We start from the raw sequence: 57,671 nt of genomic DNA on the forward strand, positions 1-57,671 counted from the left end.
CAGATAAGCCAGCGTATCAAATACCACCATAAACCAGAGATCGGCGATGATGCATAAATACACACTAGTGATATATACAGGCACGCAGAGAATCGCTAGAAAGCCAAATAAACGTTCAAAGATCAAACGTCGCCAATGTGGCAGTGCCGCCGCTGTTCCCAAGGACGCTGTGGCTAATTTAGTTACACCACGCCTAAGTGATATCGCCATGGGAAGTTCCTCTTATGTAGCATTCCCGCTGTGAGCTAATGAAGTAGAAGAGCAAAATCAAGATACACCGCTGAAGCAAGGAGAAATAAGCCATCTTTTGTTGCCCATTAAAGAATAGACTAAGGCCAATAAAGCGCTCCATGAATACTGCGATATCAAGCCGAATCAACGACATTAGTCCAATATCATCGAACATAATTTATATTTAAGATGAATGACAAATACCCACTCAAGACATAAAAGAATAACCCTATACAAAATACTAGAATTAACGATTTAACAGGATAAACGCTCGTTTAACATCATATTCTCACTACTTAAAAACTTTATATATTGCAATAGCTTATAAATACGACGAACGATTGATTTTCACCTGTCAGCCATGAGAAACCGCTCTCCTATACCCACACAAAAATGATACTCTTATCACATAACAAGCTTACTCCGATGAGAGTCAGCACAAGAAAATTCGCGCCTAACACCGCGCCCTGAACCCTAATGAACCATATCGGCCCTGAATGGACACACTAAATGAGCCAGAGTAACGCCTCAGCGAATAAAATAGTTAATACGCAGAGATCAGATCAAGAAATCCGCTTAACACCACAAGATGAACTCATTTCCACCACTGATACTCGCGGTATCATCACTTACGTTAATGCCCGTTTTGCCGAAGTCTCAGGCTATAGCGCCCAAGAGTTAGTCGGCAGTGCACACAATATGGTGCGTCATCCCGATATGCCGAGCGCCGCCTTTAAAGAAATGTGGGAAAAGCTTAAGTCGGGCCAATCTTGGCGCGGCATAGTCAAGAACCGCTGTAAGAATGGTGGCTTCTATTGGGTTGATGCCTTTGTTTCGCCCTTGTTTGAAAACGGCACTATTATCGGTTACCAATCGGTGCGCATTCAGCCTCAAGCCGCCTACGTCACGAAAGCTAATGAGATTTACCAAAGACTCAAATTAGACAAATCCATTCCTAAACCCTTAAGTTTAATGCAAAAACGTATCGTATCTGCGGTTGTAGCCTCCACAGGTTTACTGATTGCTGGCTACTTTTGGGGCTGGGGCGTGATTATCGCAGGGGCGATTCTGATGAGTTTAAACCTCGCCATTTTCTACGATGAGGCTTTTCGTATTCCCGCTAAACTGATTGAAATGCAAACCAAATATGACTCTATCAGTCGTTACATTTACTCGGGTGCAGATACTTCTTCTATCCTCGATTTCCAGCTCATCATGCTGCAGGCTAAAATGAATGGCGTACTGGGGCGCACCCAAGATCAAGCCAATCAATTACATGCAATTGCCGATCAATTAGTGGTCGCGACCGAGCAAACCTATGTCAGCCTAGATCAAGAGAAAAGTCAGCTAGAACAACTCTCTGGCGCGATGGAAGAAATGAGTTCAACCATCACAGAAGTCGCGCAGAATACCCATCTCACCTCGACCAGCATCAATACCGCCTATGATCTCTGCCTTAAAAGCAGTGCCAACATGAAGGCCAACACTCAAAAAATGGAGCAACTGGCAAAGTCTGTTGCCGATGCAACCAACAATGCCCATCAATTAAATAAAGAAGCCGAGCAAGTCGCTAATGCGATGGGCGAAATTGACTCTATTGCCGAGCAAACTAATCTCCTCGCCCTCAATGCCGCGATTGAAGCTGCCCGTGCGGGTGAACAAGGCCGTGGGTTTGCCGTGGTCGCCGATGAAGTACGCGCGCTATCGAGCAGAACCCAGCTATCAACCAACAGTATTTCTAAGAGTGTCGATAAGATGTTTACTATGCTCAACGCATGGGCCAAAGAAATGGAACAAAGCCGTCAACATGCGGAGCGTTGTGCCAGCGATATTCAACTGTCCGCCGACAATGTAAACACCATTTACCAAGAAGTGAGTGATATCCACACCTTTGCCCAACAAAATGCAGTGGCAGCCGATCAACAGCGTCAAGTGGTCAATGAGATCGCCAGTAATATTCACTCCATCACCCATGCCAGCACCGAGAACTTAGCCGCAACCCATCTGATTGGTGATGCAGCCCATCTTCTTAAACACAATGCCGAAAAAGCCCTTGGCCTGAGGCGCACCTTCGGTTAAACATAAGTACAAGATCCAAAATACCGCAGCCTAGGTTGCGGTATTCTCTAATATAGCGAGCTTTAATCCGTATTGTTGAGTCCATATTTTACTCAACCCTTGTATAGATCAATAAGACCTTGCCCACCTGAACCAGTACTAAGCCTTTTATCCCCTCCTGATGAAATGATGCAGATAAAATGCCAAAACACTAAAAAGTACAGGTTTTAACCGAAATTTTTGCTATACTCCGCGCCCGCCATTTTTCTTATAAAATCTGTGTGGAAGAATGAGCCAGCCGATACACCTCTCTCCTTTAGACAAGTGATAAAGAGGCTAGCGGCGCTTGAATGTTTGAATAAGTGAACGATAGGAATCCAAAATGAGATTTGAATCTTTTAGTTTTTCCCCCGAGATTTTGCGCGCTATCTCAGATTGCGGTTATCAACAAATGACGCCTATTCAGCAGCAAGCGATACCTGCTATCCGCCGCGGCCAAGATGTCTTAGCCAGTGCCCAAACCGGTACGGGTAAAACCGCCGCTTTCGCGCTGCCGATCCTGCAAAAGATGGTTGAAAAGCCAAGCGAAACGCTAAAGTCAAATGCCCGCGTATTGATCCTTACGCCGACCCGTGAGCTTGCAGCTCAAGTGGCAGACAACGTTACGGCTTACTGCAAGTACTTAAACTTCAGTGTCTTAACCATTTACGGCGGCGTAAAGATTGAGACTCAAGCGCAAAAGCTGAAACGCGGCGCCGATGTGATTGTTGCCACCCCTGGTCGTTTACTTGAGCACCTTACCGCCTGTAACTTAAGCCTGTCGAACGTCGACTTTTTAGTGCTAGACGAAGCCGATCGAATGCTCGACATGGGCTTTAGCGCCGATATCCAAAAAATTCTTCAAGCGGTAAATAAGAAACGTCAAAACTTGTTATTCTCGGCCACTTTCTCAAGTGCAGTGAAAAAACTCGCCAACGACATGATGGTTAAACCGCAAGTGATCAGCGTTGATAAACAAAACACTACCGCCGACACCGTTAGCCAAGTAGTTTATCCGGTTGAACAACGCCGTAAACGCGAACTGCTTTCTGAGCTTATCGGCAAGAAAAACTGGCAACAGGTATTGGTATTTACTGCGACCCGTGAAGCCGCCGATACGCTAGTCAAAGAATTAAACTTAGATGGAATCCCATCTGAAGTGGTCCACGGTGAAAAAGGCCAAGGCAGTCGTCGCCGCGCCCTGCGTGAGTTTGTGGCGGGTGATGTACGAGTGCTGGTTGCCACCGAAGTTGCCGCCCGTGGTCTGGATATTCCAAGCCTTGAATACGTAGTCAACTATGACTTACCTTTCCTCGCCGAAGATTATGTACACCGTATCGGTCGTACAGGCCGTGCGGGTAAAACTGGCGTAGCCATTTCATTTGTGAGCCGCGAAGAAGAGCGCACCTTAGCCGATATCGAAAAATTGATTGGCCAACAGATTCGCCGCGTCACTGTGCCAGGTTATGAAGTTGGCAGCCGCGAATTGCTATTAAAGCAATTGCAAACCCGCCGCAGTTTTGCCAAAAAGCAACAAAGAACCGACAACGTCGGCGCTCAAGTTGCTGCTGAGAAAAACATGCAGGGCCGCCGCGTAAAAATGAAAGTGGGTCAAGCACCGAGCAAGGCCAAAAAACTTAAGTAATTATCCGTTGATTGATATTATCAGTGTTTTTCAATATTGATAAAACAGCGATTTTAAAGCGTCCATAACCGGACGCTTTTTTATACTCACTCAATAATAACCTTGGTAACCTTTATCTCACCGTATTATGTTACCCAATAACGCTTGAAGCCTTGTTTCATTTATACTATTTTCGCCTCGCCACCCCGCGAGAGGAAGCATAATATCCGATCGAGTACTTCCAGGGTATTTCACACTACAGATATCGTTAAAATGGGTGAATCCATCATATAAAGGTTTTACATAAGAATTTGGCATAATCCCCAACTCAGCCAATACCATTAATTGTCCGCGAAAACTATATTTTTCATAGTTAGGAATAATTTTAGCTTTCTTGATGCGCTGTTCTAATTTTCCAGGTGTTTCATCTTGAGGAGCTTGACGGATCATATCGATTAACGATATCAATATACTGATATCCTCTGGCGTCGGAGTACAAGGTGAAATGGCAGTAAACTCCTCTAATTCAACGAGATTACCACACCACCTTTCATTCCATACACTCCCAGCATAGCAACTGAATATTTTATGCCCTTTTTCTATCCAAACATTTCTTCTTATTGAGCAAACGGGGCAAACATCCCCTTCGCTGACCATTTTATGTTCTGGAACCGCTTGAGCGAACAAATAACTTAATATTGGTTGTCTTCCTCTTGGAAAACTTGAAAAGCCACATATATATGCCGAAATCAAATTCTCAATCGATAAGTGAGGATGCTCAAGCAACATTTTATAAGCATTAATACATTCATCATGACTATATTTGATTATCTGATTGACAGGATAACCACTTTTTTCAAGTGTTAGTATTTCTGCATTAGATAAACCGTCATTAGAATAGTGTGTAGTCCCAGACTCGCAATCAAACTGGTCTCCATTATCTATTCTTTGCATATATCCATTTTCGTCTTTGATATAAGACTTTTTAAAATAGATTTTCTTTAATATTTTAAATAATCCCTTATCCATTTACAGCTCCCGTGATTAAATATTGAGTGCAATACAATTTATCGATGACCAAGTTGAACGCCACCATAGCGCTCCAAATACTTCACCATTTTTTGATTTATGGCGGTATAACTACCCATATAAAACTCGCCATGCCAATGGACCAGTTCAACAGGAAGATAACCTAAATTATTAGCATGATTGACATCGGCTCCAGCTTCAACCAGTAACATGAGAATATCGAGTAATTGCAGTTGGCAGCAATGCAATAAAGCCGTCATATTTTGTGAGTCGATATATTCGACATCAACACCCAGTTTGATCAACTGTTTTACGGTAATGATATCGTGTTTTACCACTGCATCAATTAAGGCTTGCCCCATCAGCTTGTCGTTCACTCGTTTTAACCACTCCAACACTACGCTGTAATCGCGATAAAATCCAAATGGTTACCGTTATAAATACCTCACCAACCAACCCCATCGGTATCACATTGGTGCAATCATCTGCATTGGCTTGTAAGAATGTTCGGCAATTGCCGCTCTTTTAATGCTCATACCCGTTTAGTGCTAACTCGAACCACTCTTAAGCAAGTTAGACATAACAAATATAGATTTACGCAATATCTCTTTGTCTAAAACGAGGGAAATATTAACAACAACGACTTAAAAAACGAAGAAAACAAAACCAAATTAAGGACTTTATATGCAAACCGCTTCGATGTTACACAGGTTTTACTGCACAACCATCTTACTACTAACAAGTCTAACGGCTATTGCGCAACCCATTGCTAAGGATGAATTTTCCATCAGTCCGCTACTTAATGGTCAGCAAATCCCTAAGGTAAACTTGCAAGATATCAATGACAAAACGGTCGATTTAGCAGAATTAACCCAGAAAAAACCAACCATTTTCTTCTTTTACCGTGGTGGCTGGTGCCCATTTTGTAACAATCAAATGGGGCAACTAAAAGCGATTGAGCCTGAGTTATTAAAAATGGGCTTTCAGTTAGTGGGAATTTCACCCGATACGCCAGCTCAACTTAAGGTTTCGGCGGCAAAAAATGAACTTAAATATCTGCTGCTTTCCGATGAAAAAATGCTGGCATCCCAAGCCTTTGGTTTAGCTTTTTACACTAGCGAAAAGGTGACTGAAACCTATACCGCACGCCTTAATCTCGAGAATCCTTTATGGATCACCCCTGAAGGTGCCAAACGTTTAGTCTTACCTGTACCCGCCATTTATATCAGCGACGACAAGGGATTGATTCATTTTCAATATATCAACCCAAACTACAAAGTAAGGCCCGCGCCAAAGCTGATTTTAACCGCCGCGAGTTTGGTGGGATCGCAAGAATAAATATCGGTTTAACGACCGCTTTGCTAAACTAGCTCCGCCGCAATCAATATCGTCCAAGTTCAAATAGATAACATCACTTCAGCCCGCGGCGGAGTCATAATGAATTCTCAAACCTATAACCAAGCTGTGCTCGAACTCGCCCTTGCGGGTCTTGCCGATTTAACCGCTTCAGCACAGACCAAGAAAGCCCAGCGCACCTCTGCGCAGGAAAGTCATTTTTTGTGTAATTGGATGGTCGAGTCCTTAAAGGAAAAACGCTTTTCTAAATTGGTAGCCGACGATCTCACGGCTTGGATACGTTTGGCTCGCAGCCAAGGTGCGGGCGCCGAACTCAAGCGTTTACTAGAAAGGATAGTGTATCAATATCAATTAGTTGAAACATCTGAGCCCGCTTTAGGCACGGCATTAAATGCCATGATTGAGACCTTAAAACAAGCCGATTGGTTAGTCATTACTGACACAGATATCAGTGCCAAGCTGAAACTCGATGGTGATGGTCAATCTAGCTTAGTGATTGATGCCAAAGAATTTAATCAACATATTAAAGACAATCAGCTGATCAAGCCAATCAACTTATATGTCCGCGCCGATGAACAGACACTAACGCGTATCGCCCTGTCCCATGGGTTATTACTGAGCCAAGGCAATAAGAAAACCAGCTTGATTAAGCACCATAAAACCTATCAAATTTTCCCTAATAATCAGCAACCAGCTTTGTGTCAGCTATTGGCTTAAGGTGTAATAGCGAAAAGTTGAAAATAGCTTAAATATGGCGGATGTGACTGATTGTGATCCTATAAACAATTCATTCACACAGTTTAGATAGAATGACCATCGGATAGGTCTTGGCTAAAGCAGAGATAACAAGGATAAAAGCAATATGGTTAAGCGATGTTTGCAGTATAAACACTTAGTTCGATTTGCCTTGTTCACCCTTTGCTTGACTCAACAGCACGCCTTTGCGGAACAGCTCAAATACAATATCACTGGCTCCTATTCTTGGTATCCGTATTTTATCGGTGATCAAGCCGAGGCGCCGGGGATGATCACTGAGCTTATTCCGATGATTTTATCTATGGCTGAAATCAAAGGTGAAATCCTCGCCCTGCCGCCAAAGCGCACCAATAATGCGCTAGAAACCGGTCAACTCGACTTTGATATCGTCAGCCCTAGTTGGTTTGAAAAGCAGGATTTAGGGTCGCTGTTTGTCAAATCGGCCCCCATAATGCAAATCACTGAATATGTGGTCACATTGCCAGAAAATGTCAGTAAATATAAAGATATCAGCCAGATAAAAGGCCAAGAAATAGGTACAGTGCGCGGTTATTTATATCACGACGATAAAGATTTTATCCGCGCAGACTTTACCTCAGAGCAGGAGCTGATCAAAGCCTTAGATAAACACAGAGTCAATGCCGTTATTGCTGGTAATTACCCGGCGTTGTATTGGTCGACTCAGTTGCGGATCCCAGTCGCACTGGCGGCAGTGCATTCTGATGGTGACTTAGTGTTTAGGTTACGAAAAGAACATGCCGATTTGCTTCCTGCCATCAATCAAGCCATAGCGACACTGAAGGCCAATGGTAAAATTGACGAAATCATCAAAAAGTACACTCAAACGCTGGCAAGCTAATTTCACGCTAGCTATATGAGATATTGCAATAAAAAAGCGCCCGAAGGCGCTTAATCAATATCAATAAGGTCGCAGAATCTCAGTTTGACCATTCACAAGGATCATAATTAGCGAGGACGGCCGCATAGCTGTGACTCAATCCCAGAGTCGAGTAGTAATAACCTTTCCCCTGATTGTCCACCGCATAATGGATATCCTCGGCCCCTAGCTGTTGTGGTAATTGCTCACGCACATTGGCTAATGTAGGCTCATCATAAAGATAGGGGGCAAACGTCAGTACACTCTCCAGATAGATCTCAGTATGGCGGCAGCTATTGCGACGGATCTGGGCAATAATCGCCTCAAACGCTTCACCCCGCTCCAATGCTAACCATTGCTCAGCGTAACGTTCAACTATGCTTCTGTCGGAATAGAAGAAATACCGCTTATCCGACAAACGCATCTGCACATCCTTGTATGCCTCATTGAGGATTAGGCGAATATAACTGTTAACCGTTTGCTCACTATCCCACTCGAGCCCTGCCACGGCGGCGATTTGCTCCGCCGTGACTAAGCGTCCGTGTTGGCTAAATACCCTGATATAACCGACAAGTTCAATCATAGTGTCCAACTATAGTGTTCAACTGGGTAACAGGCCTCGCGCCGCCAATCTATCGGCAACAAAACCTAGGCTAAACTTGTCGAGCGTGGCCCGAGTTGGCGCACCGGTTTGAATATCCCAACCAAAGGCTTCATAGAACATGTCCAGCGCCGTTTGCATGTCAGCGCGGTCCATCTTGATGGTGCCCTCTTGACCGAAGTTTTTATCTGGATTCAAATCATAAACCCAGTCACTGAGCACATCATGCTCTTCGCGCATATTGCTTTCATTCATTTGCAATACGGTTAAGGCACGGTGTAAATGCAGCACTCTTTCCGCCTTAAAGTCCAATTCCGTTTCTGTGGTTTCAATCCCAGTCACTAAACTGAACATCTGCGATTCAATGGTGCTATCGCCTTCATAGTTACGATTTTTATCCGGTGATGCCAGCAGTGGGAACATCCAATTACACAGTGTCAGAGAATCATGTAATACGTTTTTCACCAGCGACCATTTTGCAAAACGGATCTTAGCCGCATTGATTGGGGTATACCAATTCACCTTATCGAATGCACCTTCACCCCATTTTTTCTCGGCAATCGCCACTGTCATATCGTGTGGCAAACCACTGTTAACTATGTTGATGTGGGAATGGCACTGAGCATCACGGTTAAAGACGACGTTGATTAACGTACCCACCTGACCCGCGGTTTCACTGGCATGGTGCACGGCAGCATTGGTTTTCTTGTTGAATACCTTAGTGGCACTTTCTTTGTGAATATCCCAATTACCTAACTTGGGATTGGTTCCATCTAAACCCCAGCGCTTGATCAAATCATATAAGCCGTCGGCCATATGGGAGATTTCACCTTCTTTAAACGCCACTCGGCGATAAAAATCAAGTAAGAAAGCAGGATCTTGGTTATCCCAGAGCGCCCAAGGAATACTGTTAAATTCATCTTCAGGTAATAAATGCTTAAACATATCCTTTGTTTTTAGGAATTTAAATAGATGAGAAATGGAGCCATAGTTACACCAAATACCATAGTCATCGAGAATATGAGCCCCTAAAGCGCCCGCCATCGCATGTGCTTCTGTACCATTTTTGGTGCCCATTAAATACTGTGGTACGAGGAATCCCATACAGACGTTAGATATATGTTCGGTTTTACGACCGTATTTGCTTTTCAATTCAGGGACTTTTAGCTCGCAGAAGCAACGTATAGGGCATGAATGACAGCCTCCCGTACGCTTCATCCACTTATTGGCGTATTCCACACCAATGTAGCTTTCTGCCATCGAAGTTCGAAACCCAATACGATTGCGTTCATTCCATGGCACTTCGCCTAAATCGATTTCTTGATCGGCAGCGCCCCACTTCAAACCGGGCCGAGATTTCCAGCGGCTGATGGGGGCTGAGTACTCAGCCCAAGATTGCGGCGTTGAAGGAACGACACCATTATTGTTGGCACCGATAATACCTAAAATATGGTCATCTAAGGCACGCATCTTTTCATTATTGGCGGCGATTTTAACGGCGCCAGTGCCGATAATGCCGATCCCTTTACAATTTTTTGACCCCATTACCGAGCCATGACCACCTGCTGAGTGCCCGCCCTGAGTCATAATGACAGAAAGAGGCACTTGGTTTTCACCCGCTTGGCCAATCGCAGCGACTTGTGCATTAGGTCCCATCATTTGCGCGATCATGGCGTGGGTATCAAATATACCTTTACCCCATAGGGCGTCAGCAGGTTCAATCGTGACCTTATCATCCACAATTTTAAGCCACACAGGACTGCTCGCTTTGCCTTCTATTGCAATCGCATCGAAACCCGCAAATTTCATTGCGGGTGAAAAATGCCCACCAAAGTGACCATCGGCAATCAGATGTTTTTCAATTACGGGACTACGGGAAGTAATGGTTGTTCGTCCAGTACAAATAACGCCTGAACCCGTTAATGGCCCGGCAGAAAAGACAATAATATTATCTGGGTCGATTGCTGTAATATTATCCTTATGATCATCCCACAATATTTTATAACCAATACCCATACCACCGATATAGTCATAATATTTATTGATTGGCTCATACCATATATGATTAGTTGTTAAATTAACTCTGAGGACTTTACCCGCCCAACCACCTATTTTATCACTCATATTATTTCTCCTGAATTTAAGAAACTAAGCCGGTATATTTTTCGTATTGTTCTAATGCAGCTTCAGCCTCTTCCCAGTTATAAAATTTAATTGCACCTGTAGGACAAACTTGCGCGCAGGCAGGTTTACCGTTACATAAATCACATTTGACGGCTTTCATTTTACTGCGAACAACTTTAATGACTTGCTGAGGACACCTATCTGCACAATAACCACATCCGACACAACGTTCTTCATCAATCACTTTGGCGCCAGTTTGTTCGTTCGTTGAAATAGCTTGCTGTGGACAAACTTCAGTGCAAACTTCGCAGTGGCGACAAGTGGAAGGAACAACGGTTTTATCGCCGCACTCTCCTCGTTGTATTTCATAGTCAAATTGCACACCATGTGGGCCATAGTTCATATTTCTTTCTACTTTGACGCGGGCAAGTGTCGGACTGCTATCCCCTTCATGGTTCCAACCACAGGCAATTTCACAGCGTCTGCAGCTAACACAAACCGTAGGGTTCACCACCATGAGTCCACCAGGCATGACTTCTACTATCTCTTGGCTATTACTGTCACTGCCACAACCGGTCAGAAAACTTATTAATGTTCCGCTATAAACTGTACCGACAGCAACGCCCATACCGCCTTTAAGCATTCCTCTTCTGGTAATCATATTTGATCCTTTATTAGTCAAAGCAATATAATTAAAATATGCATACACTTTGATTCCCGACAATTTATGCTAAAGTAATTATGTCTTTGATTTTTAACCTGCGTCACAATTACCCATATTGGGGCATTATTAGATCAAGTTACACGACATACATCAGAGTAACGTTTTCAAGAATTAACAATTAAACATCTAGCAAATTTAAATAATGCCTCACTTCAAATTACCTTAATATAATTAACAAATAACTTTTAAATTTGGTTAATTAAGTGTAACTCGACTCATAACTAAGTTAATATCTATACCGCATACATTCCGATTAGAGTCCCGACAGAATCTAATTAAAAAGGAATGGAAAATGATGAAAACGAATACCCGTTCTCAATGGAAAATCTTTACGCCAATGGCAGTCGTAGTCTGTCTGATGACAGCCTGTTCCGATGGTGACGATGGGAAAGAAGGTCCACCAGGGATTGTGAGTATCAGCATTGAACAAGCGGATACACTCAAAGCGACAATAGAAAATGTGGTTATCGATGCACAAACCCATGTGCAGGTCGATTTCTTCCTCAGCAATGCCAATGGTATTGCGGTCACAGGACTAGAAAACCTGAAGGAGCTAAATACCTTAGGTGTCGGTATTGCCAAATTAGCACCGCCGCAGAAGCACTATCAAATCACCCAAGCCGCGGCTAATGCTATGGCAACAACTGGCGCTGAAGTCACTAACTCTGCAGCAAGCGCGACAGATGCTGCGTTGCAATGGACCAGTTACATCAATAATCAAGTAGAACCTGCCACAAATGCCCAAGCGAATGCACAGACTCAGTGGCAAGCAGGCATTGAAAGCAACTGTAAAACGGCTTGTCTAACCTCCTTAGGCGCGGGCCAATACCGTTACACTTTGAGTAAACCACTCACGGGTTACTCACAATTTACGGGGATAGATACCCAGTACTCGCCTGAGCTCACCCACAGGATTTACCTAGAGTTAAAACCGTTCGCAAATAGCCCAATCGACACTCAGTTGATCAACAACGTGTACGATTTTGTGCCCGCCACAGGACAGACAGTCGCGGCGGATATGGGCCGTAAAGTGATCGCGCCGGAACAAGCCTGTTTTCGATGCCACAACCCAGACTTAGCCAATACCGATACTCGCCTTTTGATGCACGGCAATAAACGTTTTGCCTTTGAGGGCTGCGTTGTCTGTCACACGACTTACTCTGGCGATCCTGAAACGGGTAATAGCCTTGATATGGCGACATTGACACACCAGATCCACCAAGCCAAATATCAAATTGTCGGTTACAAGGGACAGCTATACGACTACGCCAATGTGACCTTTCCCGGTGATATGACCCAATGTCAGCAATGCCATATTCCCGGCGCAACGGCGCAAAGTGGCAATAATAATATCCCCAGTAAAACCGCGTGTCTTGACTGTCACAAAGCGCAAATTCCCGCTGATTGGAATGGCACTGTAGCGGGGTTATTCCACAACAGGGAAATTTTTGCCAACCCATGGACACTGGGCTGTAGCGGCTGTCACCCTGATAGCACTAATCCTGAAGGTGTTGGGCTTTTCCACAATGCCGCCGTGAAAACAGCCACTAAGCTGGTGAGCGATTTCCAAGTTAAGTTACTGAGTTCGCAGCTAAGCGTTGAAGCTAAGACCCTTGCGGTGACATTGCAAGTGCAGCAAATGGAGCAACTGCCCGCCAGTCAGCCTATGATAAAATCCTTCTGGTTGATTGCCACAGGTGAAACAAATAGTGCGAACATGCCAATCAATAACGGCCAGCGTAAAGTGTGGGATTTATTAGCAAACACGAGCGACGTCGCCTTAAAAATTACCGCGCCCAATCAGCTAACAGTCACTATATCTAACCTGTCGGCTGCCGATTTTGGCGATCTGAGTCAGTCAAAACTCTACAGTAAACTGGTGCTCTGTGCCGATAAAAATACCGGCTTTGCCGTTAACTGTAATATCGCAAATCAAGAGGTGAGTCTCAGTGCAATTAATTCGCTAAGCCTGCAAGGTCAAGCTGTTACGGCAAAAGCTAAGGTCGATGAACAGGCCTGTCGCCAATGTCATGATCAAGGATTAGAAGATAGAGTTCTGTCAGCGCATCAAATGAAAGGGATTTTTGAACCCAATAGCAGCTGTGGCACCTGTCATGCACCGCAAACAGCAACCGCACTGACCGATGGGCAATGTCAAAGTTGCCACAGTAATGATGCGATTATGTATCTCAATGCCAATGTGATGCATACTCCTAGGGCCAGCCAAATCAAGCCCTATCGCACCATCAACAATACTTTGAGCTACAGGGAAATGGTGCATTCACTGCATGCGGGAACCCGCACTGTAGTGGGTTTTGATAACCCACGTCCCGAACTCACTTACCCTAATGCAAAAAATAACTGCAGTGTTTGTCATAGCACAGGACAGCTCAGTCTCGAGGGGCTAAGTGCACAGCAATCCCTGTTAGTTGCGACACCCGATGCAGCCAACATAGGGCAAATTGCTGAGTACTCACCAACCTTAGCAACCTGCACGGCTTGTCACACGCTTATCGATAGTTTAGTCGTCCATGCACGCAGCTTTGGCGGAGTTTACCAAAGTGATGCCAGCGGTAGTCGAATTTACCAATCAGGACAGGAGTCATGCGCAACCTGTCATGCCGAAGGTCGCTCATCGGGGGTCGACAAGGTACACAAATAAGCCGTTAGATTTGATTTAATGCCAAAAAAAACCGCTCACCATAATGGTGAGCGGTTTTATTTCATTCGTCCTATTTATCAATCTTTTGTCCGCACAAGGCTCAAAAGAGCAACGGCGAGCGCTTTACTTGATTTGACTTAGTTTAATGTCGTTGAGATTAAGACTTGAGCACACTTTGGCTCTCTACTACCTGCGTTTGGCTATAGTCCTTAGGTCTAGAGTTCGACAAGGTCACACCACTTAAGGCTTCGGCGGTTAAGGTGTTATTGCCGTTCAATAAATCATTCAAGGTTCCAGAGTCGCCATTCACTAACCCTAATTCCCTAAGCATGGCATCGATAACAGGCGCATTGGCGCGATAGTTTAACGCTGCACTGGTCACTTGCTCGGCTATGCCACCTTGATGGTGAGCACCTTCGCCACCCGCAGCAAATTGATGACCTGCACCATAACCTTGAAGAATCTTAATACCTTCGATATTTTCTAACGGCTTAACGGCTTGGGCCACAATTTCAGGCAAGGCCTTCAAAATGGCGAGGGATTTTTGCAGGGCGATCTGCTCATCACTCAAGACGTTTTCTGCTTCATAAAGTGCTTGTTTACCTGCAGCTTCAACGGCATAGACTTTTTCATCCGCTTCAGCCTGCAGTTTTTTCGCATCGGCACTGGCGCGCGCTTCAATCAGAATCGCACTCGATCTGTCTTCAGCGGCACGTTTCTCAGCTTCGGCCTGCACTGTTACGCCTACTGCATCACGCTCAGCTTCCTTACGGGCATCAATCACTTCAATCTCTTTGCGGCGATTAGCTTCTGCCACTTGGCGCGCTGTGATTACCGCTTCTTCTTTTTCAACTTTCAGTTTTTCGGCTTCAGCTGCACGAGCACGGGCAGCTGATTCTTCTTCAGATTTGGCCGCAACCGCAATGCGTTTTTCCTGCTCAGAAACTTCGATATCCCTTTGCTGTTGAATGCGCGATTGCTCAATCGACTTATACTTTTCAATCTCACGGGTTTCGATATCTTTGGTCTTTTCGATTTCAGCGGTTTCAATGGCGCGCTCTTTAGCAATCTCGGCTTCGCGTTCTTCACGGGCCTTGTTTTCTTTCTGCTTAATGATCTCCGCTTTTTGATCGGCGCGTTTAAATTCGAGTGACTGTTGCTGGATCAGGCGCGCTTCTTCTTCCGACTTTTCAATCTCTAAGGATTCCTTTTCAGCTTCGAGGTTACGCTGCTCGATCTTAATGCGGTTTTCCTGCTGAATATCGTTGGTTTCCTTGCGCTTCTCTTCGATAATCTTCGCCAGACGCGCACGACCTTCGGCGTCAAATGCGTTGTTTTCATTAAAAAACTGCAAATCAGTTTGATCGAACCCCGTTAATGAAACCGATTCGAGTTCGAGACCGTTTTTCTCGAGATCGTTGGCGACGTTATTTTGCACCCGTTGTACAAAATCGGCACGCTGCTCATGCATTTCTGTCATGGTCATTTCGGCGGCCACGGCACGCAGCACGTCAACAAACTTAGACTCCATCAGCTTTTTAAGCTCTTCAACGCGGTTTGTACGCGTGCCTAAGGTTTGTGCTGCCATTGAAATACCATCGGAATGTGGGGCTACGCGCAAGTAGAAATCGGCCTTCACATCGACACGCATTCTGTCTTTAGTGATTAGCGCATCTTTCTGGGTTTTCTCCACTTCGATACGCAGAGTGTTCATGTTTACCGAGATGGTTTCATGTAATACAGGCAACACAATAGCGCCGCCATCTTTAATGATTTTCTCACCACCAAAGCCGGTACGCACAAAGGCCATTTCTTTGGTTGCACGTTTATATAGCTTGGCGAAAATTAACCCGATCACAATCAGGCCGAGTAGCACCATACCCGCAACGAGCAAAATAAAACTACCGGATGAACCTACGTTTGTTAACACATCCATTTGATTTCCTTTCAATTGATTTATGGCTTGGGAAGATTAATTATCAAAACGCGTAGCAGACCAGACTCGGCCTTCTCGCTTAAGCAGCACGACTTGAGTGCCTGAGGCAAACTCGATATCCGAAGTTTCGGGCTCGACTAAAACGTAATGTTTTTGTTGATGTTTATCGCGAACGACAGCTTCAGAGGGCATGCCTTTAATTGCGCAACCTAAGGTGATAGTGCCGACATAGCCGCTAAGATCATCTAGCGAGATCGCACTCGATTCATTTTTAGGCAAATGATCAGCAAGTACTCGGCCAAAATAACGGCAAGAAAATGCACTGGCGACAATAGCAATGGGTAAAGTGAACAGTTGCGGCAGTAAAAAACTGGCAACACTAACACTGATAAAATTGACGATATAACCCGCAATCGCAAAACTGGTCAGCGCAAGCACAAACCAAATAAGTAATGGGAGTCTATTTAGACACAGCCAACCAGCAATGCCCGTGAGTCCACCCGCGCCCACATCAGCATCATATTCCACATCAGCAGGCACCCATTGGTCTAACGCACTTAACATGCTTAAACCTATGAATAATGCGAAGACTTCAAACACACCAAGGGCCAGTACGCAGGCAAAAGCTATGGTGTAAGGTAAATTAGGCTGTTCAACTAAAAACGCCCACATAGTCATCTCCTTGAACAATACAGCATTCCATTTATTTCACTGTAATTATCGACTTAACCACAACAGAATAGCAAGGCAAGCACAATTTCCAAACTAAAAATTGTCCCTAAAATAGATTTTGACTATCACTCTGCTGCGCCAAAATCGCGTGGCCATCTTCGCTACGAGTACCCTATCGAAAACCACTTTAACACTACAACTCCCTTTTTAGCTTAGCGCTAGCGCTGCAAATAGCCGCAATCGCCATATATGGCGTGGATGCCATTTATTCAGGAGTAATAAATGGCCTTGCCTCAAGTGCATTACTATAGCGTTAAGGTCAGCCCACTGAGTCCTGCATCTTTAGGTTGTTTGAGTATACTGTTGACGTCATTGTATTATCATCCTGTTATTGTTATTTATTCGCGCAGAATTTGATGCGCCAGAAGGGAAATTCCATGGACTCACCCAAGAGCAAAGTACCAACACCAAGTTACGATAAACTGACAGCACATTTTCAAAAAATTTCTCACTTTGAACATTTCAGCGCTCTAGGTGACTGGGATCAAGCAGCTATGATGCCTATGGGCGGTAATAGCGATCGCGGCGATGCAATGGCTGAACTGGCGCGACATATTCACACACTCAAAACCTCAACTGTCTTAGGCGAACACTTACACGGCGCGACGGACGAATCTCTCACAACGGAACAACAAGCTAACCTGCGGGAAATGCAGTACCAATATCAACAGGCAAATTTAGTGCCCGGCGATCTCGTGCAAGCCAAAACTAAAATGGCCTATCAATGTGAGAATGCGTGGCGTGAACAACGTAAAAATAATGACTGGCAAGGCTTTAAACCAAACCTTAAAGCAGTAATTGCACTTGCTAAGGAAGAAGCGCAGATCCGCGGCGAAGCCCAGAATATTTCCCCCTATGATGCCCTGCTCAATAAATTTGAGCCAGGAATGACCTCGGCAAAGCTGGAGCAAACCTTTGGCGGACTGAAAGATTGGCTACCGACACTTATCCAAGAAGTGCTGGCTAAACAGGCAAACGAGCCTAAGTTAACGCTAAATGGTCCCTTCGATGTTAGCGCGCAGCAAGCCCTAGGCCGAGACGTAATGGATTTTCTGGGGTTTGACTTTAACCACGGTAGGCTGGATATCAGCAGCCATCCATTTTGTGGCGGCGTGCCAAGCGATGTACGGATAACGACTCGCTACAATGAGGCTGATTTCAGTAGTGCAATCATGGGCATAGTTCATGAAACAGGCCATGCCAGATACGAGCAAGGTTTACCTCAAGCGTGGCGCGGACAACCTGCGGGACTGGCGCGTTCTATGGGTATCCACGAGAGCCAGAGTCTATTCTGCGAAATGCAACTCGGGGCAAATCCGGCATTTTTACGCCAATTGCAGCCTAAAATTGCGCAACATCTTCATTGTCATTTTAGCGCCCAAGAATTAGCACAGCATTACACCCGCGTAGCGCCCGGACTTATCCGTGTAGATGCAGATGAAGTCACCTATCCTTGCCACATTTTACTGCGCTTTGAGGCAGAAAAAGCCTTTATCGACGGCAGCTTAACCGTAGATGATTTGCCTGACTTTTGGTCGACGCAGATGCAACAACTGCTGGGGATTAATGCCGATGGCAACTACCAAGACGGTTGCATGCAGGATATCCATTGGGCCGTTGGTGAACTAGGGTATTTTCCCAGCTATACCTTAGGCGCCATGTATGCCGCCCAATGCCGTTTTGCGATGGAAAAAGCCTTAGGACCAATTGAAACCCTGATCGATGCAGGCAAGTTGAACTCGGTATTCCAATGGCTGAGTGAACACATTTGGTCTAAGGGATCTTTGCTCACGACCGATGAACTGGTACGCCAAGCAACGGGTGAACCCCTAAATGGTCAATATCTTGAGCGTCACCTGCGCCAACGATATCTGGGCACTTAACCGCTGCTAATGCTTATACCCAAGCTACCTGAAGAGTCGAGTTTCAGAGCGCCTAGGGTGCATCAATTCAAGGCGCATCAATGACAGAATGTCGGCCACCTTTTGAATTGATGCAACACGGAAGTGAAGTGCCCTAGGCGCTCCGTCCCGGCGGGTTTTAACGCACTTTATGCTGCGTTGGTTATTTTTAACTTAGCCCGCTAGGTCTGCAAATAACCGCCTTGCCTAAAGTGCGTTAAATTCCCGCTGAATCCTGTATCTTCAGGTTGTTTGGGTATACAAGCGCTGAAAGCTCAGTTTATACGGGTTTTAAAGCGCTTTATATTGCCGCTGGAGCCTGCATTTTGAAGCCGCTTGAGGTTATAATGCCGAACTTATTTGAATCAGGACTCTTTCCACGGAGTTCCTTCAACAGAACTCTTGAAACAGGATAAATGTCGGCCATGTTACTGCGTGCAATCACCCCAGAGGATTGGGATGCCATTTTAGCGATCCAAGACGAGTGTTACTCACAACTGGATCCTGAGCCACTGCACGTACTGCAAAGTAAATGGCAGGTATCACCTCAGTCCTGTTTTGTGTTCGAAGTGGATAAATCGGTTGTCGGTTATTGCTTGGCCCACCCATGGACCGCCAATATGCCGCCCGCGCTATATCAGCCCATCACCCATTTACCCAAGGCTGATACCTTATACCTACACGATATTGCGATTTCGGCCAAAGCCCAAGGTTTAGGCGCTGGCGCTAAGGCGCTGACCCGCCTAACACTATTGGCGGATCGCTATAATCTCAATTCCTTATCCCTCGTAGCCGTACAAGGTGCCGACAGCTATTGGCTTAAAATGGGTTTTAAACCTAAGGCAATCGATAAATGTCTTGGCAGCTATACTGACGATGCTATGTATATGATTTATAAATTTAATCATATAGATGAAAAATGAATCCAACCCTAACCACTATCGGTTTACTTTGCTTAAGTAATATTTTTATGACCTTTGCTTGGTACGGGCATTTGAAAACGCTAGGCTCAAAACCTTGGATTATTGCGGCCTTAGTGAGCTGGGGTATCGCCCTATTTGAATACTTGCTGCAAGTGCCTGCTAACCGTATCGGCTACACAGTAATGAATGTCGGCCAGTTAAAAATTTTACAAGAAGTCATCACCTTAAGTTTGTTTGTTCCCTTTGCCTATTTCTATATGAAAGAACCATTGAAGCTCGATTATCTTTGGGCAGGACTGTGCATCTTAGGTGCTGTGTATTTTATTTTTAGAAGTGAATTTAATTAATTTCAGACTTATTTCAGGAGAGCTCCCCCATGGCCCGTCAAGTCACTTATACCTTCAAAGGTAAGACTAAAACTATCGCCTTTAGCTACGACAAACACCATGATTTATATGAAGCTGTGGCCGAAGCTGAAGGCATAGATCTGACCAAATTTTTGGCTATGGAACAGCAAGTCGCCATGACATCTCGTAAAGGTGCTAAGGCTGAAAAAGAATTCAGGAAAGTAGAGTTTGCCCGCTTTGGTTTTAGCAATATCCACTTTGTCAGAGATGAAGAACCTGAAGCCTAGGCTAATGTATTAATTGTTTTTTGTATTAGCTGTAAGCACTTCAATAACAGGACACTGTAATGCTCAATACCGAACATGCTAACTTCCCCCGCGCAGGATTCTTCCGCCGCCTAGGCGCTGCAGTTTACGATTCGATGTTAGCCGTAGCCGTCTATATGGTTGCTGGCGCAATGGGCTTTGGGATTTTCTACGGGCTCACCGCTTCAGGACTGGCTGGCATGAATGGCTTTGAGCATGTCTCAGATGCACTCAATGGCACGCCAGTTTATCAGGGAATTTATCAACTCTGGCTTGCCTTGTGTGTCGGCACTTTCTACGCATTATTCTGGAGTAAGGGCGGTCAAACCTTAGGGATGCGCGCTTGGCGGCTTAAAATTCAACATCCTAATGGCCAAAACTTAAGTCTAATCACTGCCTACGCTCGCATCATTTGGTCACTGCTCGGCATTGGCAATTTATGGATTTTAATCAATGATGATAAACGCGCACTGCAGGATATGATGACTCGCTCAGAAGTGGTCGTGCTGTCTAAAGAAGCCAACCAAATGCGTAACTGGCATGGAGCATAAGTTTATTCTTAAGTAAATCCGAAATATAAAAAACGACGCAAAAGCGTCGTTTTTTATGGGCTATTTTTATGGACTATTCTTAATTGACGGAATCCGGAGTAAGGAGTAATAAGCTGCGTATCATCGCCGGATAAAGTAGAAGGCAACGCCAGTAAACAACAAGCTTGGCGCAACAGCCCCCACATAAGCGGGTAGCTCATACACTATACTCATGGGGCCAAAAATCTCATTACTGATATAAAAGCTAAAACCTGCTACAACCCCAAGTAATACGCGCGCGCCCATAGTCACAGTCCGCAGCGGACCAAATACAAACGACAGTGCCACTAACATCATCACTGCGACCGTCACGGGCTGCATCACCTTGCGCCATAAAGCAAGCTCATAACGGCTGGGATCTTGACTGTTAGTTTTAAGGTAATCAAGATAACCGACCAGACCACGTATAGATAACGCCTCGGGTTTAATCGAAACCACACTGAGCTTATCTGGCGTTAAACTCGACTGCCATTGGTCTTCTTCAAGATACTCAAGCACGACTTTCTCATAGCTTAAATCAGTACGTTTAACGTCAAATAAACGCCAGCGATCTTGGGAAAATACCGCTCGGTCTGCGTGAACTACGTTGGTGAGCTTAAGTTCGCTATTGAATTTATAAAGCGTGATATTGCTGAGTTTATTGATGTTTTCAACTTCACCAATATTAACGAACAAATCACCATCCTTTGCCCAAATTCCACGATGGGACTTAATTAAACTCCCGCCAGAGAGTTTAACAGCTTGTAACTCATTCGCTTTTTGCTCAGCAATCGGTGCGCCCCACTCCCCTAAAACCATCACCAATAACATCAAAGGCACAGCAGTTTTCATCGCCGACATAGTGATCTGCAAACGTGACATGCCAGAAGCTTGCATCACAACAAGTTCGGAATTCGATGCCAACATTCCCATACCAATCAAAGCGCCTAGCAAGACGGCCATAGGGAAAAACATTTCAATATCCCGTGGCACTAAAAATAAAACATAGATGCCAGCATCCATCATGCTGTAGGTGCCACGGCCAACTAAACGCAGCTGATCAACCCATTTGATGATGCCCGACAAACCAGTCAACACCAGCAAACAAAGCGCTGAAGTGCTTAACAATATTCTGGCGATATAAAGGTCTAATATCTTCATGCTGCCACCTTCTTATTGGCAAACAAGGACGATATACGACTGAAAATAGGCCTATCTTTACCGAGCAAGAATAACCCCATCAAGAGCGCAGAAACATGGATCCACCACATACCTAAATACAGTGGAATAATCCCATCTTGCAATGCCTTACGTCCCGCGACCATCAGTCCAAAATAGCCAAGGTACAAAAGAACTGCTGGGAACATCTTAGCAAACTTACCTTGGCGCACATTCACCCGCGCTAACGGCACAGCAATCAGTGTCATAATTGGAATCGCGAGTGGGATAGCAAGACGCCAGTGGAATTCAGCAGCGGCTTCAGCACCTTCAATTTTCACGAGTTCATCAACGGGCAGTGCAGATAATTTACGGCGACGCTCATCAACTTGCTGCTCTTTAATTTGCATTTTATAACCACCAAATTCGATCATTTGGTAGTCCTTTGCCTTCGGGCTGCCTTGATAACGCACGCCGTCATTCAAGTTCAATTGTTGAGCACCTGAACTATCTTCCTGTACTCGTCCACCTTTCGCCACCACGACATTGGTCACGCCAGTTTCATCATCAGGATCAGGCAACTGGGCTACAAACACTTTATCTAACTCGTTATCTTTACCAATACGCTCAACAAATAATACCGCGCGACCATTGGGACTCGCCTGAAAACGCCCTTGGATTAAGGCGGCAAGACCTGCTTCGGACTGGGCTTTTTCGAGCACTTGGTTTTGCTGTTCTTCTGCCCAGGGGGCAACATAAAGGGATAAATAGCCAGTAAACAGCATATTGATCACGGCGAGGATCAGCGTCACTCTGGTGACATACCACTCACTGACCCCTACACCGTGGAGAATGACCATTTCATTTTCGGAATACATACGGCCGTGGGCCAGTAAAATACCCAAGAACAAACTTAACGGCAGCACTAAGATCACCAGATAAGGCAAGTTAAGCCCAATCAGAGTCATGATTAAAGAGGCGGGAAAATCGCCGTCGGAGGCATCGGCCAGTATACGCACGAAATGCTGGCTAATAAAAATAGTTAACAGCACTAAAAGTACCGCAATTTGTGCCTTTAAAACTTCTCGAATAAGGTATTTAAATACAATCACAGGCAGGATCCGGTCTCTAAACTTATCTTTTTGCTGGTAACAGACTAACTTTCATGTAAACTGTTTACTTTTGATAGTTTTCTGACCAGCTTCAGGGGTTCTAGGTAAACTTAACGTCACTAAATGCGTGACTCAAGCGCCGAGAATAAATCACCTTTGGAGTAATAACTTAGGCCCTTTTCGGGACAAGCAGACATTATCCAATAAATATAAAAATTTGTCTTTAAGAATCTAGGAGTGCTCATGGAGTTTAGCGTAAAGAGCGGTAGCCCCGAAAAACAACGCTCAGCCTGTATCGTGGTCGGTGTTTATGAACCCCGTCGTCTGTCGGGTATCGCGGAGCAATTAGATAAAATTAGCGAAGGTTATATCAGTAACCTACTGCGTCGTGGCGATCTGGAAGGTAAACCTGGCCAGATGTTATTGCTGCACCATGTTCCTAACGTATTGAGTGAACGTGTATTATTAGTGGGTTGTGGCAAAGAACGAGAACTAGACGAACGCCAATACAAACAAATCATCACTAAAACAATCAACACCCTTAACGAAACGGGTTCAATGGAAGCGGTTTGCTTCTTAACTGAACTGCACGTGAAAGGACGCGATACGTATTGGAAAGTACGTCAAGCGGTTGAAACCACTAATAGCAGTCTTTATAGCTTTGATGCCCTGAAGACCCGCAAAGGTGAAACTCGCCGTCCACTGCGTAAATTAGTGTTCAATGTCCCGACTCGCCGTGAATTAACCTTAGGTGAGCGCGCCATCGAGCATGGTATGGCAGTATCTGCTGGCATGCATTTATGTCGCGATGTAGCCAACATGCCACCGAACATCTGTAATCCAGCCTATCTAGCTTCTCAAGCACGCCAAATGGCTGAAATACATGACACTCTGCATGTCACCACTATTGGTGAAGAGCAAATGGCCAAACTGGGCATGAACTCATACCTTGCAGTCGGTCGCGCCAGTGCCAACGAATCCATCATGACTGTGATGGAATACAAGGGCGCTGTCGATAGCACAGAAAAACCAATCGTATTAGTCGGTAAAGGGTTAACCTTCGACTCGGGTGGCATTTCATTGAAGCCTGGCGAAGCCATGGACGAAATGAAGTACGACATGGGTGGCGCAGCGGGTGTGATCGGCACTATGAAAGCCATCTGTGATATGAAGTTACCTATCAACGTTGTGGGTATTCTGGCTGGCTGTGAAAACATGCCATCGGGTAATGCTTACCGTCCAGGTGACATTCTGACCACTATGTCAGGCCAAACCGTTGAAGTGTTAAATACCGATGCAGAAGGCCGTTTAGTCCTATGTGACGTATTAACCTATGTTGAGCGTTTCGATCCTGAATTGGTTATCGATACTGCAACCCTGACTGGCGCGTGTGTGATTGCCCTTGGTAAACACGCATCGGGTCTGTTCTCATCGCATAACCCTCTGGCACACGAGCTATTAAGTGCCGGTGAGCAAAGTGGTGACCGCGCATGGCGCATGCCATTGTGGGATGAGTATCAAGATATGCTCGACAGCCCGTTTGCTGACATGACCAACTTAGGTGGCCGTCCTGCTGGAGCTATCACAGCAGCATGTTTCCTTTCTCGCTTTGCTAAAAAGTACAACTGGGCTCACTTAGACGTTGCAGGCACAGCTTGGAATAGCGGTGCTAACAAAGGTTCTACGGGCCGTCCAGTGCCACTATTGACTCAGTTCCTGATCAATCGTGCTGGTGTTGAACTCGGCGAATAACCAACTATCCGGCCTTCGTGCGTTAAAGGCTCGATAAATGAAAGGCGAAGATTTTCACTTCGCCTTTTTTATTTTCTTAATTTAATCAGAAAATCGATTTCCTGAATAAGAACTTGAATAAAAAACTGAACAACTAATGGTTTTAGAATAATTTTTCAAAGAGTTATAGCTCTACTCTCTGCATCTCCAACGGTTTGAAAGCATCCCATTAAGCCCCGCCAGACAGTGATAGATAAAACCTCACCGTAAGGTTTGCCCTAAGCATTAACCCATACTGACTTTTAGTGTAAACTGCAGCTCTCGTTCGCCACTAAAACAAGTGAAGCAAGGCATTGAAATCATGACTCAAGTGCTGTTTTATCTTATGCCGCCAGTGGCATCGCCTGCAAAAGCCAAGGCTGATTCACCTGTTGAAACCGCGAATGCGACCCCTGCACTTTGCGAGATGCATCTTCTGGCATGCCAACTGGCGCAGCAGGCTTTTGTGAAGCAACAATGGGTCTATATCCATTGCCAAGATAAACAGCAAGCCCATGCAATTGATGAACTTTTATGGCAGTTTGAGCCAAGTGCCTTTGTACCTCATAACCTCAAAGGTGAAGGCCCGATGACGGGATCGCCGGTAGAAATTGGTTTTGATCGCCTCGGCGCCAACAAAAGTCGCCAAGTTCTGATTAATCTTGCAGACCAAGCGCCCCCATTTGCGGTAAACTTTGGCCACATTATCGATTTTGTTGCCAATGACGATCAGCATAAAGCGGTCGCTCGCGAACGTTATCGACAGTATCGCGGCTTAGGGGTCAATTTACAGACCCAAGACTTAGCAACACATCCACTTAATTAGTTTGAGACAGACACGTTCCCATGGAAAAAACATACGATCCGCAGTCCATCGAGCAAACGCTTTACCAAAATTGGGAAGAGCAAGGTTACTTCAAGCCACACGGCGATGAATCCCAAGGCAATTATTGCATCATGATCCCGCCACCAAACGTGACGGGCAGCTTGCACATGGGCCACGCCTTCCAAGACACCATTATGGATACTTTGACCCGTTACCAACGGATGAAAGGCAAAAATACCCTATGGCAAGTCGGTACTGACCATGCGGGTATCGCCACCCAAATGTTGGTTGAGCGTAAGCTTGAAGCCGAAGAAGGCAAAAATCGTCATGACCTAGGTCGCGATGCCTTTATGGATAAAGTGTGGGAATGGAAAGCGCAATCGGGCGGCACTATCACTAAGCAGCTACGTCGTATGGGCGCTTCTGTAGATTGGGACCGCGAGCGTTTCACTATGGACGAAGGCTTGTCCAAGGCCGTGCAAGAAGTGTTTGTACGTCTGTACGAAGACGAGTTGATTTATCGCGGTAAGCGTTTGGTCAACTGGGATCCAAAGCTGCACACGGCTATCTCTGATTTAGAAGTGGAAAGCAAAGAAAAACAGGGCCACATGTGGCATCTGCGTTATCCACTGGCCGACGGTGAACTGACAGCCGATGGTAAAGACTATTTAGAAGTCGCTACCACGCGCCCAGAAACCATGCTCGGCGACAGTGCGGTTGCAGTGCATCCCGATGATGAACGCTATCAAGCGCTGGTCGGTAAGTTTATTCTGTTGCCGATTGTTAACCGCCGCATTCCTATCGTGGCCGACGATTACGTCGACATGGCCTTTGGTACAGGTTGCGTGAAGATCACCCCAGCCCATGACTTTAACGACTATGAAGTCGGTAAACGTCACAACCTGCCAATGTTCAACGTACTGACCTTAGATGCCGCCATTCGCGTGAGCGCCGAAGTGGTGAACTCTGACGGTACCTTTAACAAAACGCTCGATGGCAGCCTGCCTGAACGTTTTGCCGGCCTTGACCGTTTTAAAGCGCGCGATGCTATCGTCGCCGAATTTGACACCTTAGGTCTGCTCGAAAAAATCGCACCTCATGCCTTGAAAGTGCCTTACGGCGATCGCTCAGGTGTGGTTATCGAGCCAATGCTAACCGACCAATGGTATGTGGCTGTTGCGCCAATGGCGAAAACCGCTATCGAAGCCGTTGAAAATGGCAGCATTAAATTTGTGCCGCAGCAATACGAGAACATGTACTTCTCGTGGATGCGTGACATTCAAGACTGGTGTATTTCGCGCCAATTGTGGTGGGGTCACCGCATCCCAGCTTGGTACGACGAAAACGGCAAAGTCTATGTCGGCCGCAACGAAGCCGACGTCCGTGCTAAGCACAATATCGCCGACTCAATGACACTGCGCCAAGACGAAGACGTACTGGACACTTGGTTCAGTTCAGCCCTGTGGACGTTCTCAACCTTAGGTTGGCCTGACAATTTAGAAGATTTAAAAACCTTCCACCCAACCGACGTGTTGGTGACAGGCTTTGACATCATCTTCTTCTGGGTTGCCCGTATGATCATGATGACCATGCACTTCATCAAAGATGAAGACGGCAAGCCACAAGTCCCGTTCAAAACTGTCTACGTGACCGGCCTTATCCGCGATGAAGCGGGTAACAAGATGTCAAAATCTAAGGGTAACGTACTCGATCCATTAGACATGATCGACGGTATCGGACTTGAAGATTTAGTTGAAAAACGTACCGGCAACATGATGCAGCCACAACTGGCCGCCAAGATTGAAAAGAGCACTCGCAAAGAATTTGCCGACGGTATCGAAGCCCACGGCACAGATGCACTGCGCTTTACGCTTGCGGCAATGGCATCAACGGGTCGTGACATCAACTGGGACATGAAGCGCTTAGACGGTTACCGTAGCTTCTGTAACAAGTTATGGAACGCCTCACGCTACGTGCTGATGAACACAGAAGATCAAGATTGCGGCCCAGGCTCACCAGAGCACAAAGGCGGTGAAATGGAACTGTCGTTGGCCGATCGCTGGATTATTGGCTTGTTCAATCAAACCGTTAAGACCTTTGACGATCACATGACAGCCTACCGTTTCGACTTAGCAGCCAATACCCTGTATGAGTTCACTTGGAACCAGTTCTGTGACTGGTACTTAGAATTAACTAAACCGGTATTGCAAAATGGCAGCGAAGCGCAAATGCGCGGCACCCGTCACACCTTAGTGACAGTGCTCGAAGCGATGCAACGCCTGATGCACCCTATGATGCCGTATATCACTGAAACCATCTGGCAGCGCGTTAAACCGTTAGCTGGTGTCGCTGGTGATACCATCATGCTGGCACCGTTCCCAGCATTTGATGCCGCTAAAGTCGATAGCGCAGCAATGGCCGATTTAGAATGGGTTAAGCAAGTGATCGTCGCTGTGCGTAACATTCGCGCCGAACTGAACATTGCCCCATCCAAGCCGCTAAATGCCCTACTTCGTGGTGTTAGCGCACAGGATAAAGCCCGTGTTGAAGCTAACCAAACCTTCTTCACCACACTTGCCCGCTTAGAAAGCATGACCATTTTAGCCGATGACGAAACTGCGCCTATGTCGACTACAGGTTTGATTGGCGAAATGGAGCTGCTGATCCCTATGGCAGGCTTAATCGATGTCGCCGCCGAAATGGCCCGTATCGATAAACAGCTTGAAAAGCTCGGCCAAGAGATCGCTCGCATCGAAGGCAAATTGTCGAACCAAGGTTTTGTGGCAAAAGCTCCAGCCGAGGTTATCGACAAAGAGCGCGCTAAGATGGCCGATCTCAAGCGTGACATGGACAAGCTCAACGAACAAAAATCTGAGTTTGCTAAGTTAGAAGCTTAAGCTTCTCATTTACTCTGATTCACTTGTTATGATTGGTTCTAACTGAATGAAGGGCAGCCACTTGGCTGCCCTTCTTGTATCTATATCACTGCAATCTATGAGCAATTATGAGCCTTAATCTACGCTCTTGGGCCAGATGCCGCATTGAACCCGAGTCAATTCTAAACACTGCCATTTAACCTACGGCACAGTATTGAAACCACCTCACCATTCATCCTCATCACTCCCCGTGGTCTATCGCTCACGAGCTCACACGTAGCCCATCACTGCCGACATAAGTAAACACCACACATGTAGACTAAAGAACAGCTAATACCTCCAGAGGCAGCACTGAGAGACTGACATTGAGTGCAGACATGAATATCCAATGTCGTCATAGACTCTCAACACAGGCAAAAGCAGATTCTTCAGTGAGTTGAACCTAAGAAAGAGAAGTGTTTAAAACGAAATGGCTAAAGATAGCAACACCGAAGATAGCTAAGGTAAAGCAAAAGATGATGATGCAAAGTTAAGGTTAAACCTAAGCGGGTAAAAATATAATGAGTTAAACCTTACAGATTAAAAAATAAAAAAGCCCTGCAATTGCTTGCAGGGCTTATCTATATGGTGCGCGTGGAAGGAGTCGAACCTCCGACCGCCTGGTTCGTAGCCAGGTACTCTATCCAGCTGAGCTACACGCGCAAACTCGTTTTTGTACTTCTAAGATTCAATTAAGATTGAGTCTAGGATAAGCACTTTTATCTGGCAAATTTATTCTATTCTTCTCGACTAAAAGAATAGAATGGCGGAGAAGGAGGGATTCGAACCCTCGATGGGAGTTAAAGCCCATACTCCCTTAGCAGGGGAGCGCCTTCGGCCACTCGGCCACCTCTCCGCATTTAACGCTTTAAATCAACAAGACGTATCTCGTTAACTAAATTGGTGCGCGTGGAAGGAGTCGAACCTCCGACCGCCTGGTTCGTAGCCAGGTACTCTATCCAGCTGAGCTACACGCGCATGTTAAACGGTAAAACACTAATACGACCTAAATCATATTAATTTAAATTGGTGCGCGTGGAAGGAGTCGAACCTCCGACCGCCTGGTTCGTAGCCAGGTACTCTATCCAGCTGAGCTACACGCGCATGTTAAACGGTAAACACTAATACGACCTAAATCATATTAATTTAAATTGGTGCGCGTGGAAGGAGTCGAACCTCCGACCGCCTGGTTCGTAGCCAGGTACTCTATCCAGCTGAGCTACACGCGCATTTTAACTTTTTGCTATAAGCAATTATCTACAAAATTTCTTATGAAATTCAAAACTGATGAGTTAAAGATTAACTAATGCAGATATGGTGCGCGTGGAAGGAGTCGAACCTCCGACCGCCTGGTTCGTAGCCAGGTACTCTATCCAGCTGAGCTACACGCGCGACTTGTATCTAAATTTACTTTTACATCAAACACTAATAAAAAATGGTGCGCGTGGAAGGAGTCGAACCTCCGACCGCCTGGTTCGTAGCCAGGTACTCTATCCAGCTGAGCTACACGCGCACTGTTTTCTATCTTTAAGAAATGGCGGAGAAGGAGGGATTCGAACCCTCGATGGGAGTTAAAGCCCATACTCCCTTAGCAGGGGAGCGCCTTCGGCCACTCGGCCACCTCTCCGTTTTCTTGGCGCACATATTACTGTTTGACGAAAATAAGTCAAACCCTTTTTCCGAAACAGATTCCATTTGAACTGTTTTTAATCACATTGCTGTTATATCAAGCCAATGTATTGATTTACGCCAATCTTTCGGTCTAAAAAATAAAAAAGCCAGTTAAAAAACTGACTCTTCTGTTGCCGTAGTACGCTTGCCAAAACAAGGTACTAAAAGTTACCACCTTCCGATGGTGTACCTGATTTTTCAGATTGAATGCGTTGGTAGATTTCTTCGCGATGAACAGAAACCTCTTTTGGTGCATTCACACCAATACGCACTTGATTGCCTTTTACCCCTAGCACTGTAACTGTGACTTCATCACCAATCATCAGTGTTTCGCCAACACGACGAGTCAAAATCAGCATTCGATAGCTCCTTTATTTCTTAATTCAGCTTACACACGGCACTCATCCGGTAGATGGGCTTATTATAAGGTCAGCTTAGTACAAATTAATAGTATTCAATACTCAAACGGTTATTTAATTACACCTTATTTAGCTCGAAAGCGTGATGTAACGCCCGAACCGCCTTGTGTAAGTCCCTTTCATCGATAACGGTTGATAATTTACTCTCTGACGTCGTGAGTAACTTAGCATGAATAGTTTCATTACCCAAGACTTCTAACATCTTAGTCAATAATCCCATTTTTGCCTGTAAACCTTTGCCAACTAAAGATACTTTTGCACGTTGCCGTTCGATAATCAATGGTCCGAGAGCAAGGCTTTCGCTTAAGCCTTCGAGCTCATTAAGCAGAGTATCAACCTTAGCTTCAGCGAGCATAAAACTGACTCGACCCGAAGGATCATCCTCATGGATCCTCAATGGAGAAATAAATTCCACATCGATTTCCAATCGAGTTAAACAGCCTAACAACGCTTGATAGCGTTCACTGGTGGTAAACAGCCCTTCAATCGTCAGCGTTGCCAGCGCCTTATTAATCGCGATACCTTGCACTAACGAGGCAATCGTTAATTCCGACTCGTCGCCAAATTGGATTAACGTCCCCTGCCCAGCTTCAAAGCTCGACAATACTCGCAGCGGTACGCGAAAACGCTCGGCGTATTCAACAGAATCGGGATGCAATACTTTAGCGCCGAGCTTTGCCATTTCGAGCATCACATCAAACCCAATCACATCGAGGCGACGTGCACTGCTATCAATATTCGGATCTGTGGTAAATACCCCTGCCACATCGGTAAAAATCTGGCATTCATCGGCTTCTAACGCTGCCGCTAAGGCTACTGCTGTGGTATCTGAACCACCGCGTCCTAAGGTGGTCACTTCGCCTTGAGGATCGATGCCCTGAAACCCTGCAACGATCGGCACAACACCATCGGCAAGCAAAGACTGCAAATATTCAGTATCAACTCGCTCAATGCTAGCGCGGCCAAATTGACTATTTGTATGAATTTGCACTTGATCGCCCGTAAGGGATTTCGCTTTTATGCCGCGACGTTGTAGCGCCATAGACATCAAAGCAATACTCACTTGCTCACCCGTCGAGACTAGCATGTCTAACTCGCGCGCCGAGGCGCGCGGATTAATTTGTGCTGCAAGTGCAAACAGGCGATTCGTCTCACCCGCCATCGCGGATAAAACTAAGACTTGCTGCTCACCATTGTGAGCTGACTTTGTAATCTGCTCAGCGACCGCTTCGATACGTTCAATAGAACCCACCGAAGTGCCGCCGAACTTTTTCACAAAAAGCTTGCTACCACTAAGCTTTCGTTTTTGGGGCACAGCAACCTCTTAAGCTAGACGCTCAGTAATCCAAGGTAATACTTGAGCCAATGCCGCATCCAGATTTTCTGGTTGGCTACCGCCCGCTTGAGCCATATCAGGACGACCACCGCCTTTACCGCCTACTTGTGAAGCGACCATAGCGACTAGCTCACCCGCTTTGACTTTACCGATCAGATCGTTACTCACACCCGCGATCAGGTTAACTTTCCCTTCCTGCGCTGTACCAAGAACGATAATGGCCGATTTCAATTTCTGTTTTAATTCATCTTGCAAGCCACGTAGTGAACTTGCCTCAACGCCGTCTAATTTTTTGATCAGTACGTTAACGCCATTAACTACAACGGCATCGCCCACTAAGTCTGCACTCGCTGCGGCCGCTAGCTTATCTTTCAACTGCGCCATTTCTTTTTCGAGTTGCTTCATCTTATCGAGCTGCGCTTTTAACTTAGCCACCACTGAGTTGGCATCGCCTTTCAATAAGGCAGCGGCTTCTTCCAGTTCAGCTTGTTGCTGCGCCACATAAGCCATAGCTGCAGCACCAGTAACGGCTTCTATACGGCGCACACCTGCAGCAATACCCGCTTCAGAGGTGATCTTAAATAAGCCGATATCGCCAGTGCGACCCACATGAGTACCGCCACATAATTCGATAGAGAAATCGCCCATAGTCACAACACGCACTTGTGAATCATATTTCTCACCAAAGAGTGCCATAGCGCCTTTTTCTTTAGCTTCATCTATGCCCATTTCAGCGGTTTTCAGCTCATGGTTACGACGAATTTGAGTGTTAACTAATTCTTCAACTTCTTTTAATTCAGCAGCTTTTACGCCTTCGAAATGAGAGAAGTCAAAACGTAAACGCTCTGGATCAACCAAAGAACCTTTTTGCGAGACATGAGTACCGAGCACTTGACGCAGTGCGGCATGCAGTAAATGCGTAACAGAATGGTTTAACTGAGTACGGTGACGCAGTTTTTTGTCCACTTTCGCTTCAATAACTTGGCCAACGCTCAAGCTACCTGTAGCCAAAACACCTTGATGGCCCGTTGCTTGACCATACTTTTGCGTATCGTTTACCGTAAACTCAATACCGTTCGCAACCAATTGGCCTTTATCGCCTACTTGACCGCCAGATTCCGCGTAGAAAGGGGTTACATCGAGCACGACAACGGCTTCATCACCCGCTTTGATCGCCGTCACTGACTCACCATTTTGATAAATCGCGGTGACCTTAGCTTGACCCGCTAATTCGGTGTAACCACTGAATGCAGTTTCAACATCAATTTTCAGCGCAGCGTTATAATCTGCACCAAAGTTACCGGCAGCTTGTGCGCGGCTACGTTGTTCAGCCATGGCGACTTCGAAACCAGCTTCATCGACAATGATGTTGCGCTCACGGCAGACATCAGCGGTCAAATCCATTGGGAAGCCATAGGTGTCATACAGCTTAAATACGGTTTCACCGTCTAAAGTGTCACCTTTCAACTCGTTTAAGGCAGTATCTAAAATGCCTAAACCACGTTCAAGCGTACGGGCAAATTGCTCTTCTTCCGCTTTCAGTGCTTTTTCAACAATCGCTTGAGTCTCAGCTAACCCTTTTGCTGCATCGCCCATCACCGCAATCAAAGACGGAACCAGCTTGTAGAAGAAAGCTTCGGTCGCACCTAACTTGTTACCATGGCGAACTGCGCGACGAATAATACGGCGCAGCACATAACCGCGGCCTTCGTTCGACGGCATAACGCCATCGGCAATTAAAAATGCACATGAACGGATATGATCGGCAATAACTCGCAGCGACTTTTCAGATAAGTCACTAACACCAATGACCTCTGCGGCTTTAGCAATCAAAGTACGGAAAATATCGATTTCGTAGTTAGAATGTACGCCCTGCATAATCGCAGCAATACGCTCAATCCCCATACCTGTATCAACCGAGGGCTTAGGCAAAGGTAACATTTCACCCGATGCTTGACGGTTGTACTGCATGAAAACGATGTTCCAGATTTCGATGAAACGATCACCATCCTCTTCAGGACTGCCAGGACGTCCGCCCCAAATATGATCACCATGGTCATAAAAAATCTCAGTACATGGACCACAAGGACCGGTATCACCCATTTGCCAGAAGTTATCTGACGCAAAGGCAGCACCTTTATTGTCACCGATACGTATGATGTTCTCGGCAGCGACACCAATTTTTTTATTCCAGATTTCAAAGGCTTCATCATCTGTCTGATAAATAGTGACGCACAGACGTTCCTTCGGCAGCTTTAACGTTTCAGTTAAAAAAGTCCAGCCCAAACGAATCGCTTCTTCTTTGAAATAATCTCCAAAACTGAAGTTACCTAGCATTTCGAAAAAGGTGTGATGACGTGCTGTGTAGCCAACGTTATCCAAATCGTTATGTTTACCACCGGCGCGTACACAACGTTGAGCAGTGGTCGCACGCGTATAATTGCGTTTGTCCATGCCAAGAAACACGTCCTTGAACTGGTTCATTCCTGCATTGGTAAATAAAAGTGTGGGATCGTTGCCTGGCACTAATGAACTACTGTCCACAACTTGATGACCATTGCTGCGGAAAAATTCGAGGAAAGCGCTTCTGAGCTCTGCTGTAGTTTGATACATGAAATCATCCTGAATTGGGTAAGCATTACCAGCTACGCCTTAGGCTAGCCGTATTTCTATTTGCCCAGCATTATAAGCAGACTAAGGAAGGACGACCAGTCTTGATTGGTGATATACACATCAGGAATTTAATATTTTAGCGTGAATCGCCCACACCAGCGTCACTAGAAGCAAAACGACAGGATAAAGCACAAATAAAGACGGCGTAAGTTTATCGCGGCACGGACAATATTTAAGCAAGTGAGTCTAATGTGAAGTACGAAATGGACAAGACCGATTGATGATATTTAGATGAGCTTTTACAGTCTTAGCTCCAAATTTAATAATCTTCATCGAGATCATTGGGATCTGAATCTAGTGCGTAAGTGATTTGATCGTAGCTAAAGCCTTGGCCCATTAAAAAACGCACTCGTCTGGCCTTTTCCTTTGCGATGAGATCCCGAGCTTTAGAGCCCTTCACTTCTGTCACACGGGGAATGCCGTATTTTTTGGTGGCTTTATCTTTTGCTAGCTCAAACCAGTCACAATCACTATTGGTTATCGCCGCTTCAATACAATCTTTAGACAAGCCTTTTTGCGCTATCGCTTGGCGGATACGGATAGCACCGTGCCCTCGACTGATGTGGCTTCGCACCAACAGTTCGGCATAACGAGCATCATTAATAAAACCGGAGGATTCACAAGCATCGAGTACAGGTTCGATATCGTTAAGGTCGAAGCCTTTCTCGAGCAATTTATCGCGGATTTGTAAGCGGGAATAATCGCGGCGCGCTAACAGCGCGACCGCAATTTGATGGGCTGACTGACTCAGAATACTTCGCCTGTCTCTAAATCAATATTGTCCTCAGTACTATCATCAGCTTTGGCAGCCAAGGCACTCGGATTACTCAAAAGCAACTCACGTAGCGTCTTGTCAATTTCAGCAGCAATAGCTGGGTTTTCAGTCAGATATTTGCCAGCATTAGCACGACCTTGGCCGATTTTATCACCTTTATAGCTGTACCAAGCGCCCGCTTTTTCAATCAACTTATGGGCTACGCCTAAGTCTACTAACTCACCAGTACGGTTAATACCTTGGCCATAAAGGATTTGGAACTCAGCCTGCTTAAACGGCGCTGCAACCTTGTTTTTCACCACTTTAACGCGAGTTTCGTTACCGACCACTTCATCGCCGTCTTTAATGGCACCAGTGCGGCGAATGTCTAGGCGAACAGAAGCATAAAACTTCAGCGCATTACCACCGGTTGTAGTTTCTGGGTTACCGAACATCACACCAATCTTCATCCGAATTTGGTTGATGAAGATAAGTAAGGTGTTAGATTGCTTTAAGTTACCCGCAAGTTTACGCATAGCTTGGCTCATCATACGCGCCGCTAGGCCCATGTGAGAATCACCAATTTCGCCTTCGATTTCAGCTTTAGGCGTTAATGCCGCCACTGAGTCGACTACGATAACGTCAACAGCGCCTGAACGAGTTAAAGCATCACAAATCTCAAGCGCTTGCTCGCCGGTATCCGGTTGTGAACACAGCAGGTTATCAATATCTACGCCCAATTTTTTAGCATAAATAGGGTCTAGTGCATGCTCTGCATCGATAAAGGCACAGGTTTTGCCTTCACGTTGCGCTGCCGCAATCACTTCTAAAGTCAGTGTTGTTTTACCTGATGATTCAGGACCATAGATCTCAACGATACGACCCATTGGCAAACCGCCAGCACCTAAAGCAACGTCCAGAGACAGAGAACCGGTAGAAATGGTCTCAACATCCATAGAGCGATCTTCGCCCAGCTTCATGATGGAGCCTTTACCAAATTGTTTCTCAATTTGGATCAATACCGCAGCAAGTGCTTTCTCTTTATTTGGATCGACCTTCATTCCTGTTCCCTCATCAAGACAAGCATTAAGCTGTCAAAAGTGATATTCAATTTACAAACGGGTAATTCAAAAAGCCGCGCTTTTTGTCTTAATTCTGCTGACTAGTATACTGTACAATCATACAGTATCAAGACCTGTGACTGAATTATTTTTAGCTGATAGGATTTTTAATATGGCCAAGGTTTTAGCGAATATCAAATCAGATAATAGCTCCCTTTGATCAATATCCATCGTTAAGGGCTCAATTTTCGCTAAATTATTGCTAAGATTGGCGCAACAAATTTTGCGTGGTCTTTTTAGCTGAAAATTGTACAGCAGTCTTCCGCTTCCATAGCGCTTAATCACCCTTAACCACACAAACTGTATCGCCTTTAGGCAGTCACAACGGACGATAACGATTTAATGAATGTAATTGATACCGATGATTTAGAAAAACATACTCCTATGATGCGTCAGTACTTGACGATGAAAGCAGAACATCACGATATGTTGCTGTTTTATCGCATGGGTGACTTCTACGAGTTGTTTTATGACGATGCTAAACGCGCTTCTGAGCTGTTAGGCATTTCACTCACTGCGCGCGGTAAAAGTGGTGGCGATCCTATTCCGATGGCGGGGCTTCCTTACCATGCTGTGGAAGGCTATCTTGCAAAATTAGTTCAAATTGGTCAATCAGTTGCGATTTGCGAACAGATTGGCGATCCCGCGACATCTAAAGGGCCGGTAGAACGTAAAGTGGTGCGAATTGTCACGCCAGGCACCTTAACCGACGAAGCGTTGCTGCAGGAACGCCAAGACAATCTGTTAGCCGCGGTTTATCAAGGTAAAGTCGGTTTTGGTTATGCCACATTAGATGTTTCATCCGGACGTTTTGTGATTGCAGAGCTCGACACCCGAGAGTCATTAGAAGCGGAATTGCAACGCACTAATCCCGTTGAAATTCTCTACAGTGAAGACTTTGGTGAACTTGGACTACTTAACGGTTTTAAAGGCAAACGCCGTCGCCCCGAGTGGGAATTTGATTACGATACGAGTATCAAGTTACTACTGGCCCAGTTTGGCACGAAAGACTTGCATGGTTTTGGTATCGCAGATGCACGTTTATCACTGCAGGCTGCGGGTTGCTTAATGCAATATGTCAAAGACACACAGCGCACGGCACTGCCCCATATCAATGCCATTATCCGCTTCAATCAAACCGATAGCATAGTGCTCGATGCGGCAACGCGCCGAAATTTAGAATTAACTCAAAACCTTGCCGGTGGCCGCGATAATACCTTAGCGGCAGTATTGGATAATACGGCAACGCCTATGGGCAGCCGTATGTTACAACGCTGGATCCATCAGCCTCTGCGAGATCCTAAGCAAATCAAGGCGCGCCAACAGGCGGTGACTGAACTCCTCGATACCGCAGCCCACGAAGGTTTGCATGAGCAGTTAAAGGCACTTGGCGATATCGAACGTATCATGGCAAGACTCGCGCTGCGTACCGCTCGTCCAAGGGACTTTGCACGTTTACGTCAAGCTCTGGGCTTATTGCCTGAATTACAACTGAGTTTAAGTACACTGAGCGCACCGCACACGACCCAGTTGCGCCAACACTTAGGTGAGTTCCCCGCAGAGCAAGCCCTACTTGAGCGCGCGATAGTCGATAATCCACCTATGCTTATCCGCGATGGCGGGGTGATCCGTGAAGGCTACAACAGCGAACTAGATGAATGGCGCGGTCTGAGCGAAGGAGCGAGTGATTACTTAGTACAACTTGAAGCCAGAGAAAAAGAACGTACTGGCATCAATACACTTAAAGTCGGCTATAACCGCGTACACGGCTATTACATCGAAGTGAGTCGTCTGCAATCCTCACAAGTACCGCTCAATTATCAACGACGCCAAACACTTAAGAATATGGAGCGTTATATCACGCCCGAACTTAAGGAATACGAAGAAAAAGTCCTCTCGAGCCAAGGTAAAGCGCTGGCACTCGAAAAGCAGTTATGGGAACAGTTGTTCGATCTTATTCTGCCAAAATTGCATGAATTACAAGCCTTTGCTAGAGCTGCGGCTGAGCTTGATGTGTTGAGTAACTTTGCCGAGCGTGCCGAAACCTTAGGCTACACTTGTCCAGAGCTGAGCCAAGATATCGGAGTACAGATAGAGGCTGGTCGCCATCCAGTGGTGGAGCGTGTTAGCCAAACGCCGTTTATCGCTAACCCAGTGACCTTGCACAATCAAAGACGTATGTTGATTGTCACCGGACCCAACATGGGCGGTAAATCGACCTATATGCGTCAAGTCGCCTTGATTACGCTGATGGCCCATATTGGTTGTTTTGTGCCAGCAGATCGCGCCCTGATTGGCACAATTGATCGCATCTTTACCCGTATTGGCGCATCAGACGATCTGGCCTCTGGCCGCTCAACCTTTATGGTAGAAATGACTGAAACTGCCAACATTCTGCACAATGCCACTGCCAGTAGTTTAGTGTTAATGGATGAAATCGGCCGTGGAACATCCACCTATGATGGTTTATCGCTAGCTTGGTCGGCGGCGGAATATTTAGCCCAGCAAGTCGGGGCTATGACCCTATTCGCCACCCATTATTTTGAGCTAACTCAATTACCTGACTTAATGGCAGGTGTTTACAATGTGCACCTTGATGCCATAGAGCACGATGATACCATCGCCTTTATGCATGCAGTACAAGAAGGCGCCGCCAGTAAAAGCTACGGCTTACAAGTTGCGGCGCTTGCCGGCGTGCCAAACAAAGTGATTAAAGCAGCGAAACATAAATTGCAGCAATTGGAGAGTCGCGATCACCAACCAGAAGGAACAAGGACGCCCATTCAAAGCTTACTCGCTTTACCTGAACCGGTTGAAAATCCAGCTTTGACTAAATTAAGTAGCATTAATCCCGATAACTTAACGCCAAAACAGGCGCTTGATTTGCTCTATGAACTGAAACGCTTGAGCTAGACATCAGGTGATCTAAATAAAAGCCTAAAGATAACAACGCCCACTCTATAGTGGGCGTTTTACTTTATGACGTGATCTCACACTAAGTACATTTTCTGGATAGCTTCTCTGAAAGGCACCAGAAGACCGATATTAGTTTCTAAATAAAGCCTCAACAGATAAACCTTGAGAACCCAATAAATCACGTAAGCGTTTTAATGCTTCCACTTGGATTTGACGAACACGTTCACGGGTTAAACCAATTTCAGCCCCCACATCTTCAAGCGTAGAAGGTTCATAACCTAACAAACCAAAACGACGGGCTAATACTTCTCTTTGTTTTGTGTTCAACTCGTTAAGCCATTTCACCACCGAGTTAGAGATGTCTTCATCTTGCACTTTATAGTCAGGGCCAACACTATCATCATCGGCCAGTACATCTAATAATGCTTTCTCGTTATCGCCCCCCAAAGGCGTATCAACAGAGGTAATTTTTTCATTCAGCTTCAGCATGCGGCTCACATCAGAGCTAGAAACTTGCAGTTTTTCAGCAATTTCTTCCGCTGTAGGTTCATGATCCAGTTTTTGTGCTAATTCGCGGGCTGTGCGCAAGTATACGTTGAGTTCTTTAACAACATGAATCGGCAAACGAATAGTACGAGTTTGATTCATGATAGCGCGTTCAATCGTCTGTCTGATCCACCAAGTCGCATAGGTTGAAAAACGAAAACCTCTTTCTGGGTCAAACTTTTCTACGGCACGAATTAGACCTAAATTACCCTCTTCGATAAGATCGAGCAGTGCTAAGCCGCGGTTATTGTAACGACGTGCAATTTTTACGACGAGACGTAAATTACTTTCGATCATGCGATTACGGGATTTTGCACAACCTTTTAAGGCCTTACGGGAAAAGTAAACTTCTTCTTCTGCGCTAAGCAGTGGGGAAAAACCAATCTCACCTAGATAAAGTTGAGTGGCATCAAGATTTTTTTGCAGGTCATCTTGGACCTGTTGTTCTATTCCTAGCTCTTGGACTAGATCGGTGGCAACTTCTTCTTTTTCAAGATCAAAGTCTACGGTTTCTACGGAAAAATCTACTAGTGCTTCTGCGGCAGTGCTATTTATGCGGCTCATGATCAAATCTCCCAAACCTAATTAAACTGCTGAATTAGTGCAATTTCCTATCCTCCATTTGCCAACAAGGCCCCAAACAATCATTGTTTAGGTAAATAAGTAAGTGGGTTTACAGACTGTCCATGGTAACGAATTTCAAAATGTAACATTACCCGATTGGCACCTGTATTGCCCATTTTTGCAACAGTCTGCCCTGCGAGGACATGTTGCTTTTCTTTGACTAAGATCTTGTCCGTATGAGCATAAGCACTAAGGTAATCGTCACTATGTTTAATAATCACTAAATTACCGTAACCCCTAAGAGCACTTCCTGCGTATACCACCCGCCCATCTGCAGCAGCTTTGATGATATCTCCCCGATTTCCCGCGATCTTAATACCTTTATTTCCCTGCTCATTGGCAGAATAAGTTCCGATTAACTTCCCTCTTACTGGCCACTGCCACTGACTCACACTGACTGGCAGTGTTGAGGTGGGTGGAACCATTAGTTGGTTAACGTTTTGTTGGGAACTTGTTACAAGGTACGCGGGCTTAGCTTTCTGATCAAGTGTTTTTTTCAGATCGTTACTTGACTTAGCATTAGGCTGATAAACCTTATCATCTAATTGTTTTTTATCACTTTTACTTGAGTTAGCATCTAAATTACCCGTTATATTTCCATCTAAAGTCGTAGATTTTGATTGGTTACTAGATTTAGCATTAGTTAAATATAAAATCTGTCCAGGGTAAATTGTATAAGGGTTATCTAATTGATTAAGTTTAGCTATTTCAGAAAAGTCTTTCCCTGCAGCCCAAGAAATAGAGTAGAGAGTGTCACCTTTTTTAACTTTATATGAATTCGATTTAATGTGGCCTTTGCTATTTTTAGAGTAGCTATGGGAAATATTTTCGACGGGTGCGGGTCTGCTGGCCTGAAAGCTACAGCCTACAAGCAGAAATATAAAGCAAAGGTTTAAGAGTAAACCCGCATTCAACAATAAAAACTCCTTGGTAAGGTTGTATTACTGTTTATGATGAGAAAATGACGCCTTCTGTGCAAAACAAGCACTTCGCTTAACACAGTAGCACAACACAAGGTTAAGCTAACTCTCCATTAATTAAAGGTACAAATTTAACCGTTTCAATGGTTTCAGAACTAAAGCGGTCAGCAGTGCGCGTAATACGCATCAATTGCTGAGTATCCTCTCCCACAGGTAAGACTAACACCCCTCCATCAGCCAACTGAGACAGCAAAGCTTCTGGTATAGTCGCCGCCGCCGCAGTCACCATAATGGCATCGAACGGACTACGATTAGCCCATCCCAACCAACCATCACCATATTTAAACGACACATTATGCAAATCTAATCGTTTTAAACGCTGTCTTGCTTGAATTTGTAAACCTTTGATCCGTTCGATAGTACAAAGCTGAGGCACCAATTGAGCCAAAATGGCTGCCTGATAGCCCGATCCCGTCCCCACTTCTAACACTCGCTGTGGCATCTTGTGCAGTAAGAGTTCGCTCATACGGGCAACGATATAAGGCTGCGAAATGGTTTGCCCTTGTCCAATTGGCAAAGCCGTATTTTCATAAGCTTTATGGGCTAGCGCATTATCGAGAAACATTTCTCGCGGCGTATGCGATATCGCCTTTAACACGGCTTGATTACGGATCCCCGCATCTTGAAGCTTTTTAGCTAAATTCACCGCCGATGTTAAGGCAACTCGAGTCATATTTTATCTACCCAATTTTGCAATGCCGTTAGTTGTCCGTAGGCGGTTAAGTCAACCGTCAAGGGCGTAATTGAAACATAGCCATTGGCGATAGCATGAAAATCAGTGCCCTCTGTGGCATCCTGCTCTTGTCCCGGTGGACCAAGCCAGAAGATTTCACGTCCGGCAGGATCTTGCGTTCGCACTATGCCTTCGGCCTTATGACGAGCACCGAGGCGAGTCACTTTGATCCCTTTAATTTGATCAAGTGGCAAGTCAGGCACATTCACATTTAAGATCTGATCTTTTGCCAAAGGCTGGGCCAACAAACCTTGAACTATCCGCCGAGCATAAACAGCAGCCGATTGATAATGTTCGAATTTACGGCCATTAAGCGAAATCGCTATTGCAGGAAAACCTAAAAAGCGTCCTTCCATCGCGGCGGCAACTGTCCCCGAATATAAGGTGTCATCACCCATATTTGCCCCCGCATTGATGCCAGACACCACCATATCAGGTTCGCCATCACATAATTCTCGGATAGCCAAATGAACGCAATCTGTCGGTGTACCGTGAACGGAAATATAGCCATTATCTAACCTATTAATTCTTAATGGATTAGTCAAGGTTAATGAGTTGCTCGCACCAGAGCAATTTCGATCCGGCCCAACAGTCAGCACAGTCGCTATTTCAGCCAAAGCCTCAGATAAGGCTTTGATACCTGGAGCATTAATCCCATCGTCATTGCTAACAAGGATACGGATCATGACTCTGCTTCAGTCTTAACAGTATCAGTGTTAGCCACTACGTTAGCGTTAGTTACCTCAGGCGCAGGCTCCTGCACCAATGTCGCTTGCCATTGCTGCTCTTTAACATCTTGATAATTAACCAACTCTCTCAACAAGGATGTGGCAAAACTGCCCGCAGGCAACACAAACTCCAGCACTAAGCCATCAGCGGTTTGTTCATATTTAAGGCCTTGGGGCTCAAGCAGTAACGGACGGCGTTCTTGCTCTAATCCGGCGTGCTCTAAACCATAGCAATCGTCAGCTAACTCACTCATGGCTAAGGTTTCTACCGCAGCAGCTTCACCTTGGGGTAACATCATGCCGCGCCCCCACAATGGTGCAGAAAGTTGAATGTCTTTTTCAATCAGACGCTTCAATACGATGAGATCCCATTCAGGCGTCACGAAGAAGCTTTTGCTGCCCGCTAACATCACACAATCACCCGCTAAAGGCTTAGTGCCATGGTTGGCTAATCGGTACGACACTACAGTGTTAAACAGATTTGAGCGCACGGCAGACAAATACATGCTGCGCTTATTTCTGTCTTTCACTTTTTTACCCGCCATCATTTGGCGACCAAACACTAAGTTTTTGCCATCGTGACCAAAGCGCTGCTCACCAAAATAATTGGGCACGCCCACTTGAGCGACCTTTTCGATACGACTGATAATGTCTTCCACTTGGGTGACATTTCTCAGGGTAAGAATAAAGCGGTTACCGACTAAGGCACCAATTCGCAGTTTCTTGCTGTGGCGGCTGCTCGACAATATGGTCAAACGCTCACTATTGAGATCCTTCCAAGCAGGCGTTTCTTTACCAGGAATACGCACACCGAACCATTGTTCTGTGATGGCATTTTTATCTTTTTGCCCAGCGTAGGTCACTTCCTTTGGATGCACCTTAGCAAACTTAGCGATCATTTCCGCGACTTGTACTGTATTTAGCCCTTCTTTGCGTACATGCAGCATATGATGTTCACCTTCACCCGTCGGGCTAAAAGGCAAAATCTCTTTCACGATAAAATCGCTATTTTGGGTTCTTAGATCTGCTGTACCTAAAGGCTTACCATACAGATAATGTAATTCGCTCATGGGACTTTTTTACTCTTAAGTTAATCGTGTTTGCGGGCCATAAGTACCACGGCTTCTACCGCAATACCTTCTTTACGCCCGGTAAATCCAAGCTGTTCAGTCGTGGTCGCTTTGACATTAATATCGTCAAGTTCCGCGGTTAAATCGGCGGCTAATATCTGGCGCATTGCCTCTATGTGCGGTGCCATTTTAGGAGCTTGGGCTATGATAGTGACGTCAAGATTGCCGAGCACAAAGCCTTTCGCTCTCGCTAAAGCATAGCAATGACGCAGCAATACGCGGCTATCGGCACCCTTATAGGCGGCATCGGTATCGGGGAAATGTTTGCCTATGTCACCGAGCGCTAAAGCACCGAGGATGGCATCGGAAATCGCATGCAGTACCACATCACCATCTGAATGTGCGACTAGGCCTGTTTCATAGGGTACTTCCACGCCACAAAGGATAAGTGGCCGCGCCGCACCAAATTTATGCACATCGAAACCATGGCCGATACGGATTTTCATTTAATATTCCTAACGTATTATTTTACTTTGATTATGACTATTTAACGGCACGCATCAAAAACAGTTCGGCTAGCCCTAAATCGTCGGGATGCGTTACTTTTATATTATCAGCACGGCCCGAAACGAGTCCGGGTGATATCCCCGCCCATTCCATCGCAGAAGCCTCATCTGTGACTACCGCACCTGCAGCCAGAGCCGCATTGAGGTAATTTTTTAATTGCTGCGCTGGAAATAACTGCGGCGTCAATGCATGCCATAAATTATCGCGGCACACAGTGGCACTGATTTCACCCTGTTTATTCGCGCGCTTCATGGTATCGCGTACAGGCATTGCCAAAATAGCACCTTGGGGGAATTGCACTCTGGATGCGAGTAACTTGTCGATATCCGTCGCGGTTAAACAAGGTCTTGCCGCATCATGCACTAAGGCCCAACTGTGCTCGGGCGCAATTTGCAGCGCCGCCAACACAGAATCTGCGCGCTCACCGCCACCTATTACTGTAATCAATTTAGGATGTGCGGCCTGTGGCAGGGTATTGAAGATAGTATCATTCGAATGTAAGGCAACGATGACGTGGGAAATGTGCGGGTGAGACAACAGCTTATCTAAGGTATGAGCGAGAATACTCTGGCCGCACACCTCAAGATATTGCTTAGGTCTGTCGGCGCCCATACGGCTACCTATGCCTGCGGCGGGAACGATGGCAACCACAGCTTGAGTGACATGCTCAGCTTGGCGCTGCAATTCAATTTGTGTTACCAGATCAGATTGACTATCGGGATTGGATTGTTCATTTAATCCAAGATCTAAATGTCCTAGCTCTGTCATCCTAACTCCATATTACTGAGATGGACTCGATACCGAGCGCTCACCACCCACGACGCGATAGAAAGTCTCGCCTTCTTTAACCATGCCAAGTTCGTTACGTGCGCGCTCTTCGATGGCTTCTGTACCACTTTTCAGATCGATGATTTCTTCCTTCAGCACTTGGTTACGCTCATTGAGTTTGGCGTTACCTTCTTGCTGGGCGGCAATTTGTTTTTGCAGAACGAAATATTCAGGAAGACTATTACCTCCCGACCAAAGACGGAATTGCAGTACACCGAGTAGCACTATGAGTGCAATGACAAAAAATTTCATGGAGGAATTAGCGTCAGTATCTTGGATTAAAAAAATATACAGCAGATAGTACAACAAAAAAGGCCACCAAGTGGTGGCCTTTTTACATCAAATATTAAATTACGCCTGACCTTTGATCTCTTTCAAACCACGGTATGGGGCTTTTTCACCTAATTGCTCTTCGATGCGCAGCAATTGGTTGTATTTAGCGACACGGTCAGAACGACACAGTGAACCGGTTTTGATTTGACCAGCAGCAGTACCCACGGCTAAGTCAGCAATGGTTGAATCTTCAGTCTCACCACTACGATGTGAAATCACGGCGGTATAACCCGCTTCTTTCGCCATACGAATAGCCGCTAAAGTCTCAGTCAATGAACCAATTTGGTTAAACTTGATAAGGATTGAGTTAGCAATACCGTTTTCAATACCACGGGTTAAGATTTTAGTGTTAGTAACGAATAAATCGTCGCCCACTAATTGGATCTTATCGCCCATAATTTGAGTTTGGTAAGCCCAACCATCCCAATCTGATTCATCTAAACCGTCTTCGATAGACACGATTGGGTATTGGTCAGCCAATGATTTTAAGAAATCAGAGAAACCATTCGAGTCGAAGACTTTGCCTTCGCCCGCTAAATCGTATTTGCCGTCTTTGTAGAATTCAGATGCAGCGCAATCCAGCGCTAACGTCACATCAGTACCTAACTTGTAGCCAGCCAGTTCAACCGCTTCTTTGATAATGGCTAACGCATCAGCATTTGACGCTAAGTTAGGTGCAAAACCACCTTCGTCACCCACAGAAGTGCTTAGACCTTTGTCGTGCAATACTTTTTTCAGTGTATGGAAGATTTCAGCGCCCATGCGCAGTGCTTCACGGAAGGTTTTCGCGCCAACAGGTTGCACCATGAATTCTTGGATATCAACGTTGTTATCCGCGTGCTCGCCACCGTTTAAGATGTTCATCATAGGCACAGGCATAGAATATTGGCCTGGTGTACCGTTTAATTCAGCAATATGCGCGTATAAAGGAATACCTTTAGATGCTGCTGCTGCTTTAGCAGCCGCTAAAGACACAGCCAGAATCGCGTTTGCGCCTAACTTGTCTTTGTTTTCTGTGCCATCTAAGTCGATCATGATTTGATCAAGCTCAGCTTGTGCAGTCGCATCTTTGCCTAATAATGCAGCGCGGATGACACCGTTTACGTTAGCAACAGCGGTTAATACGCCTTTGCCTAAATAACGGCTCTTATCGCCATCACGTAATTCTAACGCTTCACGGCTACCGGTTGATGCACCAGAAGGCGCCGCAGCCATACCCACAAAACCACCTTCTAAATGCACTTCGGCTTCAACAGTTGGGTTACCACGAGAATCCATAATCTCGCGACCAATCACGTTAATAATCTTAGCCATAACACCCTCGATTTAAGTTTAAAGATAAAAGAAAAAACCAATACCTATGGGAATAAATGGGAGTCACATACCGCAGAAAATAACCAAATTCCATTTACGGTTTGCGTCCATACAGATGCAACGGATACGCATGCTGTTTACACCCAGAAGTATTAAATTCTTATGTTTCAAGTAGCAACGAGTGTAGCAAAAGGCCGGCCCCACTGTCGCGGGTCCGGCCTCACATATTCTTACTTCAGATCACGTTTTTGATGCGCACTTGCCGCAGCAATAAACCCTTCGAACAATGGGTGACCATCGCGCGGCGTTGAGGTGAATTCAGGATGGAATTGACCTGCAACAAACCATGGGTGATCTTTTAATTCGATCATTTCCACCAGTTTACGATCAGAAGACAAACCGCTGAAGATCATGCCGGCTTGCTCTAAACGCTCTCTGTATTTGTTGTTCACTTCGTAACGGTGACGGTGACGTTCTACACAGCTGTTGCCTTTGTAGGCTTGAGCCGCTTTTGAACCCTCGAGTAAATGACACAATTGAGCGCCTAAACGCATAGTGCCACCTAAGTCAGACGCTTCATGGCGCTGCTCAACATTACCTTCTTCGTCAATCCATTCAGTGATCAAACCCACCACTGGGAACGGCGTTTCTTTATTGAATTCAGTTGAATGTGCATCAGCCATACCTGCAACATTACGCGCAAATTCAATCAAGGCAACTTGCATACCTAAACAAATACCGAAATACGGTAGATTGTTTTCACGGGCAAATTTTGCCGCCAGTATCTTACCTTCAACACCACGCTCGCCAAAACCGCCTGGTACTAAGATACCGTCTAAGCCCTGCAAGACTTCTTCGCCTTTAGCTTCAACGGTTTGTGAATCAATGTACTTGATGGTCACAGATACGCGGTTTTTAAGGCCTGCGTGTTTTAATGCTTCGTTAACTGACTTATAGGCATCTGGCAGTTCAATGTATTTACCCACCATACCAATAACGACTTCGCCGTTTGGATTAGCTTCTTGATAAATCACATTTTCCCACTCAGACAGATCCGCTTCACGGCATTCTAAACCGAAACGCTTAACCACTAAGTCATCCAAACCTTGTGAACGTAACAAAGCTGGGATTTTATAAATACTATCAACATCTTTTAATGAAATAACCGCACGCTCTTCGACGTTACAGAACAGCGAAATTTTGGCTTTTTCATTAGCAGGAATCGCACGATCACCACGGCAAACCAGCACATCTGGTGCAATACCGATAGAACGCAGCTCTTTCACTGAGTGTTGAGTTGGCTTAGTTTTCACTTCGCCTGCAGCACCTAAGAAAGGCACTAAGGTTAAATGCATGAACAGAGTACGATCACGACCCAGCTCAACACCGAGCTGACGGATAGACTCTAGGAACGGCAAGGATTCGATATCACCCACAGTACCGCCGATTTCGACGATAGCCACATCATGGCCTTCGCCACCGGCTAATACTTTTTCTTTAATCGCATTAGTGATGTGTGGGATAACCTGAATAGTTGCGCCCAAATAATCGCCACGACGTTCTTTACGTAATACTTCTTCGTAAATACGACCGGTAGTGAAGTTGTTACGACGATTCATCTTAGTACGGATGAAACGCTCGTAGTGACCCAAGTCGAGATCTGTTTCTGCACCGTCTTCAGTAACAAATACTTCGCCATGTTGGGTTGGGCTCATGGTACCCGGATCAACGTTAATGTAAGGGTCCAGTTTCATGATGGTTACATTGAGACCGCGGGCCTCTAAAATTGCAGCTAATGATGCTGCTGCAATGCCTTTACCTAGTGATGAAACAACGCCACCAGTAACGAAGATATACCTTGTAGTCATGCTGAACCTGAGAAAATGAGTTTGAAAATACGTGCTTGTAAGAAAGCACTAGGACGGGGCAGTAGTATACCAAAGGCGGCGCGATTCGACAAACACCAATCGGGATAATTTGCCGTTTATCTCGTCTCCGTCGCTTTTACTTGGTCCCAATAGGCATCGAGCTCCATTAATGTGTGCTCTTCCATGCTTTTACCGCTGTCACTCGCCAACTGTTCAACGCCGCGAAAACGGCGTTCAAATTTAAGATTGGCTTGTCGCAACGCTTGTTCTGGATCGACCTTAAGATGTCGAGCTAAATTCACCACGGCAAACAGCAAGTCGCCCATTTCGGACTGCACTTTCGCTTGATCTTGCTCGGGTTGATTCACTTCATGCAAGACTTCATCGATTTCTTCGTGGATTTTAGCAACCACGGGCTCAAGCTCGGCCCAATCAAACCCGACTCGTGCCACCCTTTGCTGAATTTTAATTGAGCGCGACAGCGCAGGTTGGGTACGCGGAATATTGTCTAACGCAGAAACCACAGTATCAGCTTGGGTTTCACCCGCCACTTGCAGGGCCTTTTGTTCACGCTCAATCGCCTTAATTGCTTCCCAATTGGCTTTCATCGCTTGGGCGCTATCGCCTATTTGCGGATTTTGCTCACCGAACACATGGGGATGACGACGGGTTAACTTGTCGCTAATTTTCTCAATCACGCTCGTAAAGTCAAACTTGCCTTGCTCTTTACCGAGCTGACAATAGAATACGATTTGAAATAACAAATCCCCGAGTTCATCGGGTAACTCATCCCAGGCTAAACGCTCTATGGTATCGGCAACTTCATAGGCCTCCTCTAAAGTAAAAGGCACTATGGTTTGAAAGGTTTGCGCTTTGTCCCACGGGCAACCCGTGTGCGGATCACGCAGTTTTTCCATGATCTTAAGTAGCGGCTCTACATCTGTTATAGACAGTTCCGTTGTAAAAGGTTCCGTTGTAGAAGGTTCCGTTGTAGAAGTTTCAGTGAGAGAAGGTTCAGTAGAAAATGAGGTTAATGGCGCCGTGTGGGAAGTCATGCTGATATCCTTTAAAGATAAATACTGCAACGGGCGAATATTGAGAAAGAACAAAAAATACGCCTCCGCAGTATTTTTTAGCAAAAGGCTACAATAAAGCGATGATGATAAGCTAGGTAAAATAAAAGTGCTATTTTGATGCTGAGATCAGATTTTAGTGACGTATTTCAACTAAGACTTATTTTAACTAAAGAGCGTTCGCTCCATTTCGTAATTCACTCATCTCGTGAGCAATAAATTGACAACCTTCCTCCCCAATAAATTCTCATCTATGTCCTGCATACAAGTATTTAGCGCAAGCCATCTTAAATGATAAGATACGCAGCAATATTTCAATGAAGCTAAAACTCACCGAGTGAAGACCTGACAATTTCGGCCAAACTATGTACATGATAAATGCGGTCCTTCAATTTATTCATTTGATTGATGTTAGGTATATTTCGATTCTGTCGTCCGATGTTAGGACGCACACCCTTATCGTTTTTAAGCATTACTGGAGACAAAACTCATGACAAACGTGACAGTGGATGCCACGCAGTTAACGACTAAGCCATCCCAAGATGGTTTTTATATGCCTGGCGAATGGGCTGCGCAGCAAGCGGTGTGGATGATTTGGCCCTATCGTCCTGATAACTGGCGTGCAGCTGGTGCTTATGCTCAGGCGACCTTTGCTAAGGTGGCCGATGCCATTGGTGCGGCAACCCCTGTTTATATGGGTGTTCCTAAGACGTTTTTAGCCGAAGCTAAAGCGGTGATGCCATCCCATGTCACCTTGGTTGAAATGGACAGTAACGATTGCTGGGCTCGTGACACTGGGCCAACCGTAGTTGTGAATGACAATGGCGAATGCCGTGGTGTTGACTGGGGTTTTAATGCTTGGGGCGGCCATAACGGTGGTTTGTACTTCCCATGGGATAAGGACGAGCAAGTCGCGCAGCAGATGCTTGCGCAGCATGGTTTTGCCCGTTACAGCGCGCCGTTGATCCTCGAAGGTGGCTCCATCCATGTCGATGGTGAAGGCACCTGTATGACGAGTGCAGAATGCTTACTCAATGCCAACCGTAACCCTGAACTGACAAAAGAACAGATTGAAGACTTACTGCGTGACTATTTGAATATTAAGCAGTTTATCTGGTTGCAAGATGGCGTGTATATGGATGAGACCGATGGTCATATCGACAATATGTGCTGTTTCGCCCGTCCTGGTGAAGTCATTCTGCACTGGACCGATGATGAGACTGATCCCCAGTATCCACGCTCAAAAGCGGCGCTAGAGGTGTTGCAAAATACCGTGGATGCCAAAGGCCGTAAGTTAAAAATCCATCTGTTGCCACAACCGGGGCCGCTGTATTGCACCGAAGAAGAATCAAAAGGTGTGGCTGAAGGCACTGGCGTGCCACGCACGGCGGGTGAGCGTTTAGCCGGTTCTTATGTGAACTTTTTAATCACCAATAATCGCATCGTGTTCCCGTTGCTTGATCCTGCAACCGATGATATCGCCGCCGAAAAACTACAGGAAATCTTCCCAGAGCATGAAATTGTGGGTGTGCCAGCCCGTGAGATTTTATTAGGTGGCGGCAATATCCATTGTATTACTCAGCAAATCCCTGCTGGAAAGTAACCCAAGGAGAACAGAATGACGATTGATGTCACTGTTATTACACCACAATTGGCTTTCTGCGGGAGGGCATAAGATGTTTGAAGTCACTGAAGTTTCTATTGCCGAGCTGCGTGCTGCGCTCGAATCAGGCCGCACCACCGCAGTGGAGCTGGTGAAGTCTTATCTCGCGCGGGTTGAGGCATATGACGGCCCTGCGACAAAGACTAAGCTCAATGCGTTAGTGGTACACAACCCCGATGCGCTCAAAGAAGCTGAGGCGTCAGATGCGCGCCGCGCCCGTGGTGAAATACTGAGCCCACTTGAGGGTATTCCGTATACCGCCAAGGATAGCTATTTGGTGAAGGGACTGACGGCGGCGTCTGGTAGCCCAGCCTTTAAGGATTTAGTGGCGCAATACGATGCCTTTGCCGTTGAGCGCCTACGCGCCGCGGGTGCCATTTGCCTAGGCAAAACCAATATGCCACCTATGGCCAATGGCGGTATGCAGCGTGGTCACTATGGCCGCGCTGAAAGCCCGTACAATGCTGAGTATCTTACTGCACCATTCGCTTCGGGCTCTTCCAATGGGGCGGGCACGGGCACGGCAGCAAGTTACTCTGCTTTTGGTCTTGCTGAAGAAACTTGGTCGAGCGGTCGAGGTCCTGCGTCCAATAACGGTTTGTGTGCTTACACTCCATCACGGGGCGTGATTTCGGTGCGCGGTAACTGGCCGTTAACGCCGACCATGGATGTCGTCGTGCCTTATACCCGCACTATGGCCGATATGCTTGAAGTGTTGGATGTGATTGTGGCCGACGATCCTATCACCCGTGGCGATCTCTGGCGTCTGCAACCTTGGGTCAAGATCCCTAAAGCCTCCACCGTTCGCCCAGAATCCTATCTGGAGCTTGCCGCTCAAGCCGACACGCTTAAGGGTAAACGTTTTGGCGTGCCGCGTATGTACATCAATAAAGATGAATTGGCAGGCACCAGCGAAAATCCAGGCATTGGCGGCCCAACGGGTCAACGTATTCATACCCGCCAATCAGTTATCGATCTATGGGAAGCGGCACGCAAAGCCTTAGAAGCCGCTGGCGCCGAAGTGATTGAAGTCGATTTCCCGCTGGTTTCAAATTGTGAAGGTGATCGCCCAGGCGCGCCGACCGTGTTTAACCGCGGTATCGTCACGCCTCAATTCCTCCATGATGAATTATGGGAACTCTCGGGTTGGGCATTCGATGAATTCCTGCGTGCTAACAATGACCCTAAACTCAACAAGCTTGAAGATGTTAACGGCTATCTGATTTTCCCACACGACTTAGGCACCCTGCCGAATCGTGAAGGTGACTTAGCGGCAGGCATGGAAGAGTACGTCAACATGGCTAAGCGTGGTCTTAAATCCTATGACCAGATCGACAGCATTCCCGATGGTCTGCGTGGCTTAGAGAAGACCCGTAAGCTAGATCTCGAAGACTGGATGGACGAGCTTAAGCTTGATGCCGTGCTGTTCCCAACCGTGGCAGATGTCGGCCCTGCCGATGCGCATGTGAATCCGACTTCAGCCGATATCGCTTGGAGCAACGGAGTTTGGGTCGCTAATGGAAACCTTGCGATTCGCCATTTAGGCGTGCCGACTGTAACTGTGCCTATGGGTGTGATGGCCGATATTGGCATGCCAGTGGGTTTGACCTTCGCGGGCCGCGCCTATGACGATAATAACCTGCTTAAATTTGCAGGTGCATTTGAGTCAACAGGTAACAGGCGCATGATACCGCCACGCACGCCAAAGCTTGGCCAATAAGCGCTAAGACAATGCATAAGCCCAGGCACTAAATGCATGAGTTTAGAAATGAACAATGGGATTGGCATCAGAATGCCAATCCCGTTTTTTTTAATACTTACGTCGATACCTTTTCAACAAAGCTAGACTTATGCTGCTATAAAACATGCTGCTGTAAAACAGACAGCAACACTTAACGCGTCTTATCTTAATGCCAAGAGCTCTTTTCTGACGATCTCTGCGCCTGCACTTAAGGCGTTGAGTTTACCTCTTGCGACTTGATGGGATAAAGGCGTCATGCCACAGTTAGTACAAGGATAAAGCTTGTCGGCATCGACAAATTTAAGGGCTTTTCGTAGGGTGTCAGCCACTTCCTCTGCGGTTTCAATCGTGTCGGTGGCGACATCAATCGCGCCGACCATGACTTTCTTACCGCGAATGAGTTCAAGTAGCTCCATTGGCACATGGGAGTTGTGACATTCTAGCGAGATAATATCGATATTAGACTTTTGCAGTTTAGGAAACACTTCTTCATATTGGCGCCACTCTGAGCCCAAGGTTTTTTTCCAATCTGTATTGGCTTTGATGCCATAACCATAACAAATATGCACCGCCGTTTCGCATTTTAGCCCTTCAATGGCTCTTTCTAAACACGCGATACCCCAATCGTTTACCTCATCAAAAAACACATTAAAAGCCGGCTCATCAAATTGGATAATATCAACACCCGCCGCTTCTAATTCTTTGGCTTCCTCATTAAGAATTTTGGCAAATTCCCAAGCAAGCTTTTCGCGACTTTTATAATGGTCATCATAAAGCGTATCTATCATGGTCATAGGGCCAGGTAGGGCCCATTTAATCGGTTGCGTAGTTTGCTTGCGTAAAAATTTGGCATCTTCAACAAACACCGACTTTTGGCGGCTCACTGGGCCGACAACCGTGGGCACGCTCGCATCATAGCGATCACGAATTTTAACGATTTTACGTTTTGAAAAATCAACGCCATTAAGGTGCTCAATAAAGGTAGTGACAAAATGTTGCCGCGTTTGCTCGCCATCACTGACAATATCAATCCCTGCTAGCTGTTGATCCTGTAATGACAAACGCAGTGCATCGTGTTTCCCGGTAATTAATTCCTCTCCTTGCAATTTCCATGGAGACCAAAGTGTTTCAGGCTCTGCAAGCCATAAAGGTTTAGGTAAACTGCCCGCAGTTGAAGTCGGTAACAGTCTGTTGTTAATCAGGGTTTTATTAAGTCGTGTTGTCATAATAATGATGCCGTATTGGGTTAATTATTGAGCGTGACGATTAGGCTCAGAGCAACTAATCGTAATTAGCAGACCATTGTTCAAAAAACGTTTGATAGGGTTTGATAAAGTGCTCCGCTGCAAATTTGCCTTGCTCATTCGCCAATTGGCTACGTTCAGCTCGGTCATAAACAATTTGAGTCAGTGAATGATCCAAGTTTTCCAAATTAGGTTGATAGCATTTTCCTGCAACAGCATTGGCATTATAAATCTCAGGGCGATAGATTTTTTGAAAGGTGCCCATAGTGCTGATGGTGCTTATCAACTCAAGATGGGTGTAATCATTGAGTAAATCACCAAAGAAATAAAAAGCTAAAGGCGCCACACTATTTGGTGGCATAAAATAGCGCACCTGTAAGCCCATTTTTTTGAAATATTGCTCAGTTAAAGACGATTCATTTGGCTGATATTCAACCCCTAATACGGGATGCTGATTCTCAATTCTATGGTAGGTTTTATTATCCGACACACTGAGACAGATAACCGGTGGCTTATTAAAATTCTGTTTATAAGCATCAGAATTAACAAAAGACTGAAATAGCTTGCCATGTAGACCACCAAAATCATCTGGAATACTAAATTTGGCTTGGCCCTTATTATGTTCTGCCAGTAACACGCTAAAGTCATAATCGCGTACATAAGATGAAAAGTTATTGCCGACAATACCTTCAATACGTTTATTGGTTTTATGATCAACAATATTGGTTTTCAAAACTTCAATCGATGGGAAGGTTTGACCGCTGCCGTCAATATCCAAATTAACGGAGATAATTTCAAGTTCGACAGTATAACGATCGCCTTTAGGGTTATCCCAATGCGCTAAGGCATTAAAACTGTTATCAATCATCTTTAACGCGTTGCGTAAGTTCGCTTGGCGATGACTTCCTCTGGCCAAATTAGCAAAGTTGGTCGTGATACGCGTCTTGTCTGAGGGATGATAATTTTCATCAAGACAAATGCTGTTAATCGTAAATGTAAAATGCTTATTCATAGTGATCCAGTATCCCATTGTCTGATTTCAAACCTGAGTTTATGCCCTGCGCTTCTAGCTTCTCGACCCGACTCTGATAGACATTATTCGTGTTCTGTCTGAGGTTCTATTTAACTTAAGTGCCGATGACTTAAGTCCTGATGGCTTAGCTAGTGTGCAACTTCAAGCTTGTCTAATATTTCGCTTGGAGTCATTTATACGTGGTTCGGCACATGAACAAAAACGGTTTTATTTCACATAGAACATGAGCCATATTCATGATCAACTAGCAAGGCGTTGTTGATTAACCAAAACTCGGGATAGGGAAAAGCAGGGGAAGCAATATATTGTCGAGTTTGTTCTCCTAGAGCTGGCTTGTAATAGCCGATTACACATATTTCCCCAAAGCTCGTTGCATTACCTGTTGCGCGATATTCATCGCGCATTGTGCCCCCAGTGACTCGCCACCTCTTTGTTTAACAAAAAGCGTCCCTGAGGGCTCTACTAAAACATATCCTGTTTTAGAAGGTCACTGGTGCAACAATGCCAATCTTAACTAACCCTCTCGCTACACGTTTAGCTAAAAAGCTATTGCCCCAAAGCAAGATAACTTTGTTGTCAGTTTGCAGCATGAATTGTCATTGTTTCCCCTGTGACTCGCCATAAACTCGTCCCTGAGGGCTCGACGACGGCATCCATGCCGCCAACGGTCACAGTTGCAACAATGCCAATCTTAATTAACACTTCTGCTGTTCGTTTAGCTAAAAAGCTATTGCCCCAAAACGAGTTAACAAGTTTTCGGTGGAACAATAATGAACGACTTTCTGGCCTAGTAATATTCATCGTTATATCCCGTGTGATGTAATTCACTACTAACCATCAAAAAACGGGATAAGTATACAGTTGTATTCAAATTATAAGGATTGTGAACGATTTTCATCCTGCATTTGTGCGTGCTTTCTAATTTTTAAATAAATACCTTTAAAATTAATCACTTATAATTACCAGCTCATAGATAATATGTTTTAAAAACGCGCATGTGCGTTTTTCTAGGTGGTGTATTTGAAGCAAAGCCGATAACTTCGCTGCAATACAATCAGTTAACCATGTGCAGTAATGTTATACCAATAAGGAGTGAAGGTTGAGCGAGTATTTCGAAATCGCGTATGCGGCGACATCAAGTAGATTGTGCTTATTCACTGGAACAGGATTTTCGAAATCTGTATCAGATAACCAAGCCCCTAGCTGGCAAGGACTTTTGGAGTCACTGTGTGAACTTCTTGCAAATGGAAATGATTTAAAGGCCAGTCTATTTCCAAAAGACGGTAAAAATACACTCGGATTAGAGGAGGCGGCTCAGGTTATTTCTATTGAACTGCAAAAAGTAGGTAAGAGCATCCACGAAGAAATTGCAAAGGAAATCAGTTCCATAAAGTTGATGGGGAACAATGCATCAATAGAAGATTTTCTATCAAAATGCTCTTGTCGTGTTGTTACAACCAACTATGACAAGCTTGTCGAAGAGCTAGTAGGATTTGAAGCATGTCACTCCTTGACGCCTGGCCTGCCGATTCCTAGATCGTCAGCCAGGGTCAAAGTCTATCATGTTCATGGGTCGATAGACTCTCCAGAAAATATGGTTGTTACGTCAGATGACTACTTTAAGTTTATTCATAGCGAATCGTATTTTTCGAGGAAACTAAGCACGGTGTTACACGAAAATACCGTGGTTATCTTGGGCTACTCTCTTGGAGATGCAAATCTAAAATCAATAATCAGTGATTATAAAGGGTTTTCTAAAAACCACGTTATAGGCTCGAATATATTTTTGGTGTCGCGATCAAAAGTCGATCAACCGGTTAAGGATTACTATGCGCACTGTTACGGTATTCGAGTGATTGAT

The 57,671-nt window shown here is 45.6% G+C and carries 47 protein-coding genes and 8 tRNA genes (2 of these 55 cut by a window edge); 18 read left to right on the top strand and 37 right to left on the bottom strand.

Annotated elements, in window-relative coordinates; genetic code table 11:
* Window positions 1-210 carry the start of an HD-GYP domain-containing protein gene (locus ACHA99_RS08020; protein ID WP_393942067.1) on the bottom strand. 1,056 nt of this gene lie to the left of the window's left edge, so the window shows 210 of its 1,266 coding nt (coding positions 1-210); its start codon is at window positions 208-210; its stop codon lies beyond the left edge, outside the window.
* Between the two features lie 531 nt (window positions 211-741).
* On the opposite strand from ACHA99_RS08020, the gene ACHA99_RS08025 reads away from it, so the two are divergent.
* A complete protein-coding gene (locus ACHA99_RS08025) occupies window positions 742-2,310 on the top strand; it encodes a methyl-accepting chemotaxis protein (RefSeq protein ID WP_393942069.1) in 1,569 nt (522 codons plus the stop codon).
* 361 nt (window positions 2,311-2,671) lie between these two features.
* Window positions 2,672-3,973: a DEAD/DEAH box helicase gene (locus ACHA99_RS08030; protein ID WP_028761337.1), complete on the top strand. Its 1,302-nt coding sequence runs from the start codon at window positions 2,672-2,674 to the stop codon at window positions 3,971-3,973.
* A gap of 117 nt (window positions 3,974-4,090) precedes the next feature.
* Here ACHA99_RS08030 and ACHA99_RS08035 read toward each other — a convergent pair whose 3' ends face one another.
* Entirely contained in the window at window positions 4,091-4,981 is an 891-nt protein-coding gene (locus ACHA99_RS08035; RefSeq protein ID WP_393942071.1) for a hypothetical protein, read from the bottom strand.
* 38 nt (window positions 4,982-5,019) lie between these two features.
* On the bottom strand, window positions 5,020-5,358 hold the full coding sequence (locus ACHA99_RS08040) for an ankyrin repeat domain-containing protein (protein ID WP_393942073.1): 339 nt from the start codon (window positions 5,356-5,358) through the stop codon (window positions 5,020-5,022).
* A gap of 307 nt (window positions 5,359-5,665) precedes the next feature.
* Between ACHA99_RS08040 and ACHA99_RS08045 the strand changes: the two genes are divergently transcribed.
* The 3 genes from ACHA99_RS08045 (at window position 5,666) to ACHA99_RS08055 (ending at window position 7,952) form a co-directional block, all read left to right on the top strand.
* Complete coding sequence (locus tag ACHA99_RS08045) at window positions 5,666-6,319, top strand: peroxiredoxin-like family protein (protein WP_393942075.1); 654 nt, start codon at window positions 5,666-5,668, stop codon at window positions 6,317-6,319.
* 99 nt (window positions 6,320-6,418) lie between these two features.
* Window positions 6,419-7,054, top strand: a complete 636-nt coding sequence (locus tag ACHA99_RS08050; RefSeq protein WP_393942077.1) for a DUF2913 family protein — start codon at window positions 6,419-6,421, stop codon at window positions 7,052-7,054.
* A gap of 145 nt (window positions 7,055-7,199) precedes the next feature.
* Window positions 7,200-7,952: a substrate-binding periplasmic protein gene (locus ACHA99_RS08055; protein ID WP_393942079.1), complete on the top strand. Its 753-nt coding sequence runs from the start codon at window positions 7,200-7,202 to the stop codon at window positions 7,950-7,952.
* A 79-nt stretch (window positions 7,953-8,031) separates the two neighbouring features.
* On the opposite strand, the gene ACHA99_RS08060 is transcribed toward ACHA99_RS08055, so the two are convergent.
* Genes ACHA99_RS08060 through ACHA99_RS08070 form a run of 3 tightly spaced genes read right to left on the bottom strand, consistent with a single transcriptional unit; the run spans window position 8,032 to window position 11,356 of the window.
* Entirely contained in the window at window positions 8,032-8,553 is a 522-nt protein-coding gene (locus ACHA99_RS08060) for a hypothetical protein (RefSeq protein ID WP_393942081.1), read from the bottom strand.
* An 18-nt stretch (window positions 8,554-8,571) separates the two neighbouring features.
* Window positions 8,572-10,695: an aldehyde ferredoxin oxidoreductase gene (locus tag ACHA99_RS08065; RefSeq protein ID WP_105251825.1), complete on the bottom strand. Its 2,124-nt coding sequence runs from the start codon at window positions 10,693-10,695 to the stop codon at window positions 8,572-8,574.
* A 16-nt stretch (window positions 10,696-10,711) separates the two neighbouring features.
* Window positions 10,712-11,356 carry a 4Fe-4S dicluster domain-containing protein gene (locus tag ACHA99_RS08070; RefSeq protein WP_393942083.1) on the bottom strand — a complete coding sequence of 215 codons (645 nt, stop codon included), beginning with the start codon at window positions 11,354-11,356 and terminating at the stop codon, window positions 10,712-10,714.
* 355 nt (window positions 11,357-11,711) lie between these two features.
* Between ACHA99_RS08070 and ACHA99_RS08075 the strand changes: the two genes are divergently transcribed.
* On the top strand, window positions 11,712-14,081 hold the full coding sequence (locus ACHA99_RS08075; RefSeq protein WP_393942085.1) for an OmcA/MtrC family decaheme c-type cytochrome: 2,370 nt from the start codon (window positions 11,712-11,714) through the stop codon (window positions 14,079-14,081).
* 157 nt (window positions 14,082-14,238) lie between these two features.
* Here ACHA99_RS08075 and ACHA99_RS08080 read toward each other — a convergent pair whose 3' ends face one another.
* A complete protein-coding gene (locus tag ACHA99_RS08080) occupies window positions 14,239-16,017 on the bottom strand; it encodes a flotillin family protein (RefSeq protein WP_393942087.1) in 1,779 nt (592 codons plus the stop codon).
* 36 nt (window positions 16,018-16,053) lie between these two features.
* A complete protein-coding gene (locus ACHA99_RS08085; protein ID WP_263209652.1) occupies window positions 16,054-16,689 on the bottom strand; it encodes a YqiJ family protein in 636 nt (211 codons plus the stop codon).
* Window positions 16,690-17,126: 437 nt separating this feature from the next.
* Here ACHA99_RS08085 and ACHA99_RS08090 point away from each other — a divergent pair, with 437 nt between their 5' ends.
* From ACHA99_RS08090 to ACHA99_RS08110, 5 genes are all read left to right on the top strand, one after another.
* Window positions 17,127-18,632: a carboxypeptidase M32 gene (locus ACHA99_RS08090; protein WP_393942089.1), complete on the top strand. Its 1,506-nt coding sequence runs from the start codon at window positions 17,127-17,129 to the stop codon at window positions 18,630-18,632.
* Between the two features lie 443 nt (window positions 18,633-19,075).
* Window positions 19,076-19,573 carry a GNAT family N-acetyltransferase gene (locus tag ACHA99_RS08095; protein ID WP_393942120.1) on the top strand — a complete coding sequence of 166 codons (498 nt, stop codon included), beginning with the start codon at window positions 19,076-19,078 and terminating at the stop codon, window positions 19,571-19,573.
* Window positions 19,570-19,920: a DMT family protein gene (locus ACHA99_RS08100; protein ID WP_006082592.1), complete on the top strand. Its 351-nt coding sequence runs from the start codon at window positions 19,570-19,572 to the stop codon at window positions 19,918-19,920. Before ACHA99_RS08095 ends, ACHA99_RS08100 begins: the two co-directional genes overlap by 4 nt.
* Before the next feature lie 29 nt (window positions 19,921-19,949).
* Entirely contained in the window at window positions 19,950-20,207 is a 258-nt protein-coding gene (locus ACHA99_RS08105; protein WP_006082593.1) for a DUF2960 domain-containing protein, read from the top strand.
* Window positions 20,208-20,266: 59 nt separating this feature from the next.
* A complete protein-coding gene (locus ACHA99_RS08110; RefSeq protein ID WP_028761351.1) occupies window positions 20,267-20,776 on the top strand; it encodes an RDD family protein in 510 nt (169 codons plus the stop codon).
* A gap of 120 nt (window positions 20,777-20,896) precedes the next feature.
* Here ACHA99_RS08110 and lptG read toward each other — a convergent pair whose 3' ends face one another.
* Window positions 20,897-21,955 (bottom strand): LPS export ABC transporter permease LptG, encoded by a 1,059-nt coding sequence (gene lptG / locus ACHA99_RS08115; protein WP_105251819.1) that lies wholly within the window; start codon window positions 21,953-21,955, stop codon window positions 20,897-20,899.
* Window positions 21,952-23,064 (bottom strand): LPS export ABC transporter permease LptF, encoded by a 1,113-nt coding sequence (lptF, locus tag ACHA99_RS08120; RefSeq protein ID WP_113939369.1) that lies wholly within the window; start codon window positions 23,062-23,064, stop codon window positions 21,952-21,954. Before lptF ends, lptG begins: the two co-directional genes overlap by 4 nt.
* A gap of 243 nt (window positions 23,065-23,307) precedes the next feature.
* Here lptF and pepA point away from each other — a divergent pair, with 243 nt between their 5' ends.
* From pepA to ACHA99_RS08135, 3 genes are all read left to right on the top strand, one after another.
* Window positions 23,308-24,816: a leucyl aminopeptidase gene (pepA, locus tag ACHA99_RS08125; protein ID WP_006082597.1), complete on the top strand. Its 1,509-nt coding sequence runs from the start codon at window positions 23,308-23,310 to the stop codon at window positions 24,814-24,816.
* 340 nt (window positions 24,817-25,156) lie between these two features.
* Window positions 25,157-25,660 (top strand): DNA polymerase III subunit chi, encoded by a 504-nt coding sequence (locus ACHA99_RS08130; RefSeq protein ID WP_263185707.1) that lies wholly within the window; start codon window positions 25,157-25,159, stop codon window positions 25,658-25,660.
* A gap of 20 nt (window positions 25,661-25,680) precedes the next feature.
* Window positions 25,681-28,557 carry a valine--tRNA ligase gene (locus ACHA99_RS08135; RefSeq protein ID WP_393942093.1) on the top strand — a complete coding sequence of 959 codons (2,877 nt, stop codon included), beginning with the start codon at window positions 25,681-25,683 and terminating at the stop codon, window positions 28,555-28,557.
* Window positions 28,558-29,161: 604 nt separating this feature from the next.
* Here the strand turns inward: ACHA99_RS08135 and ACHA99_RS08140 are convergent.
* From ACHA99_RS08140 to recA, 13 genes are all read right to left on the bottom strand, one after another.
* Window positions 29,162-29,238: transfer RNA gene (locus ACHA99_RS08140), tRNA-Arg, on the bottom strand.
* A 101-nt stretch (window positions 29,239-29,339) separates the two neighbouring features.
* A tRNA-Ser gene (locus ACHA99_RS08145) sits at window positions 29,340-29,431 on the bottom strand.
* Between the two features lie 45 nt (window positions 29,432-29,476).
* Window positions 29,477-29,553 (bottom strand) — tRNA-Arg (locus ACHA99_RS08150).
* 49 nt (window positions 29,554-29,602) lie between these two features.
* Window positions 29,603-29,679, bottom strand: a tRNA-Arg gene (locus ACHA99_RS08155).
* 48 nt (window positions 29,680-29,727) lie between these two features.
* Window positions 29,728-29,804 (bottom strand) — tRNA-Arg (locus ACHA99_RS08160).
* Window positions 29,805-29,890: 86 nt separating this feature from the next.
* Window positions 29,891-29,967, bottom strand: a tRNA-Arg gene (locus ACHA99_RS08165).
* Window positions 29,968-30,011: 44 nt separating this feature from the next.
* Window positions 30,012-30,088: transfer RNA gene (locus ACHA99_RS08170), tRNA-Arg, on the bottom strand.
* A gap of 22 nt (window positions 30,089-30,110) precedes the next feature.
* Window positions 30,111-30,202: transfer RNA gene (locus tag ACHA99_RS08175), tRNA-Ser, on the bottom strand.
* A 205-nt stretch (window positions 30,203-30,407) separates the two neighbouring features.
* Complete coding sequence (csrA, locus tag ACHA99_RS08180; protein WP_006082602.1) at window positions 30,408-30,605, bottom strand: carbon storage regulator CsrA; 198 nt, start codon at window positions 30,603-30,605, stop codon at window positions 30,408-30,410.
* Window positions 30,606-30,723: 118 nt separating this feature from the next.
* Window positions 30,724-31,980, bottom strand: a complete 1,257-nt coding sequence (locus tag ACHA99_RS08185) for an aspartate kinase (protein ID WP_006082603.1) — start codon at window positions 31,978-31,980, stop codon at window positions 30,724-30,726.
* A 9-nt stretch (window positions 31,981-31,989) separates the two neighbouring features.
* Window positions 31,990-34,614, bottom strand: coding sequence for an alanine--tRNA ligase (gene alaS / locus ACHA99_RS08190; RefSeq protein ID WP_393942096.1), 2,625 nt, complete (start codon window positions 34,612-34,614; stop codon window positions 31,990-31,992).
* A 319-nt stretch (window positions 34,615-34,933) separates the two neighbouring features.
* Window positions 34,934-35,404, bottom strand: coding sequence for a regulatory protein RecX (locus ACHA99_RS08195; RefSeq protein WP_393942122.1), 471 nt, complete (start codon window positions 35,402-35,404; stop codon window positions 34,934-34,936).
* A gap of 17 nt (window positions 35,405-35,421) precedes the next feature.
* Window positions 35,422-36,489 carry a recombinase RecA gene (recA, locus tag ACHA99_RS08200; protein ID WP_105251812.1) on the bottom strand — a complete coding sequence of 356 codons (1,068 nt, stop codon included), beginning with the start codon at window positions 36,487-36,489 and terminating at the stop codon, window positions 35,422-35,424.
* A gap of 402 nt (window positions 36,490-36,891) precedes the next feature.
* Here recA and mutS point away from each other — a divergent pair, with 402 nt between their 5' ends.
* Window positions 36,892-39,462, top strand: a complete 2,571-nt coding sequence (mutS, locus tag ACHA99_RS08205; protein ID WP_393942098.1) for a DNA mismatch repair protein MutS — start codon at window positions 36,892-36,894, stop codon at window positions 39,460-39,462.
* A 132-nt stretch (window positions 39,463-39,594) separates the two neighbouring features.
* On the opposite strand, the gene rpoS is transcribed toward mutS, so the two are convergent.
* The 11 genes from rpoS to mazG form a co-directional block, all read right to left on the bottom strand.
* Window positions 39,595-40,575, bottom strand: coding sequence for an RNA polymerase sigma factor RpoS (gene rpoS / locus ACHA99_RS08210; RefSeq protein ID WP_028761361.1), 981 nt, complete (start codon window positions 40,573-40,575; stop codon window positions 39,595-39,597).
* 80 nt (window positions 40,576-40,655) lie between these two features.
* Entirely contained in the window at window positions 40,656-41,552 is an 897-nt protein-coding gene (locus ACHA99_RS08215; protein ID WP_393942100.1) for a peptidoglycan DD-metalloendopeptidase family protein, read from the bottom strand.
* Between the two features lie 100 nt (window positions 41,553-41,652).
* Window positions 41,653-42,288, bottom strand: coding sequence for a protein-L-isoaspartate(D-aspartate) O-methyltransferase (locus tag ACHA99_RS08220; RefSeq protein WP_028761363.1), 636 nt, complete (start codon window positions 42,286-42,288; stop codon window positions 41,653-41,655).
* Window positions 42,285-43,034 (bottom strand): 5'/3'-nucleotidase SurE, encoded by a 750-nt coding sequence (gene surE / locus ACHA99_RS08225; protein WP_105251808.1) that lies wholly within the window; start codon window positions 43,032-43,034, stop codon window positions 42,285-42,287. The genes ACHA99_RS08220 and surE overlap by 4 nt, the downstream gene beginning before the upstream one ends.
* Window positions 43,031-44,146, bottom strand: coding sequence for a tRNA pseudouridine(13) synthase TruD (gene truD, locus ACHA99_RS08230; RefSeq protein WP_219254092.1), 1,116 nt, complete (start codon window positions 44,144-44,146; stop codon window positions 43,031-43,033). The genes surE and truD overlap by 4 nt, the downstream gene beginning before the upstream one ends.
* A gap of 20 nt (window positions 44,147-44,166) precedes the next feature.
* A complete protein-coding gene (gene ispF, locus ACHA99_RS08235) occupies window positions 44,167-44,652 on the bottom strand; it encodes a 2-C-methyl-D-erythritol 2,4-cyclodiphosphate synthase (RefSeq protein WP_168822943.1) in 486 nt (161 codons plus the stop codon).
* A 37-nt stretch (window positions 44,653-44,689) separates the two neighbouring features.
* Window positions 44,690-45,481, bottom strand: coding sequence for a 2-C-methyl-D-erythritol 4-phosphate cytidylyltransferase (gene ispD / locus ACHA99_RS08240; RefSeq protein WP_393942103.1), 792 nt, complete (start codon window positions 45,479-45,481; stop codon window positions 44,690-44,692).
* Window positions 45,482-45,493: 12 nt separating this feature from the next.
* Window positions 45,494-45,793: a cell division protein FtsB gene (gene ftsB / locus ACHA99_RS08245; RefSeq protein ID WP_105253074.1), complete on the bottom strand. Its 300-nt coding sequence runs from the start codon at window positions 45,791-45,793 to the stop codon at window positions 45,494-45,496.
* A gap of 99 nt (window positions 45,794-45,892) precedes the next feature.
* Window positions 45,893-47,188: a phosphopyruvate hydratase gene (eno, locus tag ACHA99_RS08250; protein ID WP_105251763.1), complete on the bottom strand. Its 1,296-nt coding sequence runs from the start codon at window positions 47,186-47,188 to the stop codon at window positions 45,893-45,895.
* Between the two features lie 230 nt (window positions 47,189-47,418).
* Window positions 47,419-49,056 carry a CTP synthase gene (locus tag ACHA99_RS08255; RefSeq protein WP_012587102.1) on the bottom strand — a complete coding sequence of 546 codons (1,638 nt, stop codon included), beginning with the start codon at window positions 49,054-49,056 and terminating at the stop codon, window positions 47,419-47,421.
* A 116-nt stretch (window positions 49,057-49,172) separates the two neighbouring features.
* A complete protein-coding gene (gene mazG, locus ACHA99_RS08260; protein WP_263173244.1) occupies window positions 49,173-50,111 on the bottom strand; it encodes a nucleoside triphosphate pyrophosphohydrolase in 939 nt (312 codons plus the stop codon).
* A 508-nt stretch (window positions 50,112-50,619) separates the two neighbouring features.
* Between mazG and aguA the strand changes: the two genes are divergently transcribed.
* Both aguA and ACHA99_RS08270 read left to right on the top strand, forming a co-directional pair.
* Window positions 50,620-51,732, top strand: coding sequence for an agmatine deiminase (aguA, locus tag ACHA99_RS08265; protein WP_393942107.1), 1,113 nt, complete (start codon window positions 50,620-50,622; stop codon window positions 51,730-51,732).
* A 73-nt stretch (window positions 51,733-51,805) separates the two neighbouring features.
* Window positions 51,806-53,512 carry an amidase gene (locus tag ACHA99_RS08270; RefSeq protein ID WP_393942124.1) on the top strand — a complete coding sequence of 569 codons (1,707 nt, stop codon included), beginning with the start codon at window positions 51,806-51,808 and terminating at the stop codon, window positions 53,510-53,512.
* A 182-nt stretch (window positions 53,513-53,694) separates the two neighbouring features.
* Here the strand turns inward: ACHA99_RS08270 and ACHA99_RS08275 are convergent, their stop codons facing one another.
* The 3 genes from ACHA99_RS08275 to ACHA99_RS08285 form a co-directional block, all read right to left on the bottom strand.
* On the bottom strand, window positions 53,695-54,759 hold the full coding sequence (locus ACHA99_RS08275) for a methionine synthase (RefSeq protein WP_168822931.1): 1,065 nt from the start codon (window positions 54,757-54,759) through the stop codon (window positions 53,695-53,697).
* 55 nt (window positions 54,760-54,814) lie between these two features.
* A complete protein-coding gene (locus ACHA99_RS08280; protein WP_393942109.1) occupies window positions 54,815-55,789 on the bottom strand; it encodes a DUF1852 domain-containing protein in 975 nt (324 codons plus the stop codon).
* A gap of 597 nt (window positions 55,790-56,386) precedes the next feature.
* Window positions 56,387-56,611, bottom strand: a complete 225-nt coding sequence (locus ACHA99_RS08285; protein ID WP_212601497.1) for a hypothetical protein — start codon at window positions 56,609-56,611, stop codon at window positions 56,387-56,389.
* A 298-nt stretch (window positions 56,612-56,909) separates the two neighbouring features.
* Here ACHA99_RS08285 and ACHA99_RS08290 point away from each other — a divergent pair, with 298 nt between their 5' ends.
* Window positions 56,910-57,671 carry the 5' portion of an SIR2 family protein gene (locus ACHA99_RS08290; protein ID WP_393942112.1) on the top strand. 543 nt of this gene lie beyond the right edge of the window, so the window shows 762 of its 1,305 coding nt (coding positions 1-762); its start codon is at window positions 56,910-56,912; its stop codon lies off the right edge, out of view.

The sequence above is a fragment of the Shewanella sp. S23-S33 genome, assembly GCF_043359565.1.
GTDB lineage: Bacteria > Pseudomonadota > Gammaproteobacteria > Enterobacterales > Shewanellaceae > Shewanella > Shewanella oncorhynchi.

Coding starts and splice junctions, on each gene's coding strand:
- ispD (WP_393942103.1), bottom strand. CDS start 45,481: ATGACAGAGCTAGGACATTTAGATCTTGGATTAAATGAACAATCCAAT.
- ACHA99_RS08105 (WP_006082593.1), top strand. CDS start 19,950: ATGGCCCGTCAAGTCACTTATACCTTCAAAGGTAAGACTAAAACTATC.
- ACHA99_RS08085 (WP_263209652.1), bottom strand. CDS start 16,689: ATGTGGGCGTTTTTAGTTGAACAGCCTAATTTACCTTACACCATAGCT.
- recA (WP_105251812.1), bottom strand. CDS start 36,489: ATGAAGGTCGATCCAAATAAAGAGAAAGCACTTGCTGCGGTATTGATC.
- alaS (WP_393942096.1), bottom strand. CDS start 34,614: ATGTATCAAACTACAGCAGAGCTCAGAAGCGCTTTCCTCGAATTTTTC.
- ACHA99_RS08065 (WP_105251825.1), bottom strand. CDS start 10,695: ATGAGTGATAAAATAGGTGGTTGGGCGGGTAAAGTCCTCAGAGTTAAT.
- ACHA99_RS08050 (WP_393942077.1), top strand. CDS start 6,419: ATGAATTCTCAAACCTATAACCAAGCTGTGCTCGAACTCGCCCTTGCG.
- ACHA99_RS08060 (WP_393942081.1), bottom strand. CDS start 8,553: ATGATTGAACTTGTCGGTTATATCAGGGTATTTAGCCAACACGGACGC.
- ACHA99_RS08275 (WP_168822931.1), bottom strand. CDS start 54,759: ATGACAACACGACTTAATAAAACCCTGATTAACAACAGACTGTTACCG.
- surE (WP_105251808.1), bottom strand. CDS start 43,034: ATGATCCGTATCCTTGTTAGCAATGACGATGGGATTAATGCTCCAGGT.
- ispF (WP_168822943.1), bottom strand. CDS start 44,652: ATGAAAATCCGTATCGGCCATGGTTTCGATGTGCATAAATTTGGTGCG.
- ACHA99_RS08255 (WP_012587102.1), bottom strand. CDS start 49,056: ATGACTACAAGGTATATCTTCGTTACTGGTGGCGTTGTTTCATCACTA.
- aguA (WP_393942107.1), top strand. CDS start 50,620: ATGACAAACGTGACAGTGGATGCCACGCAGTTAACGACTAAGCCATCC.
- ACHA99_RS08070 (WP_393942083.1), bottom strand. CDS start 11,356: ATGATTACCAGAAGAGGAATGCTTAAAGGCGGTATGGGCGTTGCTGTC.
- ACHA99_RS08095 (WP_393942120.1), top strand. CDS start 19,076: ATGTTACTGCGTGCAATCACCCCAGAGGATTGGGATGCCATTTTAGCG.
- ACHA99_RS08110 (WP_028761351.1), top strand. CDS start 20,267: ATGCTCAATACCGAACATGCTAACTTCCCCCGCGCAGGATTCTTCCGC.
- ACHA99_RS08130 (WP_263185707.1), top strand. CDS start 25,157: ATGACTCAAGTGCTGTTTTATCTTATGCCGCCAGTGGCATCGCCTGCA.
- ACHA99_RS08220 (WP_028761363.1), bottom strand. CDS start 42,288: ATGACTCGAGTTGCCTTAACATCGGCGGTGAATTTAGCTAAAAAGCTT.
- pepA (WP_006082597.1), top strand. CDS start 23,308: ATGGAGTTTAGCGTAAAGAGCGGTAGCCCCGAAAAACAACGCTCAGCC.
- mazG (WP_263173244.1), bottom strand. CDS start 50,111: ATGACTTCCCACACGGCGCCATTAACCTCATTTTCTACTGAACCTTCT.
- rpoS (WP_028761361.1), bottom strand. CDS start 40,575: ATGAGCCGCATAAATAGCACTGCCGCAGAAGCACTAGTAGATTTTTCC.
- ACHA99_RS08035 (WP_393942071.1), bottom strand. CDS start 4,981: ATGGATAAGGGATTATTTAAAATATTAAAGAAAATCTATTTTAAAAAG.
- lptG (WP_105251819.1), bottom strand. CDS start 21,955: ATGAAGATATTAGACCTTTATATCGCCAGAATATTGTTAAGCACTTCA.
- ACHA99_RS08090 (WP_393942089.1), top strand. CDS start 17,127: ATGGACTCACCCAAGAGCAAAGTACCAACACCAAGTTACGATAAACTG.
- ACHA99_RS08270 (WP_393942124.1), top strand. CDS start 51,806: ATGTTTGAAGTCACTGAAGTTTCTATTGCCGAGCTGCGTGCTGCGCTC.
- ACHA99_RS08075 (WP_393942085.1), top strand. CDS start 11,712: ATGATGAAAACGAATACCCGTTCTCAATGGAAAATCTTTACGCCAATG.
- ACHA99_RS08135 (WP_393942093.1), top strand. CDS start 25,681: ATGGAAAAAACATACGATCCGCAGTCCATCGAGCAAACGCTTTACCAA.
- ftsB (WP_105253074.1), bottom strand. CDS start 45,793: ATGAAATTTTTTGTCATTGCACTCATAGTGCTACTCGGTGTACTGCAA.
- ACHA99_RS08080 (WP_393942087.1), bottom strand. CDS start 16,017: ATGGATGTGTTAACAAACGTAGGTTCATCCGGTAGTTTTATTTTGCTC.
- ACHA99_RS08100 (WP_006082592.1), top strand. CDS start 19,570: ATGAATCCAACCCTAACCACTATCGGTTTACTTTGCTTAAGTAATATT.
- eno (WP_105251763.1), bottom strand. CDS start 47,188: ATGGCTAAGATTATTAACGTGATTGGTCGCGAGATTATGGATTCTCGT.
- ACHA99_RS08030 (WP_028761337.1), top strand. CDS start 2,672: ATGAGATTTGAATCTTTTAGTTTTTCCCCCGAGATTTTGCGCGCTATC.
- ACHA99_RS08285 (WP_212601497.1), bottom strand. CDS start 56,611: ATGAATATTACTAGGCCAGAAAGTCGTTCATTATTGTTCCACCGAAAA.
- ACHA99_RS08045 (WP_393942075.1), top strand. CDS start 5,666: ATGCAAACCGCTTCGATGTTACACAGGTTTTACTGCACAACCATCTTA.
- ACHA99_RS08025 (WP_393942069.1), top strand. CDS start 742: ATGAGCCAGAGTAACGCCTCAGCGAATAAAATAGTTAATACGCAGAGA.
- ACHA99_RS08055 (WP_393942079.1), top strand. CDS start 7,200: ATGGTTAAGCGATGTTTGCAGTATAAACACTTAGTTCGATTTGCCTTG.
- mutS (WP_393942098.1), top strand. CDS start 36,892: ATGAATGTAATTGATACCGATGATTTAGAAAAACATACTCCTATGATG.
- truD (WP_219254092.1), bottom strand. CDS start 44,146: ATGAGCGAATTACATTATCTGTATGGTAAGCCTTTAGGTACAGCAGAT.
- ACHA99_RS08280 (WP_393942109.1), bottom strand. CDS start 55,789: ATGAATAAGCATTTTACATTTACGATTAACAGCATTTGTCTTGATGAA.
- csrA (WP_006082602.1), bottom strand. CDS start 30,605: ATGCTGATTTTGACTCGTCGTGTTGGCGAAACACTGATGATTGGTGAT.